Source organism: Klebsiella sp. 2-CIP_Kleb. (assembly GCF_050378715.1).
GTDB classification, from domain to species: domain Bacteria; phylum Pseudomonadota; class Gammaproteobacteria; order Enterobacterales; family Enterobacteriaceae; genus Klebsiella; species Klebsiella quasipneumoniae.
The window spans coordinates 55,776-111,344 of the sequence record NZ_JBNRLG010000004.1; the positions used below are offsets into that span (position 1 = coordinate 55,776).

A 55,569-nucleotide genomic window follows, 5' to 3' on the forward strand; every position below is an offset into this window, starting at 1 on the left:
GCGATGATGGCGAAAATCGCCCCGCCGGAGGTGATCTTTGGCGGCTTTGCCTCCTCGGCCTTCTGGCTGGTGTTCAGCGGCTTTGTGCTCGGCATCGCGATCCGTAAAACCGGGCTGGCGGACCGGGCGGCGCAGGCGCTGTCGGCGCGGCTAACCGACTCCTGGCCGCGGATGGTCGCCAGCGTGGTACTCCTGAGCTATGCCCTGGCGTTCGTGATGCCTTCCAACATGGGGCGCATCGCGCTGCTGATGCCGATCGTGGCGGCGATGGCCCGCCGGGCGGGCATTGCCGACGGCAGCCGCGGCTGGTTCGGCCTGGCGCTGGCGGTGGGGTTCGGCACCTTTCAGCTTTCGGCGACGATTTTGCCCGCCAACGTGCCGAATCTGGTGATGAGCGGCGCGGCGGAGGGCTCGTACGGTATCCATCTGAATTATGTTCCCTATTTACTGCTGCATACGCCGGTGCTTGGCTGGCTGAAAGGGGCGGCGCTGGTGGCGCTGATCTGCTGGCTGTTTCCCGGTAAGCCGCATCCGCCGCGCGACCTGGCGCCGCTGCCGGCGATGAGCCGCGACGAGAAGCGTCTGGCGTGGCTGCTGGCGGTGGTCCTCACGCTGTGGGTGACCGAGAGCTGGCATGGCATCGGCCCGGCGTGGACCGGCCTGGCGGCGGCGGTGGTCACGCTGTTGCCGCGGGTGGGCTTTATCAGTGGCGAAGAGTTTGCCAGCGGGGTGAATATGCGCACCTGCATTTATGTTGCCGGGATTTTGGGGCTGGCGATCACCGTCACCCAAACCGGGATTGGCGGCGTGGTGGGCAATGCGCTGCTGCAGGTGATGCCCCTGGATAAAGACAATCCTTTCACCAGCTTCCTGGCGCTGACCGGAATTACCAGCGCGCTGAACTTTATTATGACCGCCAACGGCGTGCCGGCGCTGTATACCACCTTTGCCCAGAGCTTTGCCGACGCCACCGGCTTCCCGCTGCTGAGCGTGATTATGATTCAGGTGCTGGGCTATTCCACGCCGCTGCTGCCGTATCAGGCGTCGCCAATCGTGGTCGCGATGGGGTTAGGCAAAGTCCCGGCGAGGGCGGGGATGTTGCTTTGTCTGGCGCTGGCGGCGGTGAGCTATTTGATTTTACTGCCGCTGGACTACGCGTGGTATCAGCTGTTGGGGAAACTGTAACGGCAAAAGAAAGCCCGGCTTGCGCTGTGCTAAGCCAGGCTCCCACGTTTTGTCAGTCAACCCGGTCGCGTGTCGCCACCGGGAAAAGCGAATTAAGCTTTTTTCGCTGCTTCTGCTGCTTTAACGATCACCGCGAAAGCGTCAGCTTTCAGGGAGGCGCCGCCAACCAGCGCGCCGTCGATGTCCGGCTGGGTGAACAGCTCTGCGGCGTTGCCAGCGTTAACGGAACCGCCGTACTGGATGATCACTTGCTCAGCGATTTTCGCGTCAGCTTTAGCAATGTGGTCACGGATGAATTTGTGCACCGCCTGAGCCTGAGCCGGGGTCGCGGATTTGCCGGTACCGATAGCCCATACAGGTTCGTAAGCGATAACCACGCCTTCGAAAGCGGCAGCGCCCTGCGTTTTCAGTACCGCGTCGATCTGACGTGCGCAAACTTCTTCCGTTTTGCCCGCTTCGTTTTCGGCTTCGGTTTCACCGATGCACAGTACCGGAGTCAGACCCTGCTCTTTCAGCACGGCGAATTTCTTCGCAATCAGCTCGTCGGATTCTTTGTGGTAGGTACGACGCTCGGAGTGGCCGATGATGATGTACTGTGCGCCGATATCTTTCAGCATTTCGGCGGAGGTTTCACCGGTGAAAGCGCCGGACAGGTTTACGTCAACGTTCTGCGCGCCCAGGTGGATGTGGCTGCCTTCTGCCGCACGCTTAGCCAGGTCCAGATACATTTCCGGCGGGGCGATGGCAACTGCGCAGCCGCTTACGCCAGCCAGCTCGGTACGCAGGTTCGCAACCAGTTCGTTTACCATGTGGCGGCTGCCGTTCAGTTTCCAGTTACCCATCACTAAAGGATGTCGCATTTTAATTCTCCACGCTACTTAAGCGAATTAAGGAATATAGCCGCCCCAGAGGGCAGCATGGTCTGTGAAACAGTATAGAGACTCGTCACTGGAAAGGCTTTGCTTTTTGTCATTTATTGTTACCTTCCAGCGTTTCAGATAGCGCCAGCTTAATCGGTTCAACAGCGAAGGTCAGACCCTTTTCACCATGATCTGCCACCACATAGCGCACAGCGCCCTCGGTGTCGGAGAAGTAGCGTTTGCCTTTGCCGGCAGTCAGCAGTTTCTGCAGTTTTTGCTGGCTCTGCGCCGGGCTAAGGGTGGGCACGAAGGCGCGGATCATGGCGCTCATATACTCCAGCGCTTTGGCCTTCGCCGCCTTTTGCTCCGGCCCCTGGATCGGCAGCCAGGTGATCTGCATGGATTTGATCTTCAGCGTGCCGCGCTCCAGCGCGGTGGAGGCATAGAGATTTTCGTTAATCTTGCTGGCGGCGCGGGTCAGGTTAGCCCGATCGCGGCTGGTTGATATGGAACGGAATTCATTCAGAGGCAGCTTCGGGTTATCGGTGTTAAATTTTTCCCGGAACTGGCTGATCGACAGGTCAAAGCTCGGCGCGCCGGCGAGCAGGTAGGGGGCAGCGGTCGTCGATTCGCTTTCTGCGGACAACGCATGCGGGCCGACGGCAAGGCCCATCAGCCCACTGAAACACAAGATTGTCCACTTCTTCATGCCCGTCGTTCCTTTTTTTGCCTGCTGACGATTAAATCGGGAAGCGCGGCGCTTGTCAAAAAGTCACGACGCCAGGGTAAACTACGCAGACGATGATGATAAGGAAAAACGCATGACCCTACAGCAGTGGTTATTCTCAATTAAAGGGCGCATTGGCCGCCGCGATTTCTGGATCTGGATTGCCATTTGGCTGGTGACCATGAGCGCGCTGTTCACCCTGGCAGGCAGCAATCTGCTTAATCTGCAGACGGCGGCGTTTATTATTGTCTGCCTGCTGTGGCCGACGGCGGCGGTGGTGGTGAAGCGGCTGCACGATCGCGGCAAATCCGGACTGTGGGCGCTGCTGATGATTCTGGCGTGGATGCTGCTGGCGGGGAACTGGGCGATGCTGCCGCAGGTCTGGCAGTGGGGCGTCGGGCGCTTTGTGCCGACGCTGATTATCGTCATGATGCTGATCGACCTTGGGGCGTTTGTCGGCACCCAGGGCGAGAATAAGTTCGGCAAGGAGACCCTGGACGTGCGCTGGAAAGCGGACGCCTGATTACCAGTAGTGCTCCGCCGTCATGTGGCCCGGCCGGCGACGCAGATGTTTGGTCATCTGCCGGGTCTCTTTTAACAGCTGTTGGGTATCGCGCACCATCTGCGGGTTGCCGCACAGCATCACATGGCTGGTGTCGCGGGTCATCGGCAGGCCGACCGCCTCCTCCAGCGCCCCGGTTTCAATCAGGAACGGCACCCGGCCGGTCAGCGAGCCTGCCACGGTTTCGCGGCTGACCACCGTCTGGATGCGTAATTTGCCGGCGTAGCGCTGCTCGAGTTCGCGCATCAGCGGCAGATAGCTCAGGTCCGCGGCGTAGCGCACGGCGTGGACCAGCACCAGATGAGTAAATCGCTCAAGATCTTTGCCTTCCTGGAGAATCGACAGATAAGGCCCGAGGGCGGTGCCGGTCGCCAGCATCCACAGAGTATCGCAATCCGGTACTTCCTCGAGGACGAAGAAGCCAGCCGCTTCGCTCACCACCTGGACCTCATCGCCCGGTTTCAGCGCCGCCAGACGCGGGCTCAGCTTGCCTTCCGGGACGGTGACCAGATAGAACTCGAGATCGGGATTGCCGGGGGCGTTGACGTAGGAGTAGGCGCGCTGCACGCGTTCGCCGTCGATTTCCAGCCCGAGCTTGGTAAATTGCCCGGCGGTAAACGGATGGACAGGCGCCCGCACGTATAAACTGAACAAGGCGTCCGTCCAGTACTCCACTTTTGTCACTTTGCCGCTAACCCAGTCCGCCATCGTCTTCTCCTGTTGCCAAGCGATGCCTTATCTTCGGCCCAGACGGGCAAGATTTCCACCCCGCAGGCGCAAGAAAGCTCTATTGATCAAATATAAACGAAGAACAGGACAACCGCCCGCGGACGGTTGCCTGGAGGAGAGAAAGCGGTATTACAGGATGTGCTGCTGGACGTCCGGATCTTTACGGTCGAGGTAATGAATCGACTGGATCCGACGGATGGTGCGCGACTTGCCGCGGATCAGCAGCGTCTCGGTGGTGGCCATATTGCCCTTACGGGTGATGCCGTCCAGCAGATCGCCTTTGGTGATGCCGGTAGCGGAGAAGACGACGTTATCGCTGCGCGCCATTTCATCAAGGCGCAGCACTTTACCCGCTTCGATGCCCATGGTTTTGCAGCGCGCCAGCTCGTTTTCACCGATGCGGCGATTCTCTTCGCTGTCGCCCTTCACGTGGTGACGAGCCAGCAGGCGGCCCTGCATATCGCCGTCGAGCGCGCGGATCACCGCGGCGGAAACCACCCCTTCCGGCGCGCCGCCGATGCCGTACAGCACGTCCACTTCGCTATCCGGCATGCAGGTGAGAATGGAGGCCGCGACGTCGCCATCGGGAATGGCGAACACGCGCACGCCCAGCTGCTGCAGCTGAGCAATCGCCGCATCGTGGCGCGGTTTCGCCAGCACGGTGACGGTCAGCTCGCCCAGCGGCTTGTTCAGCGCGCGGGCGATATTGCGCAGGTTCTCTTCCAGCGGCAGATTGAGATCGATAGCACCTTTAGCGCCTGGGCCGACAATCAGCTTTTCCATATACATATCCGGCGCGTTGAGGAAGCAGCCTTTATCGCCGACCGCCATCACTGCCAGGGCATTAGCCTGGCCCATCGCCGTCATCCGGGTACCTTCGATGGGATCGACGGCGATATCCACCGCATCGCCCTGGCCGGTGCCCACTTTTTCGCCGATATAGAGCATCGGCGCTTCATCGATTTCGCCCTCGCCGATGACGATGGTGCCGTCGATATTGACGAGGTTAAGCATAATGCGCATGGCGTTAACCGCTGCGCCGTCGGCGGAGTTTTTATCGCCGCGGCCCAGCCATTTATAGCCCGCCAGCGCGGCGGCTTCGGTGACACGCGAAAATTCGATGGCCAGTTCTCGTTTCATAATCCACTCATTGTGTAGAAAGATTGCCCGCAGCGCGGCAAAAGCGCGCTACGCGTTGGAATAGCGTTCGGTTTCCGGCATCCAGCGCTCGATCAGCGCCTGGGCCTGCAGCGGATAGCGTTCATGAATGTGACGCGCAATGCGCTGAACGTCGGGGATCATCGCCTGATCGCGCAGCAAATCCGCCACTTTAAACTCAGCGTTGCCGGTCTGGCGGGTGCCGAGCAGCTCACCGGGACCGCGAATTTCAAGGTCTTTCTGGGCGATGACGAAACCGTCGTTACTGTCACGCAGCACCTGCAGGCGTTTCTGCGCCGTTTTAGAGAGCGGCGATTTATAGAGTAGCACGCAGTGGGAAGCGACCGCGCCGCGCCCGACGCGCCCTCTGAGCTGGTGCAGCTGCGCCAGACCCAGACGTTCCGGGTTTTCGATAATCATCAGGCTCGAGTTCGGTACGTCGACACCGACTTCAATGACCGTCGTGGCCACCAGCAGATGCATTTCGCCCTGCTTGAAAGCCTGCATCACCGCCTGCTTCTCCGCCGGTTTCATCCGCCCGTGCACCAGACCGATATTCAGCTCCGGCAGCGCCAGCTTGAGCTCCTCCCAGGTCGCTTCCGCCGCCTGGGCCTCCAGCAGATCGGACTCCTCAATCAGCGTACAGACCCAATACGCCTGGCGGCCTTCGTGGGTGCAAGCGTTGCGCACGCGGTCAATAATATCGCTGCGCCGGGTGTCCGGGATAGCGACGGTAGTCACCGGGGTTCGGCCCGGCGGCAGCTCGTCGATAACCGAGGTATCGAGGTCGGCGTAGGCGGTCATCGCCAGGGTGCGCGGGATCGGCGTGGCGGTCATGATCAGCTGATGCGGGTGGAAACCTTGCTGCTGACCTTTCTCCCACAGCGCCAGCCGCTGGTGTACGCCGAAGCGGTGCTGTTCGTCGATGATCACCAGCGCCAGGCCGTTAAACTGCACCTGTTCCTGGAAGATGGCGTGGGTGCCGACAATCATCTGCACCTCGCCGCTGGCAATAGCGTCCTGCTGCGCCTGGCGTGCTTTGCCTTTCTGTTTGCCCGCCAGCCAGCCGACCTCAATGCCCAGCGGTGCAAACCAGCTGCGGAAGTTGTTGGCGTGCTGCTCGGCGAGCAGTTCGGTGGGCGCCATCAGCGCCACCTGTTTGCCATGGGCGATAGCGCGCAGAGCGGCCAGGGCGGCGACCAGCGTTTTACCGGAGCCGACGTCGCCCTGCACCAGGCGCATCATCGGCACGTCCAGCGCCATATCGCGCTCGATCTCGGCGGTGACCCGCGCCTGCGCGCCGGTGGGCTTAAAGGGCAGGGAGGCCAGCAGCTGATTTTTCAGGGTATCGTTGGCGCCGAGCGGCAGGGCGTGATAGCGCTGGGCGCCTGCCCGTAGCGCCAGCATGCTGAGGTTGTGCGCCAGCAGCTCTTCCAGAATCAGGCGCTGCTGCGCCGGGTGCTTGCCGCTTTCCAGCTCGCTAAGTTGCAATGAGGGAGGCGGACGGTGCAGCGTACGCAGCGCCTCCGGCAGGCTCATCATCCCCTGCGCCAGCTCCGGCGGCAGGAGTTCGCTAATTGCGCAGGTCTCGAGCAGCTCGAGCGCCTGATCGGTGAGCTTGCGCAGGGTCGCCTGCTTAATGCCTTCGGTAGTCGGGTAGACCGGCGTCAGGGTCTCCTGCAGCTCCGGGGTGCTCATATCGCCCTGGACGCGGTATTCCGGGTGGATCATCTCGGCGCCGTACTTCCCGCGTTTGGCTTCACCGTAGGCCAGCACTCGTCGACCGGTCGCGAGGCTGTTTTTCATCGCCGCGTTGAAGTTGAAAAAGCGCATGGTGAGGATGCCGGTGCCATCGCTGATCTGGCAGGTCATCATTCGGCGGCCGCCGAAGGTGATATTGCTGTTGAGCACTTCGCCTTCCACGGTGGCATAAACCCCGGGCAGCAGATCGGCTATCGGGTAAAGATGGGTGCGATCTTCGTAGCGCAAAGGCAGGTGCAGCAGCAGATCCTGTACCGTATGCAGGCCGATCTTCGCCAGCTTGCTGCTCTGCGCAGCCCCAACGCCGGTGAGTGAACTGAGCGGAACGGCATCTAACAGGCGGCCTGACATGGGGTTTACCTCGCAGCCTGCATGGTGGCCCACCACGCGGCATCGGCTTCCACTTCGCCCTGCTCGTTAACGTGGGGGTAAGGCAGCCCTTTCTGTCTCGCGACGCGGGCCAGCACCGGATAGCCGCCTTCAAACAGCAGGCGCTGCTGCTCTTCCGGCGGCAGCATGCTGTTGGCGCGTTGGTACATCCCGGCGTTTTGTCGCTGCCGCTGGGCTTCATACAGGATCAGCGCCGAGGCGACGGAGACGTTCAGCGACTGCACCATGCCGATCATCGGGATAATAATGTCCTGATCGGCCAGGGCCAGCGCTTCCTGAGTGATGCCGGTTTTCTCCTGACCCATCAGGATGCAGGTTGGGCGCGTATAGTCGATTTCACGGAAATCGATGGCTTTGCCGGAAAGATGGGTGGCGAGGATTTGCATACCCTGGCCTTTGAGGTGGCCGACGGCATCTGCGATGGTACGGTGGGTTTTCACCTGCACCCAGCTGTTGCTGCCCGCGGCGGCGGAGGCCATGGTGCGCATCCGGCTGCTCGGCCAGACCGCGTGCACCTCGTGTACGCCAACGGCGTCTGCGGTCCGGATGACCGCAGAGACGTTATGGGGCTTATGGACCTGCTCCATGCAGACCGTCAGGTCAGGCTGACGCCTAGCGAGCATCTCGCAGATACGCGCATAACGCTGTGAATTCATTACACTTCATCCTTCGAATTACCTCTTTAGTCGCTGCGGATCACGCGGCCCATCCCTGGACCTCGCCCCTGACGGGGCCTGCAAGCAGCGTTCAAATCTGCTCCCGGCAGATTTGTCATTCGCTTGCTGCCTTGATGCAATTCGAATGTTTTGTCTAAAAGCTAATTTCGGTTACGGGTGACTTTAATCACGTCCGGCATGACGCGGATTTTGCGCATGATATTCGCCAGATGCACGCGGTCGCGGGCGGTCAGGCGGATAAAGGCGCTGTATACGCGGCCATCTTTCTCTTCCGTATTCAGACTCTGGATATTGGAAGAGGCGGTGTTGATCGCCGCCGTCAGGTTAGCCAGTGCGCCCTGGTGGTTAAACATATCCACCTTGATCTCCGTAATGAACTCCTGAGCGGTCTCTTTATCCCACTCAACCGCCATAAATTTCTCCGGCTCTTTCTGGTAGCCGCGGATGTTACGACAGGATTCATGATGGATAACCAGCCCTTTGCCGGGACTGACGTGGGCGATAATCGGGTCACCGGGGATCGGACGACAGCATTTGGCAAAAGTGATCAGCACGCCATCGGCGCCTTTGATCGGTAGATGGCCGTGGTTTGAGGCATTGGCCGGCACCGGAGCCGCAGCGGCTTCGCCCTGCTGCAGGTTTTTCGCCACCACCACGCTCATGGCGTTGCCCAGACCGATCTCCGCCAGCAGATCGTCAAGCGAGGCCAGCTTCATCCGGTCGAGCTCGCGCTGGATATTCTCCGGCGGGATCTCGGCGAGTTTGCGGCTACCGCCCAGCGCGTGGTTGAGCAGACGACGGCCAAGGCTGACCGAGTCATCGCGCTTGAGGTTTTTCAGCAGCTGACGGATCTTGGCGCGCGCCTTCGAGCTGACGACAAAGTTCAACCAGGCGGCATTCGGACGTGCGCCCGGCGCGGTAATAATTTCGACAGTCTGACCGCTGGAGAGCGGCTGCGACAGTGGATAGGGCTGGCGGTCGACGCGCGCGCCGACGCAGGCATGGCCGATATCGGTATGCACCGCATAGGCGAAGTCCACCGGCGTGGCGCCAGCGGGCAGTTCGACAATGCGCCCTTCCGGGGTGAAAACGTAAATCTCATCGGGGAACAGATCGGATTTAACGCTCTCAATAAATTCAAACGAGCTGCCGGCGCTCTGCTGCAGCTCCAGCAGGCTTTGCATCCAGCGCTGGGCGCGGATTTGCGCGGTGGTGCTGCTTTCGCCGCCGTGCTCTTTATAAGCCCAGTGCGCTGCGACCCCCATCTCCGCCATCTGATCCATGTCTTCGGTACGAATTTGTACCTCGACCGGGACGCCGTGGGGGCCGATCATCGAGGTGTGCAAAGACTGATAGCCGTTCGCTTTCGGAATGGCGATGTAATCTTTGAAACGACCTGGACGCGGTTTATAGAGGCTGTGCATCTGGCCAAGCACGCGGTAGCAGACATCGGCATCGTGGACGATAACGCGGAAGGCGTAGATATCCATGATCGAGTGAAAACGCTGCTCTTTGAGCACCATTTTGCAGTAGATCGAGTACAGATGCTTTTCGCGACCGCTGACGCGGCAGGGGATCCCCGCTTCCTGCAAACGCCCTTCGATTTCCGAGAGGATCTTTTGGATCATCTCTTTACGGTTGCCGCGCGCCGCTTTGACCACCTCTTTAATGACGCGGTAGCGGTTCGGGTACAGCGCCTCAAAGCCCAGCTCTTCGAGCTCAGTTTTGATGTGATGGATACCTAAACGGTGCGCCAGCGGGCTGTAGATTTCCAGCGTTTCGCGGGCGATGCGGCGGCGTTTATCCGGGCGTAGCGAGCCCAGGGTACGCATGTTGTGGGTGCGGTCGGCAAGCTTGATGAGGATGACGCGGATGTCCTGCACCATCGCCATGATCATTTTACGAAAGTTTTCGGCCTGCGCCTCTTTCTTATCGCGGAACTTGAGCTTATCAAGTTTCGATACCCCCTCTACCAGTTCGGCGACGCTTTTACCAAAAAGCTGTTCCATGTCCTGGTAGGTGGCGGGAGTATCTTCAATCACATCATGCAGCAGCGCGGCCATCAGCGTTTCGTAGTCGAGCTTCATCTCGGCCAGAATACAGGCTACCGCGACCGGGTGCGTGATATAAGGTTCACCGCTTGAACGTGTCTGACCCTCGTGAGCGTCACGTGCAACGAGATACGCCTGCCGCAGACGTTTGATCTGGTCTTCCGGCAGGTAGTTTTGAATCAGCTGATTCAGGCTTTCAAACAGATACAAGGGCGACCCGCTGTGTGATTAACGACGACCTTCAGCAATCGCGGTAACGGCTTGTAATTCAGCGGCTTCCTGCTCTTGCTGTTCCTGGCGCTCACGTACGTCGAGGATCTGGTTGTTGATCAGACCTTCTTCGATTTCGCGCAGTGCGATTACGGTGGTTTTATCGTTTTCTTCCGGTACCAGCGGATCCTTTCCGCCTACCTGCATCTGACGAGCGCGACGCGCGGCGACCAGTACCAGGTCAAAACGGTTACCAATTTTCTCTACAGCGTCCTGAACAGTTACGCGTGCCATACTTAAAATGCTCCACAGGTGAAGAAATGACTGGGCATGATACTGAATGTGGGTTCAGTCTGCCAATAGTTTGGTGATTAAAGCGCCATGTCGCTGCTTTTGGCGGCTCATGCGCAGACGTTCAGCGCGGATGATATTTTTCAGGTCGCTCAGGGCGGTGTCAAAATCATCGTTCACAATCAGGTAATCATATTCGGCGTAATGGCTCATTTCCGCAACGGCCTGGGCCATTCGTTTCGCGATCACCTCTTCGCTGTCCTGGCCGCGGCCGCGCAGGCGACGGTCCAGTTCATCTTTTGACGGCGGCAGAATAAAAATGCTGCGTGCGCCCGGCATGCTTTTACGGATCTGCTGCGCGCCCTGCCAGTCGATATCGAGAAAGACATCAACACCGGTCGCCAGCACCTGCTCGATCGCTTTACGCGACGTGCCGTAATAGTTGCCAAAGACCTCTGCATGTTCCAGAAACGCGTTTTCGCCAATCATCGAGCGGAATTCGTCGTGATTCACGAAGAAATAGTGTTCGCCGTGCACTTCACCCGGACGCGGCGCCCGCGTGGTATGGGAAACCGATACCTGGGTGTCATACAACGGTTGGGTTTTTAATAAAGCCTGAATCAGACTGGATTTACCCGCGCCGCTAGGGGCGGAAACAATATAAAGCGTGCCTTGAGCCATGAGTGTCTTTTGTATGTGGTTATCGAAAGAGGTCCTACATACGAGCCTATTATACACGTCGCCGCGGCGTGACGCAGTCCTTGTCACACTTTTTGCCGCTGTTTCTTTCATTTTGCCTGCCGTTTTCCTGAATTCGCCAGCCGTTGCTGCAACGAGGTGCAAATCCTGGAAGGCGCTTCGCAGGGTGAAAAAGCCCCCGTCGCGGTTTCCGGTATTCTGCCGCAGACTCTCCGTCAGGTGCTGAAGGAGGGAACTGCAATGCGTAAAGGAGGGGGGTGGCTGGCGATAGGGATGTTCTCTGCCAGCGCGCTGGCGACGTGCCCGGACTGGCCGCCGGCTAAAGGCAGACAGGAGATGGCACGTCTTCATCAACAGATTGAGGCCTGGAACGAGGCTTACTGGCGACAGGGCGCCAGCGAGGTGAGTGATGACGTTTACGACCAGCTCACCCAGCGCCTGACGCAGTGGCGGCAATGCTTTCCGGGCGCGACGCCTGAGGAGGACGGTCTGCCTCCACTGACCGGCGATACGCGTCATCCGGTCGCCCATACCGGCGTACGCAAGCTGGCGGATGAAGCCAGCGTGGCCCGCTGGATGAAAAATAAAACCGACCTGTGGATACAGCCTAAGGTGGACGGCGTGGCGGTAACCCTGGTCTATCGCCAGGGGCATCTGGTTCAGGCTATCAGCCGCGGGGATGGCCTGCGCGGTGAGTTGTGGACCGCCCGAGCGCGGCAGATCCCGGCGCTGGCGAAGCTGACGACCGGCGAACTGGCCAACAGCGTGCTGCAGGGGGAGCTGTTTCTGCGTCGGGAGGGGCATGTTCAGCAGCAGGCTGGCGGAATGAACGCGCGGGCAAAAGTCGCCGGGTTGATGATGCGGGCTGACGCGGCGGCGCCCCTCAGCCAGCTGGACGTTTTTATCTGGGCCTGGCCAGACGGTCCGTTGGATATGCGCCGTCGTCAGAAGCTGCTGGCGCAGGCGGGGTTTATCTACAGCGGACAATACACCCATCCGGTGACGCGTGTTGAGCAGGTGGCGGAGTGGCGCCAGCGGTGGTATCGCTCGCCGCTGCCCTTCGTCAGCGATGGCGTGATTGTGCGTGAAGAGCGCGAACCGGCGGGGCGCGTCTGGTCACCGGGAAAGGGCGAATGGCTGGCAGCCTGGAAATATCCTCCGGCATCGCGGGTGATGGAGGTGCGGGCGATCCATTTCAGTACCGGCCGCAGCGGTAGAGTCAACGTAGTGGCTGAGCTTGAGCCCCAGCGACTGGATGACAAACGCGTGCAGCGGGTTAACGTTGGCTCTGTGGCCCGCTGGCAGGCGCTGGATATTGGGGTGGGCGATCAGCTGCAGATCAGTCTGGCAGGTCAGGGTATTCCACGGATCGACGCGGTCGTCTGGCGGATGGCCGAGCGCCTTAAACCGACGCCGCCGGCGGCCAAATTCAATGCGCTAACCTGTTATTTCGCCACCCCTGAGTGCAGCGAACAGTTTCTTTCCCGGCTGGTCTGGTTGTCATCAAAGTCGGCGCTGGATATCGATGGCGTAGGGGAAAACGTATGGCGCGTCATTCAGCGGCAGCATCCGATGGAGCATCTTTTTTCCTGGCTGGCGCTCACGGCGGAGCAGCTGCAGGCGATGCCTGGGATCTCGGCCACCCGTGGGCAGCACCTCTGGCATCAGTTTGATCTTATTCGTAAACGGCCTTTTATACGCTGGGTGCTGGCGATGGGGATCCCGGCGCCCCAGGAGGCGCTGGCGCAGCCTGGAAATGAAAACTGGCGCCTCCTCACGGCAAAGAGTGAAGCGCAATGGCGCACGCTGCCGGGCGTGGGGGCGATCAGAGCCCGACAGCTGGTGGCTTTCCTGCATCACCCTGACGTGGCGGCGCTGGCGCAATGGCTTAGCGGGCAGCGCATCCCCGGGTTTTGAGGCGGTTAGTGGGCGTCGTGGGTGTAGTGGAAGACCGGTAGCCCGAGCTTCCAGCGCAGCGCCAGCATGCGGGCGGTAAAGCCGAACAGCAGCGTGGCCAGGACCACCACATCGTGGCTGCTGACGTAATGTTGCAGCGCTATATAAAGTACCGCTGCGGCAAACGAGATCCCGGCATACAGCTCTTTCTGGAAGACCAGCGGAATGCGTTTGCAGAACATATCGCGCAGTACACCGCCAAAAACGCCGGTGATGACCGCAGCAATAGAGGCGATAACCGGCCCTTCTCCCATATCCAGGGCGATTTGCGCGCCGATGATGGAAAATACGATCAGCCCCAGCGCATCCAGCACCAGGAAAAGCCGGCGCAGGTGCGGCATTACCGGGGCGGCAATTGTGGTAAGGACGGCGGCGACGGCGACAATAATGACGTATTCGGGATGCTTCACCCAGCCGAGAGGATAGTGTCCCAGCAGGATATCGCGAACGGAACCCCCGCCCAGCGCGGTCGCGGTGGCGATAATAATGACGCCGAACGTATCCATCCGCCGACGCCCGGCAGCCAGCGCTCCGGTCATAGCTTCCGCGGTGATACCGATTAAATACAGAACATGAAGCAGCATAGATCCCCCCAGACAGTGGCCGGCAGGTTAACGATTTGTGCGCAGGATCACGATTGAGATTTTCTAAAGTGAAATCGTTAGGCCAGGAAAAACTAATGCCAATATAGATTAAATTGGCTTTAATTGGCGGTTTATTTCTATTTTTTGAATTTTTAAAGATTAGAAAAAGTAATGATTTGTTCCCGATCGATTTTCTATATTGAAAACGCTACGAATACCTAATGTTTAAGTCCCGACCTTTATCCTTTTATTTTCTTTCTCGAGGAGATGAGAAAATGCGTGTCGCCGCCGGGAGCAAACATTCTCTGACTCGCCTGTTGGCCGTGGTATTAACCGGGATTCTGGCCGGTCTGTCCGGCATGGTTTTGGCACTGATTTTACACGCCATTCAGCACCTGGCTTTTGGCTACAGTTCCGGGCAGATCGTCGGTTCGGTGTCATTTTTACAGGGCGTCACGGCGTCGCCCTGGCCACGTCGCATCGCGGCAATCGTGGCCGGCGGCATCGTCGCCGGATTTGGCTGGTGGCTGCTTGGTCGCTATGGGCAGAAGCGGGTTTCCATTGCCGCGGCGGCGGCTAACCCTTCCGTCCCCATGCCCGCGGGCACCACGACGATCCACGCCCTGTTGCAGATCGTCACCGTAGCGCTGGGTTCCCCGCTTGGCCGCGAAGTGGCGCCGCGGGAAATGGGCGCGCTGGGAGGGGGGATGGTGGCGCGTAAGCTGAGCCTGCTGGAGGATGACACCCGCACGCTGATTGCCTGTGGGGCGGGCGCGGGCCTGGCGGCGGTGTATAACGTCCCGCTGGCAGGGGCGTTGTTCACCCTCGAGGTCATGCTGCTGTCGTTTAGCTGGGAAAAAACGCTGGCGGCGATAACGACCTCGGCGATTGCCGCCTGGACGGCCACCCTCGGGTTAGGGGATGAATCGCAATACCATTTTGTTTCCAGCGCGCTTCCGCACACCTTTCTCTGGTGGGCGATTCTGGTGGGCCCGATTCTGGGCGCCGGCGCCTGGCTCTTTCGCAAAGCGACCAACGCAGCGCGTTCACGCGTGCGAAGTAACTGGCAGATGCCAGTGTTCTGTCTGCTGGCGTTTTCACTTCTTGCCGTCCTGAGCCTCTGGTTCCCTGCGCTACCGGGCAATGGCAAGGGGCCGATGCAGCTGGCGCTCAGCGACGGGCTGCCTCTCTCCATGGTCGCGATCCTGTTAGGGCTGAAGATGGTGGTGATCCTGGCGGTGCTGCGCGGCGGCGCGGAGGGCGGGTTGCTAACCCCGGGGCTGGCGGTGGGCGGGCTGGCCAGCCTGCTGCTCTGCGCGCTCTGGCAATCAGGGTTCCCCGGCGGAGATGAAAGTAGTTTCGCCCTGGTGGGAGCAGCCGCTTTTCTCGCCGCCTCCATGCAGATGCCGCTGACGGCGGTGGTGCTGGTGATGGAATTCACCCACATGGATCACAGCTATCTGGCCCCGACGCTGCTGTGCGCGGCAGGGGCGTTTTTGACCTGCCGGGTACTGGATAAGAAATATTGCTTTTGAAATGGATGAAAAAAGGCCGGTAAACCGGCCTTCAGAAAGGTATCTGAGATTACTCGATATTCTGGATCTGCTCGCGCATTTGCTCGATCAGCACTTTCAGCTCAATCGCGGAGTTGGTGACCTCGGCATTGATCGATTTTGACGCCAGGGTGTTCGACTCACGGTTGAACTCCTGCATCATAAAGTCGAGACGGCGACCCACGGCCTCTTTCTTTTTCAGAATGTTGTAGGTCTCTTTCACGTGGGCTTCGAGGCGGTCCAGCTCTTCGGCAACGTCGATACGCTGCGCCATCAGCACCAGCTCTTGCTCGAGACGGTTATTCTCCAGCTGCACTTCCGCATCCTCCAGCTTGGCGACCAGACGCTCGCGCTGCCACTGGAGAATTTCCGGCATATGAGCGCGAACTTTCGCCACTTCGCCGCTCACGCCTTCAAGACGCTGCTCGATAAGCGTTTTCAGCGCCTGGCCTTCCGTTTCGCGAGCGACGATGAAGTCATCCAGCGCGCCGTCAAGGGCTGCCAGAATGTCGGCGGCGATGGCGTCAAGATCCTGCTCTTTGGCGGCCATCACGCCCGGCCAGCGCAGGATATCAACCGGATTGATTTCCCCTTCATCGCTCTGCATTTTCACCCAGTTGGCAGCGTTAACCAGCTGTTTAGCCAGCTTTTCGTTGAGAATGAGTTCGCCCTGAGCGCTGGGGTCTTGTTCAAAACGCAGGGTGCACTCGACTTTACCGCGAGTCAGGCGGGCGCGAATGCGCTCGCGTACCACGGGCTCCAGGCTACGGAACTGCTCCGGCAGGCGGAAGTACGTTTCCAGATAGCGCTGGTTTACCGAGCGCAGCTCCCATGCGGCGCTACCCCAGTCACCCTTGATTTCACGGCGGGCATAGGCGGTCATACTGCGGATCATAGTCGTTCCTGTTTTTAAAGGAGAGTGGGGAGGATTATAGCTTTCGAGGCCTTATCAGGATAGGAATAAGCGCCTTTAATCCGTATAATGCGCAGCCACATTCGTTTCAAGCCGGAGATTTCTATCATGCGTCCAGCAGGTCGTAGCGCCAACCAGGTGCGCCCCGTCACCCTGACCCGTAATTACACAAAACACGCTGAAGGCTCTGTGCTGGTTGAATTCGGTGATACCAAAGTGCTGTGCACCGCCTCCATTGACGAAGGCGTTCCGCGTTTCCTGAAAGGACAGGGACAGGGGTGGATCACCGCTGAATATGGCATGCTGCCGCGTTCAACGCACACGCGTAACGCGCGTGAAGCGGCAAAAGGCAAGCAGGGCGGCCGGACGATGGAAATTCAGCGCCTGATCGCCCGTGCGCTGCGCGCGGCGGTTGATCTGAAAGCGCTGGGCGAATTTACTATCACCCTCGACTGCGATGTGCTGCAGGCCGACGGCGGCACCCGCACCGCGTCTATTACCGGTGCCTGCGTGGCGCTGGCCGACGCGCTGAATAAGCTGGTGGCGGCCGGCAAGCTGAAAACTAACCCGATGAAAGGGATGGTGGCGGCGGTCTCTGTTGGGATCGTTAATGGCGAAGCCATCTGCGATCTGGAGTACATCGAAGACTCTGCCGCGGAAACCGACATGAACGTGGTGATGACCGAAGATGGTCGCATCATTGAGGTGCAGGGTACGGCAGAAGGCGAGCCGTTCACCCATGAAGAGCTCCTCACTCTCCTGGCGTTAGCCCGAGGGGGGATCGAATCCATTATTACGACGCAGAAGGCGGCGTTAGCAGATTAGTTTTTAAGGCGACTGAGAAGTCGCCTTTTTTTGGACCGTAAAAAAGTAAGATGAGGAGCGAATCCATGAAGCCGTATCAGCGCCAGTTTATTGAGTTTGCGCTTAGCAAGCAGGTTCTTAAGTTTGGCGAGTTTACGCTGAAATCCGGGCGTAAGAGCCCCTATTTCTTTAACGCCGGCCTGTTTAACACCGGGCGCGATCTGGCTCTGCTGGGCCGTTTTTATGCCGAGGCGCTGGTGGATTCCGGGATTGAGTTCGACCTGCTGTTTGGCCCGGCCTACAAAGGGATCCCGATCGCCACCACCACCGCGGTGGCGTTAGCCGAACACCATGACCGCGACCTGCCTTACTGCTTTAACCGTAAAGAGGCAAAGACTCACGGCGAAGGCGGCAATCTGGTCGGTAGTCCACTGCAAGGGCGGGTCATGCTGGTGGATGACGTGATCACCGCCGGTACGGCGATTCGCGAATCCATGGAGATCATCCAGGCCAACGGCGCGCAGCTGGCGGGCGTGCTGATCTCCCTGGATCGTCAGGAGCGCGGCCGCGGTGAAATCTCCGCCATTCAGGAAGTGGAGCGGGATTACGGCTGCCAGGTTATCTCGATCGTAACCCTGAAAGAGCTGATCGCTTATCTGGAAGAGAAACCGGAGATGGCGGAACACTTGGCCGCCGTTCGCGCTTATCGCGAAGCCTACGGCGTGTAACGAAAAAGCCCGGTAAGCAGAGCGCTACCGGGCAATGCAAAGAAAACTACTGCAGCTGTGCGGCGACCAGCGGCCAGCGGGCGTCGAAATCATCCGTCGGACGGTATTTGAACTCGCTGCGCACAAAGCGCGACAGCATGCCCTCGCAGAAGGCGAGCAGCTGGCTGGCCAGCAGCGTTTCGTCGAGCGTGTAGCCTTCGCCTTCGCGCATTTTTTTCTCGCGCATCACCTGACGCAGCTGCACTTCGATGCGTTCAAAAAGCTGGTTGATACGGCCCTGCAGCCGGTCCTGTTCGAACATCAGCGCGTGTCCGGTGAGGATGCGCGTCAGCCCAGGATTACGCTCGCCAAACCCAAGAATCAACAGAACAATCAGGCGCAGGCGCGCGGACGTGTCCTTCTCATCTTTCAGAATCAAATTGATGCGCGTAATCAGACTGTCTTCAATGAACTCGATCAGGCTGTCAAACATGCGGGTTTTGCTGGGAAAATGGCGATACAGCGCGGCTTCAGAAACGCCGACGGAAGCCGCCAGTTTCGCGGTGGTAATACGTTGGCTACCATCGCTGGATTCCAGCATTAGCGCCAGAGATTGAAGTATTTCTTCGCGACGATTCCGTTTCGCAGTTTGCTTTTCTGCCATGTTTTAAAATACCCCTGAAAATAAGCACTTGTCAGGCAGACATCCACAACGCGACCGCAAACCAGAGTTTGCGGTGATGTTATTGCATTATGCGCGTTGGGATGCAGATTCCGTGTTGCTGGGCTTATTTACGCCCTGAGTGACCGAAGCCGCCTTCGCCGCGGTCGGTGGCATCGAAAGATTCCACCAGGTTAAATTCCGCCTGCACGACCGGCACAAAGACCATCTGCGCGATACGTTCGCCCGGCTCGATAATAAAGCTCTGCTGACCGCGGTTCCAGACGGACACCATCAGCTGCCCCTGGTAATCGGAGTCGATAAGGCCCACCAGGTTGCCCAGCACCACGCCGTGCTTATGACCCAGGCCCGAGCGCGGCAGGATCACCGCCGCCAGAGAGGGATCGGCGATATGAATCGCAAGGCCGGTCGGCAACAGCGTGGTTGCGCCCGGCGCCAGCTCTACGGCGTCGTCGAGACAGGCTCGCAGGTCAAGTCCGGCGGAGCCGGAGGTGGCATAGGTCGGCAGCGGAAATTGCTGGCCGACACGCGGGTCCAGAATCTTAACGTCGATTTTTTTCATCATAACGGGTCACGATCTCGTCGAGTAATAATTGGCCCAGGAGTTCCTTGCGCTCAAGTGGTAAGCGCTTTTCCCCATCCTGCCAGAAAAGGTGTAATGCGTTGCTATCGCTGTTAAATCCCTGATTAGGCTGGGAAACATCGTTGGCGCAAATCAGGTCGAGGTTTTTGCGGGCACGTTTTTGCCGCGCATATTCTTCCACATTATTCGTTTCGGCGGCAAACCCAACGACGTAGGGGCGATGCGATTTTAGCGCTGCAACCCCGGCGACGATATCCGGGTTTTTAACCATTTTTATTGTTAATTCATCACCTTGTTTTTTTATTTTATCTTCGGCGATGGCGGCGGCGCGGTAATCCGCCACCGCGGCGCAGCCAATAAAAATGTGCTGCTGCTGAGCGCTGGCCTGGACGGCCGCTTCCATTTCCAGCGCGGTAGTGACATCAATGCGCTGCACAAAGGGCGGTGTCGGTAGCGATACCGGTCCGCTGACCAGGGTCACGTTCGCGCCGCGCTGTGCGGCGGCGGCGGCAATCGCGAAGCCCATCTTACCGGAGCTGTGGTTTGAGATGTAACGCACCGGATCCAACGGCTCACGGGTCGGGCCCGCGGTAATCATGAGGTTGAGATGTTGCAAATCTTTGACAGGGGAGGCGAAATGCTGTGCAACCATCTCCACGATGGTTAACGGATCGAGCATTCGCCCCGGGCCGACGTCGCCGCAGGCCTGGCTACCGCTGTCCGGTCCCCACAGCAGCAGGCCGCGGGAAGCGAGCGTCTGCAGATTATGCTGGGTGGCCTGCGCGCGATACATCTGCTGGTTCATGGCGGGCAAGACGGCAACCGGGGAAGGGGTGGCGAGACAGATCGTCGACACCAAATCATTGGCCATGCCTGCCGCCACGCGGGCGATCAAATCGGCGGTCGCCGGGGCGAGGATCACCAGGTCGGCCCATTTTCCGAGCTCAATATGGCCCATGGCCGCTTCCGCCGCCGGATCGAGCAGGCTGTCGGAAACCGGATAGCCGGATACCGCCTGCAGGCTGAGTGGGGTGATGAACGCTTTTGCCGCCTCCGTCATTGCGACACGCACTTCCGCGCCGCGTTCACGTAGTCGCCGTACCAGTTCCGGGGTTTTATACGCCGCGATACCGCCGCTGACGCCCAGGACGATTTTTTTACCCGCCAGAGTCATCATGATGTATTCCTGTTGCCGTAGACCAGAATCCGCGCATCTTATCACAATCCTGCCGCCGTCGTGCCTCTGACGGGCATTCACTTTGCGAGCGGCTACGCAGGGTGAAAAGCGGCGGGTCGGCAGCGTCGTCAGGTTGTGCCAGGATAGGCTGATTCACGCAGGAGGGCGCATGGACGGAACGGAAAATCTGATGCCACGGGAGAAGATGCTGCAATTCGGCATCGAGGCGCTGACGGATGTTGAGCTACTGGCGCTGTTTCTGCGCATTGGCACACGCCGTCAGGATGTGCTGAGCTACGCCCAGGCGTTATTGCAGCGTTTTGGTTCGCTCTACGCTCTGCTTTCCGCTGATAAAGCGCAACTGGTTGCCGTTGACGGGCTGGGGCTGGCGAAATATGCGCAACTGAAGGGGATTGCCGAGCTGGCGCGGCGCTATTTTAGCTCGCAACTGGTTGAGGAGGCCGCGCTGGTCACCCCCTCGATGACGCGGGAATTTTTGCAAAGCCAGCTGACGGAAGAGGAGCGCGAGATCTTTATGGTGATCTTTTTAGATAATCAGAACCGCGTGTTGAAACATAGCCGCCTTTTTTCTGGTACTCTTAGCCACGTTGAGGTGCATCCGCGAGAAATTGTACGCGAAGCCATCAAAGTGAACGCCGCCGCCGTGATCCTTGCGCATAATCATCCCTCCGGTAGTCCGGAGCCGAGTCAGGCTGACAGGCTGATTACCGAAAGGGTGGTAAAGTGTTGTCGATTCATGGAGATACGTGTGCTTGACCATCTGGTTATCGGCCGCGGTGCGTATGTATCTTTTGCCGAACGTGGCTGGATTTAGCCCCGAACTGGCGATCCTTCGGGATCTTTGTCTGTTCGGGACTTGAGCACATCGCCGAGTCAGCGTATACTACGCCACCTTTGAGAATCTCGGGTTTGGCATTTGGGCCTGGCAGTCGAGAGTTCACATTGAACTGCGATGACCAGGCTGTAAAGCCTGACGAGGCGCCAATACCCCATACGAAGCTCGAGCTAATTTGATTTTTGGAGAATAGACATGTCCCGAGTCTGCCAAGTTACTGGCAAGCGTCCGGTGACCGGTAACAACCGTTCCCACGCACTGAACGCGACTAAACGCCGTTTCCTGCCGAACCTGCACTCTCACCGTTTCTGGGTTGAGAGCGAGAAGCGTTTTGTCACCCTGCGCGTATCTGCTAAAGGTATGCGTGTAATCGATAAGAAAGGCATCGATACAGTTCTGGCTGAACTGCGTGCCCGTGGCGAAAAGTACTAAGTACTTAGAGGAAATAAATCATGGCTAAAGGTATTCGTGAGAAAATCAAGCTGGTTTCTTCCGCTGGTACTGGTCACTTCTACACCACCACGAAGAACAAACGTACCAAACCGGAAAAAATGGAACTGAAAAAGTACGATCCGGTTGTACGTCAGCACGTTATCTACAAAGAAGCTAAAATCAAATAATTTTAGCCTCCTTGTATAAAAACCCCGCTCCGGCGGGGTTTTTTGTTTTTAAAACTCCCCCATATTGCTTTCACACACTCCCTTTTCAGCCACCTGTCCGTGAAGCACAATACGCCGGGTAAATGGAGGAAAATCATGCCTGAATTACCAGAGGTGGAAACCAGCCGTCGCGGCATTGAGCCGCACCTGGTTGGCGCCACCATTCTGCACGCCGTCGTGCGCAACGGACGGTTGCGCTGGCCGGTTTCCGAAGAGATTTATCGCCTGAGCGACGTTCCGGTGCTCAGCGTGCGACGTCGCGCCAAATATTTGCTTCTGGAACTCCCGGACGGCTGGATCATCGTCCATCTTGGGATGTCCGGGAGCCTGCGCATCCTGAGCGAAGAGCTGCCTGCGGGAAAACACGATCACGTTGATCTGGTTATGAGTAACGGTAAAGTTCTGCGCTATACCGATCCGCGCCGCTTTGGCGCCTGGCTATGGACCAAAGAGCTGGAAGGCCACCCGGTGCTGGCGCATCTGGGGCCGGAACCGCTAAGCGATGCCTTCAACGCCGACTATCTCCAGCAGAAATGCGCGAAGAAGAAAATCGCGATCAAACCCTGGCTGATGGATAACAAGCTGGTGGTGGGCGTCGGCAATATCTACGCCAGTGAATCGCTGTTCTCCGCCGGGATCCACCCTGACAGGCTGGCGTCCTCGCTGTCGCGGGACGAGTGCGAGCAGTTGGTGAAGGTGATTAAGCTGGTCCTGCTGCGCTCGATAGAGCAGGGCGGCACCACGCTGAAGGACTTCCTGCAAAGCGATGGCAAGCCCGGTTATTTTGCCCAGGAGCTACAGGTCTATGGCCGCAAGGGCGAACCCTGCCGGATCTGCGGCACGCCGGTCGTCGGGACCAAACATGCCCAGCGGGCGACCTTTTATTGCCGCCAGTGTCAGAAATAGTCACCGGAACAGGAATGATTGTCGGCCAGGTCAGCGAAACTGCGGGTGCGCATCTGGCGGACCCGGGGCGTTTGTAGGCCAGGTAAGCGCAGCGCCACCTGGCATCAAGACAGAGACAGAGCCGGTGTGGATGGCCCAGCAGCGCAGCGCCAGCCCGCGTGGCTCACGCCCCAGCAGATGCGTTACTTCAGCTTATTCAACAGCGCCTGGTGGACGTTGGCTGGCAGGAAATGAGAGACATCGCCCTGGTGGCGCGCGACTTCCTTCACCAGCGAAGAGGAGATAAACGACCACTCTTTGCACGGCATCAGGAACACGCTCTCAAGGGTGGGCATCAGATGGCGGTTCATATGGGCCAGCTGCATCTCATACTCGAAATCCGCCACCGCCCGCAGGCCGCGGATCAGGATATTGGCCTGCTGCGCGCGCGCGAAGCTGGCCATCAGGTCGCTGAAGCCGACCACCTGCACGTTCACCAGGTGGGCCGTCGCCTGCTCCGCCAGCGCAATGCGTTCATCAAGGCTGAACATCGGCTTTTTGCTTGGGCTGGCGGCGATAGCCAGCACCACTTTATCGAACATACTCGCCGCGCGGGTGACAATATCGATATGGCCATTGGTGATGGGATCGAAGGTACCCGGATAGATCGCTTTTGTGCTCATGATGACTCTTTCTCCGAGTAGCCGTGGCTCAGCGCCCACAGCTCGGTATATTTTGTAAACGTATACTGCGCGTTGACCATCGCCAGTAACCAGCCCTGCTTACCGTCCAGCACCCCACCGCGCAGCAGCAGCGTTTTCAGGAACGCCCCCAGCGTATGGCTGAATATCCCCGCCATCGAGGTCTTCTTGCCCTTCTGATGGCGTTCCAGCGCCCACGCGGCGGCATACGCCAGCTGTTTTTGCTGGAAGCCAGCGAAGTCGCGGCACGTCAGATGCAGGAGATCGCCGGTCAACGGAATGACCTCGGCGCCTAGGCTATCCAGCGATTCATGGACCAGATTATCGTTATAGCGGTAACGGGCGCGTTCGTACAGGCGCAGGACGCGATCGGGGTACCAACCGCTGTGGCGCATAAAGCGTCCGAGAAAATAGTTACGCCGGGCGATGCTGTAGATGGCGCCGCGCTGCGGGGCTTCCAGTACCTTAAGAATAGCCTGCCTGAGTTCTGGCGTGACGCGCTCATCGGTATCGATCATCAACACCCAGTCGCCGGTGGCGTAGTCCTGCGCGCGCTGGCGCTGAATGCCATAGCCTCGCCAGTCGGTATGGGTATAGACCTGCGCCCCGAGGCGGCGAGCCAGCTCGACGGTGCTGTCAGTACTGCCGGAGTCGAGGACGATAATTTCATCCGCCCAGCTAACGGAGTCCAGACAATCCGGCAGCAGGTCCGCTGCGTTTTTGGCGATCATCACCACGGAAAGCCGGTTAGACATTAATGACTCCGCTGCGGCAGGTAAGGTTGCAGTAACTGTAGCAGACGCGACAGCGCGCCCTGGTTCTGGTGCAGCACTTCCACCGCGTGACGGCCATACCACAGGCGGTAGTCTTCATCGGTCAGGAGCGTGGAAACCTCTTTGACCAGCGAGTTCGCGTCGGTGACGGTGATCAGGCCATCGTCCTGCTGCAGCTTGGCGCAGATATCTTTGAAATTGAAGGTATGCGGCCCCATCAGCACCGGAATGGCGTGCGCCGCCGGCTCGAGCGGATTATGGCCGCCGCGCTCCACCAGGCTGCCGCCGACGAAAGCGAGGTCGGCAATGCCGTAGAGCAGCATCAGTTCGCCCATGGTATCGCCAATAACCACCTGGGTACTGGAGGAGGGGATCTCGCCGGTGCTGCGTAGAGTGAAGCTCATTCCGGCTTTTTGCACCATGTCGCGGGCGTCAGGGAAGCGCTCCGGATGGCGGGGAACAAGGATCAGCAGCAGGTTCGGAAAGGTCTCCAGCAGCTTTTTATGCGCCTGGAGGATAATTTGCTCTTCGCCATCGTGGGTGCTGGTGGCAATCCAGACTTTGCGGTGCGGCGCCCATTGCCGACGCAGCGTCACCGCGCGCGCCGCCAGCTCTGGCGTAACGGAGATATCGAATTTCAGGCTGCCGGTGACCGCCAGCTGATTGCGCTTCAGTCCCAGCGCGAGGAAGCGGTTGCCATCTTCTTCATTCTGCGCGGCGATAAGCGTAATACGGCTCAACAGGCGGCGCATAAAGCCGCCCAGTTTGGCATAGCCTTTGGCGGAACGTTCGGACAGGCGGGCGTTGGCAATCACCAGCGGGATCTTACGCTTATGCAGCGCGGCCACCATGTTCGGCCACAGCTCGGTCTCCATGACGATCACCAGCTTCGGCTGAACGGTGTCCAGGAAGCGGTTCATAGCGCCGGGCAGATCGTAGGGCAGATAGACGTGATGGACATCTTTGCCGAAGGCCGACATGGCGCGCTCGGAGCCGGTCGGCGTCATGGTGGTGACGGTGATCGGCAGAGAAGGGTAGCGGTGGCGCAGGGCGCGAACCAGCGGAATGGCGGCTAAGGTCTCGCCGACGGAAACGGAGTGCAGCAGAATGCCATCCGGCTCTACCTTGTTCTGACAGAAGCCATAGCGTTCCGCCCAGCGTTTACGGTAGGCAGGAGCCTTACGACTGCGCAGCAGCAGCCGCAGCCACACCAGCGGCTGAATAAGGTAAAGTAGGGTGGTATAAAGCAATTCCAAACTATTTATCCGTTCTCTGTTTTGGCGGGCAAATTCTAAGCATTTAGCCCGCGTAAAGCTATCTCTTTGGCGGAAACAGCGGGTTTTTGGTCTATCCCGCGTGGCGATAACGCTTAATACGCAGATAACGGCGTCCCAGGCGCCAGCGTAAACGGAAAGTACAGGCGTTTTTCCAGATTAACCGCCAGATACCGCGGTCGAAGAATTCTTTAATAATAACATGCTTTTTCGACTCATCTTTCATGCTGTCGAAGGTGTGGATGATCCCCAGGCCTTCTTTGGCGATCTGCCAGCGACAGGCGGCGATATGGCGCACTTTATCCGGGTAACGCTGGTTGATCGCCTCCAGCATCTCCAGAATTTTCATGTAATGGCGCGCCGAACGCATCAGCGTGTCGTCGTTGTCCGGCTTATGCGATACCGACTCAGAATGGATGTAGTAATCATAGAATTGCTGACTGGTGTACTGCACGCGCTCTGCGGCCAGCAGCGCCTCGGTGGTCCACGGGATATCCTGATGGCGCAGGCCGGGCTCGAAATGGAAGTGATGCTGGCGGATAAAATCGTGGCGATAGATATTGAGCCAGGTGACGTGCAGAAATTTCCGCGAGTCCAGGGCCTGCTTGAGCCAGACATGGCCCGGCAACACGCCGGTCGAGGGCAAGCGATCCAGCGGGAAGATCGGGTGGCTCTCGCGGCGCTTTTCGTACACATAGGTGCCGTTGCAGGTGGCGACATCGAGATGTGCTTTCTCGGCCATTTCCAGCAGCGTGCGATACATGCCCGGATAGAGTTTATCGTCGATGTCCGGAAACGCGAGGTACTTGCCGCTGGCGGCGGCGAGGCCGGTATTACGCGCGACCGAGACGCCCTGGTTTTCCTGCTCCAGCACCTGGACGTTCTGCAGCCGATCCCGCCATTCGGCGATCACCGCCAGGCTGTTGTCCGTCGACCCATCGTTCACCAGGATCAGTTCATAGCTGTCCAGCTGCTGCTGTTCAATGCACTCAAAGAATTGCGCAAGAAATTTCTCACCGTTGTAGACGGCAGCCACGATGCTCAGTAAAGGCGTTTGACTCATAAATCTTCGATCCTGGTTAACTAACGGCGTCAGGTGCGCTGCAGCTGACGGTACTGCTGACAAATGGACACGACGCTGAATTTTTCCAGCGTGGCATCGTCGATGGCCGGCGGGTTATGGTAAATGCTTTGCATCGTCTGAGCCAGCGCCGGACTGGTGAGATCCGCCAAACCGCGGGCAAGTTCGCCGGTGAGGATCTCGGTGACGCCGCCGGGGCAGCGGGTGCTGGCGACCGGGGTATGTAACAGCAGCGCCTCCACTACCACATTGCCGAATCCTTCGCTATCCGAGCTCAAAACCAGCATCCGCGCGCCTTTGATCCACGGTAAGGGATTTTTCTGAAAACCCTTGAACCACACCCGGTCTTCAATCTCAAGCGTTTTGGCCAGCTGGCGCAGGCGTTGCTCTTGCTCCGGTTTCCCCTGTCCTAACAGCACCAGCGGCGCGTCGATGCCGCTTTGCGCGTAGGCTTCGAGCAGGCGGTCGTGACGTTTGCCGGGATGGAAGCGGCCGACGTGAATCAGGTAGTCGCCGTCCGGGCGCTCGCTGTCGGCTTCCGCTTCTGCGCGCAGGGCGGCAATATCGAAGGGGTTATAGATGGTTTTCAGCTGCGCCGGGCGCAGGGCGAAGGCTTCCACCAGATCGCGCCCCACGGCGTCGGAAACCGCCACCACGTTGCGCCCCTGGTAAATCTGCTTAATTTTCTGCTGCTTCATCCAGCGGTCAAAGCCGGTACGGTGACCGAGATAAGAGGCCGAGAAGACGCCGTGCAGGCAGAACCAGACGTTGCGCTCGCGCAGCGCCCGGCTGCGGGCGACGATGCGGTCGGTTTTATGCAGGTTGGAGAGTACAAGGTCAAATTGTCCCTGCTGCTCGGCCCGGATGACCGCGGCGTCCAGCTGGCGGGCGCGGCGGGACAGCTCGGTCAGCTTGCGCCAGGGTTTGCGGCAGCGATCGGCCACCACCTGGTAGTCGAGCCCCTCGGGCAAGGGGTACTCGCAGACGTCGCGTAGCGAAATGAGTGATACCCGATCGCCGTCGCGCAGGAACTGTGCTGCCAGGGTCAGGACCACTTTTTCCGCGCCGCCGCCGGGCAATCCGTCAATCACAAATAAGATGCGCATCGTTATTTCACCAGATCCTGATAAAGGGAAAGCAGCTGGGTGGAGAGGCGCTCGCTGGTGCAGGCCATGATGCGCTCGCGGGCGCGGTCGCCTTCCGCGGAGCCCAGCGCGCGGGCGGGGAGGGCCATCACCGCCTGCTGCAGCGCCGGGATATCCAGGGCGTCGCAGACGTAACCGTTGTGGCCGTTGACGATAAACTCCGCCCCGCCGCAGCCGGTGGTGGTGATCACCGGCAGACCGCAGGCCATTGCCTCGAGGATGACGTTGGGGAACGGATCGTAGAGGGTGGGCAGCAGCAGGCCATCGGCCATCTGATAGAACGGCAGCGTCTCCGACTGCATGCCGAAGAAGCGCACCCGCGCTTCGCAGTTCAGGCTCTTCGCCAGCGCCTGGTAGCGCGGCTGATCCTTATCTTTGCCAACCACCAGCAGATAGCGATCGGTCGGGGCGATGGCGCGGATCGCCGCCGCCAGCCCTTTACGCTCAAAGCCGGAGCCGACGTAAATCAGGCAGGTTGCCTGCAGCGGCAACTGCCATTTGGCGCGTAAGGCGGCAAAGGTGTCTTCGCCCGGCGGCAGGAAACGCTGGTTATCAATGGCGTTATAGATAACGTGGATCTTGTCCGCCGGCAGGCCAAAGTCTTCAATGATCTCGCGCTTGATCATCTCGGCGTTGCAGATCACCCCGCGCAGATGCGGGTCTTCGTACATCTCCCGTTCCGCTTGCATCACATAGCGGTGGTAGCGGTCGGCGAACAGCAGGCGGCTTTTCCAGGCCGGTAAGATGCGCGAGCGCTGTTGCAGCCAGCGGCGATGAACGCCGTCGCCGGCGCGGTAGAGATCGCAGCCGGGAATACGTTCATGGCTCTGCACCAGGTCGAAGGACTCGCGCTGCCAGAGCGCCCGCGCAGCGTTGGCAAACCCACGCTCGCGGCTAATGCGCCCCCATTTGCGCGGATTACAGATATGGATCTGCCAGTCGGGCTTCACCGGCCCCTGCCATTCGCGGGTGATGACGTTCAGCTGTAGATGACTGCTGTCGAGGGCTTCCAGCGCGCGGGAGACAAACCGTTCTGCGCCGCCGTCCGGGCGGTACTTCTGCCGCACCAGAGCCAGCCTGAATTTACTCATGCCAGTACCTTTTTCGCCGCCGCGATCACGGCGTCGGTAGGAATTAAATCGAGATAACGTTCGTCGGTGTTGGTGTTGATGGCGTCCGGGTCGGGCAGCGGTCCGAAGTCGCCGGCCCAGATCACCTCGCCTTTCGCCTGCCACGGACGCCAGAAGGTCAGCTTCGAGGGGCCGAACAGGGCGACCAGCGGGGTGCCGAGAGCCGCTGCCATATGCATCGGCACCGAGTCGACGCCGATAAACAGCCGGGCGTGATCGATCACCGCCGCCAGCTGGCGCAGCGTTAACTGACCGGCTAAAGAGTGCAGCCGCGCCTGCGGGCAGCCGGCGATGATGGTCTCCACCATCTGCTTCTCTCTGTCGTCGGGGCCGGAGGTGAGCACCACCGCGTACCCTTCGGCGGACAGCGCGTTGATCAGGGCGCTCATCCGATCTTCGCGCCAGCATTTAAAGAACCAACGCGACGTTGGCTGGATGACGATGTAGTTATCCCGGAAGTCCTCCGGCAGCAGGGCGCGGCTGGTGGCCCAGTCTGCTTCGCTGTAGCCCATCCGCGCCGGCGCGTCGTTCAACTGGATACCGAGCGGAGCGAGGATAGAGAGATTCTGCTGTACCGTATGCAGCTGATTATGCTGTTGGGTGGCGGCCAGCGCGGTGTGGCAATAGCGCCAGAACGGGTGGCGACGCTTCGGAAAATCAAAGCCGATCCGCGTCGCGGCGCCGGTCAGTTTGCTGATAATCGCGCTCGGCCACTGGTCGGCAAGGTTAAGCACCATATCGTATCGCTGCTGGCGCAGCGTCTGAATGAGCTGCCATTGCATCTTCAACTGATGCTTTTTCCCCTGCTTTTTCCAGCGGCGGTCGAGACCATAAATTTGGTGAATATCGGGGTTGGCGGCGAGCATATCCCGGGTCTCTTCATACAGCAGGACATCCACGCAGGCGTCGGGGTACTGCTGTTTCAGCGCGTGAATAAGCGGGGTGATCAGCAGCATGTCGCCATGATGGCGCAGCTTAATGACCAGGATCCGCGCCGGGTTCAAGGGGCTGCGGGAGAGGGTTTCAGGCGTCATACTCTGTTCTTCATCCAGGATAAGGGTTCCGATTCTAGGGGATCAGACAGATTGAGAGAAGCGTTGTATTGCTCTACCATGACCCGATACGTATGGCCTGAGGACGTTTTCGTGCACAATCCCGCATTTCTCATCACGATTGATACAGAGGGTGATAACCTCTGGCAAAAACATGACAGCATCACCACCGAGAATGCGCGTTATCTCCCGCGTTTTCAGCAGCTTTGCGAAAAGTATGGCTTTAAACCGGTCTATTTGACCAACTATGAAATGGCCATCGACCCCTTTTATATCGAATTCGCCAGAGACGTGATTGCCCGCGGCACCGCGGAAGTCGGTATGCATTTGCATGCCTGGAACAGCCCGCCGACCGAGCCGCTAACCGCCGACGACTGGCGGCATAAGCCTTATCTCATTGAATACAGCGATGCCATGATGCGTGAAAAGGTCGACTATATGACGCATCTGCTGGAGGACACCTTCCAGACCAAAATGGTTAGCCATCGCGCCGGGCGCTGGGCCTTTGACGAGCGCTATGCGCGTCTGCTGGTGGAGCACGGTTATCAGGTGGATTGCTCGGTGACCCCGCGGGTGAACTGGAAGACCGCCAAGGGGGCGCCGCAGGGCGATGGCGGGACCGATTATCGCCGCTTCCCGCAGCATGCCTATTTTCTCGATGAAAATGACATCAGCCGCGAAGGCCACTCGCCGCTGCTGGAAGTGCCGATGAGCATTCAGTACAAGCACTCCGCGTGGATGAACAGCGTGAAGCAGGGCTACGACCGCCTGCGCGGCAAAGTGCGTTCTCCCTCCGTACACTGGCTGCGTCCGATGGGCGGCAACGTGGAGACGATGAAAAAAGTCGTCGAACAAACGTTGACGCAGGGCAATGACTACGTGGAATATATGCTCCACTCTTCAGAGTATATGCCCGGCGGCAGCCCCACGTTCCAGAATGAACGGGATATTGAGCGTTTATACGCTGACCTTGAAGCCTTTTTTAGCTGGCTGGCGCCGCAGGTGAAGGGCATGACGTTGGCAGAATATTACCAGCGGAAAATCACACAGCGCTAACACAGCTCAAGGTACCGTATGCGTATCCTTAAACAACTGACGCGGAAAAAGAACGCTTTTTTCCGCGGCATTAAATTTAATTTAATTAACTATCGATACAGAAATAAGCCGGCGCGCAAACCCTTCGACCCGGCCCCTGTGCGCCGCGTGCTGCTATTGCGCCTGGACGATAAAGTCGGTGATATGGTGGTGACCACCGGCTGCGCCAGAATACTGGCCGAACGGGGATATCAGGTTTCGGTGTTAACCGGACCAATATGCTGCGAAATATTAGCCGGCTCAGAATTCATCGAGCAAGTATATTTATATCGACCACGCATGTCCTTAAATACGTTACGGGCGGCGGGTTTTGATGCGGTTATCGATTTTGATGACGTGACCAGCTATGAACGTTTTAAATTACTCGCCGATTTACGGGCGACCAGCGTGATTGGGTTTAATAAAGAGCCCTATAAACTTTACGATCATTCGATCGCTTTTTTTGACAGCAACAGCCATATTTCCCAGCGCTATAAACAGGTGGTGAAGCTTTTTGGCGTCGTTGACGACCACCCGTATCACTACCATCTCCCCGGCTGCCGCCATGAGCGGGAGAAGGTGGCGCGCTTGCTTTCCCAGGCCGGAGAGGTCGCACTGCGCATCGCCATTAACCCTTTTACCGCCTCCGAAGATAAAGACTTCTGTCGTCATCAGGTGGCGACCCTGGTCGAGCGGCTACATGCTCTGCCTTACCGGGTCTGTATCGTGATGGTGGGGCGCAGTGAGAAGATTCAGCAGCTGGGGCTGGATATGGCGCTGTACATCGCCGACAGCACCATCAACTCCGCCGTGGAGGTGATCCGCAGCTGTGATTTAGTCATTACGCCGGACACCTCGATCGTGCATATCGCCCGCGCCTTCGATAAACCGATGGTGGCGGTCTATAACAAACGTAAACTCAAGGATACCGGCCTGCCCGGCTATCATATCTGGGCGCCGGGCTATGACAAAGCGAGGCAGATCGTCTGTGAAGAAGCGAATGTCGCCGATGTGGCGATTGAGTCGGTGTGGCCGGTGATTAAAGAGCAGGCCGACCGGCTGGTCGCCGCCCGCAGTTAATATAAAAGTGACTATAAAAAAGGGCCGTCAGCGGCCCTTTTTTGTTAACGCTTTTCCGCCAGCCCTTTGCTGAGCGCAATGCCCAGCGGCAGCCAGAACAGCACCCAGGTCTCCCGGGGGTTGCTGATGATAAACATCCCCTGCGAGGCCATAAACACCAGAGCGTAAAACAGGATCGCCAGACTGTAGCGGCTGTCGGAGCGGCGCTTGCGCCACGCCTGCCAGAGTCCGCAGGCAATGACCGCCAGCAGCAGCAGTAAACCCACGATGCCGCCTTTCAGCAGGGCGCCCATATACACGCTGTGGGTGGTGGTGATGTGTTCGCCGCTGTAGTTGATGAAATCCAGTTCATAGCTGAAACCGCGTCCCAGCCAGGGCTGGCTGGCCATCTCCGACAGCGTATGGTGCCAGATACTCAGACGCAGCCCGCTTTGGGTGCCCAGCTCTTCGAAACGGGCGAGCAGCATGTCGCCCACCGGCGTCATGACTAAAAGCAGAGCCACCAGCACGGCCAGCGCCGCGGCGATCAGCAGGTTGCGGCGGGTGAAGACGTGCAGGTGCAGCGTACAGCCGACCGCCAGCACCAGGGCGATGATCGGCCCGCGGCTTTGGGTCAGCAGCATCATCACCAGCATGATGGCCACCGGCAGATAGAGCCAGTGGCTGGCTTTTTCTTTCAGTAGCATGCCGCAGATTAAGATGCCGATGCCGCAGTATCCGGCAAGGTCGATAACGTTTGTTGGCCCGGGGTTCTCGGGGGAGACCGCTCGTTCGGTGAGGACCAGCGTGTGGTCGAACATCAGCGTCCACAGCGAGAGCACGGTGATCCCGCCAACCACCGCCAGCATGGCCAGGCGGCGGGTTCGTTCGTCGCTAAGCAGCATCGCCATCAGCAACAGATAGCCCGTCAGATACACACCGTGGGTGATCGGCGAATCAATATGCTGCGGCGTATGGCCCCACAGGTTACTGAGGGCGTAATAGGTAAAGAAGGCCGCCAGCAGCGTCCAGGTCTGCCACTGCTCGCGTAACACGTCGGCCAGCGCCTGGCGATTTTCCTGGCGTACCAGCGACAGCAACAGCAGCAGGATCGATAAATGCAGCAGATTATTGGTCCGGGTGGACATACAAAAAATCGCGCTGAAAAATAAAAACAAAGGAAAGACAATCGAGTAACCCTGTCGGGCGAAGTTACTCACTTTTAAAGTACTCATTAAACGCAACCTTTTCGAAAATAGTATCCGGTACAGCGCTTTCTGGGGAAAAATTAATCACCCGGATCTGGCGTTGCTGCAGTACCTGCGCGGCATGCGCAAAGGAGGGCATGACGAGGGTATCCACTTTTGTTGCCAGGTAAGAAGGCAATTTTTCTTGTTGTGTTTCGTAGAATCGCGGCTGGTTAAAATTGGTCATATCCAGGCCGCTCACCAGGATAGTATTGAAGCCCAGCCAGGCGAGAACTTGCAGCGCCCAGTAGACCACCGTACCGGCATCAAAGACGCCCTGGCGAATATCGGTGCTAAAACAGATATCCGGGCGCTGGGGATGAAAGCACATCGCCGGATTCTGCTGGTAAGTGCGCTTTATCGCTTCGCTGGCGACTTTCGGCTGGTAAATCTTATAGCAACCGTCCTCAATCAACGCCAAACGGCAGCGCAGCGCGTCCGGATAGCGATCGACGATTTTGGCGATCCCATGCATGGTGGTGAACAGCAGAATGTCCGGTTGGCTGACGATAGCGCGGATAATGTCCGGCTTCTTATCGAAAAACTCCATGTCGACGATGGTATAGAGCGAAAAGTGCAGGCGGTCGGCAAGATGCCAGGCGCCATTGACGCCCATCACTGGGATCGTTTTCGACAACAGGGAAAAATCGATATTGCGGGTCGAAGGGCCGGTGGCGGTCAGCAGGACTTCACCCTGCATGCTGTTTTTCAGCGCGCTCAGGCTGACCAGCGGCACCGTTTTCCCTTTATAGCGCAACGCGCTGATTTCGCCGCTCGGCGCGCGGGTGATGCGGGTAAAAGGCCACAGATTTTCATTGTGACGATAAGCGCGAGGGCGGGTGTAGCGATAGATCTGCTTAAACAGAGATCCCATCAGAGCAGCCCCTGATTGTGCAGAAGAAGATGAACCCGGCTGGCGGTAATATCGCCGGTGCTGGCGCTGTTTTCCGGCCGCACGATGTGCTGGTTTTTACCGTATCCGCCAATCAGCCCCGGATCGGTCGGGCCGTAAAGCGTGAAGTTCGGTTTATCCAGCGCGGCGGTCAGATGACTGAGGCCGGTATCGACCGAGACGACGGCCCGGGCGCTGGCCAGAACCTGCGCTACCTGCTCAAGGCTCATGCGCGGCAGCACTTCAACATACTCCCGGCCTTCCGCCAGCCGCTTCGCCCGCGCCTCTTCGTGCGGGGCGCCCCACGGCAGCTTAATGCGGACGCCACTGTCGGCCAGCAGATCGAGCAGCTCCTGCCAGCGGTTTTCCGGCCAGTGCTTATCGTCGCGGGTGGTGGCATGCAGGAACACCAGATAGGGGGCGGCAGCGCTAGCCTCGTGCTGCAGGAAATGGCGCGCAATGGCGTAATCCCCCTGGGTTTGGGGTTTCGCGTAGCCGAGACTTTTGGCGAACAGCTCGCGGGTACGCTCCACGGCGTGCTGCTGTTTCGCAATGTGGTGGCGGCGGTTGTAAAACAGGCTGGCCAGCGGCTCGCGGGCCGTTTGCCAGTCCATACCATGCTTGACGCCGTGCGCCAGGCGGGTGACCAGCGCAGCGCTTTTCACCAGCCCCTGGGCGTCGATGATGGCGTCATACTTTACCGCCTGGACGGCCTCGCGAAAGGCTTTACGCTCCGCTTTGATCGGCGCGGAGAACCAGGCTTTACGCCAGCGGCGGATCGCCACCGGGATCACCCGCTCGACGCTTTCATGCCAGGAGGGGATCTGCGCGAAGCCTTCTTCCACTACCCAGTCGAAGCGGATGCCGGGGATAGCCTGCGCGGCGTCGGTCAGCGCGGGCAGCGTGTGCAGCACGTCGCCCATCGATGAGGTTTTTACAATCAATACCCGCATCCGCTACGCTTCCTCGTGCCCGGTTTTATCCGTCAACAATTCATTCAGCTCTTGCAGGACGCGCTCTGGCGTAATGTCGATCAGGCTCTGATGATAGCCTTCGGCGGCATCGCCTTTGCGCACTTTGTGGTAGCCGCTAATCAGGCGGATCACGCGCGCTTTATGCGACAGCGGCGGGGTAAAGTCCGGACTGCTCGGGCCATACAGCGCCACCAGCGGGCGGTCCAGCGCCGCGGCGACGTGCATCAGCCCCGAATCGTTAGTCACCACCGCTTTACAGGCGGCAATCAGGATCACCGCCTGCTCCAGCTGGGTTTCACCCGCCAGATTCCGGCACCAGGCCTGCTGCTCGCTGCTGAGGGCGGCGATGATCTCTTTGCCGGCCTCGTTATCTTTTGCCGAGCCAAATAGCGCGATCTGATAGCCATCGTCGATGAGCTTTTTCGCCAGCGCAGCATAGTGATAGTGCGGCCAGCGTTTTGCCGGGCCGAACTCCGCGCCGGGGCAGAAGCCGATGATCGGCCGATCGTTGGACAGGTTAAAGGCGCTGCAGGCCTGCGACTTTTCCCCTTCGTTGACCTGCAGCTGCGGCCACAGCAGCGGCTGCGGCAGATCTTTGGCGCAGCGCATCACGCCGTTGTCGTAGGCCAGCGCCACGTAGCGTTCCACCATCAGCGGCCAGGCGTCTTTGTCCAGCACCCGGGCGTCGTTGAGCAGGCCGTAGCGCATCTCGCCGCGCCAGCCGGTGCGCAGCGGGATGTTGGCAAAGAAGGGGACTAATGCCGATTTAAACGAGTTCGGCAGCACGTAAGCGCGATCGTAGCGACGCTCGCGCAGGCTGTGCCCGAGCTTGCGGCGTTCGCCGATAGCCAGCGCGCCGTGGCCCAGCGGCATCGGGATCGCTTCGTTCACTTCCGGCATGCGCGATAACAACGGACGGCACCAGGCAGGCGCCATCACGTCGATAATCGCCTGGGGATAGCGCGCCCTGAGCGTACGATAAAGACTTTGCGACATCATCATGTCGCCCACCCAAGACGGGCCTACCACCAGAATTTTCATGTTATCTCTTACGCGCCCCGATTCAGCCAGGCCATATACTCCGTTACGCCTTCGGCAACGGTTTTGAACGGTTTGTCATAGCCCGCTTTACGCAGGTTAGTCAGATCCGCCTGGGTGAACGCCTGGTAGCGGCCTTTCAGTTTGTCCGGGAACGGGATGTACTCGATGCTGCCTTTTTTGTGGTACGCCAGGGTCGCATCGGCGACGGCCTGGAAGGATTCCGCGCGGCCGGTGCCGAGGTTGAAGATGCCGGAAACGCCGTTTTCCCAGAACCACAGGTTGACGTCAGCCACGTCGCCGACGTAGACGAAGTCGCGCTTGAAGCCGTCGCTGCCTTCGAACAGTTTCGGACTTTCGCCATTATTCAGCTGGGTGTTGAGGTGGAAAGCGACACTCGCCATGCTGCCTTTGTGGCCTTCGCGCGGCCCGTAAACGTTGAAGTAGCGGAAGCCGACGATCTGCGAATTGGCTTCAGGCAGGATCTGACGGACGTATTCATCGAACAGGAATTTGGAGTAGCCGTAGACGTTCAGCGGCTGCTCGTACTCGCGGGACTCGATGAAATCGCTGGTGCGTCCACCGTAGGTGGCTGCCGAAGAGGCGTACAGGAACGGAATTTCGCGCTCCAGGCAGTAGTGCAGCAGCTCTTTGGAGTACTGATAGTTGTTGTCCATCATGTACTTGCCGTCCCACTCCGTGGTGGAAGAGCACGCGCCTTCGTGGAAGATAGCGTCAATGTCGCCGAACTCTTCGCCTGCCATAATCTGGATCAGAAAGTCTTCTTTATCCATGTAGTCAGCGATGTTCAGGTCAACCAGGTTCACAAACTTGGTGCCGTCTTTCAGATTGTCGACAACCAGAATGTCGGTAATGCCCTTGTCGTTCAGCGCTTTAACGATGTTGCTGCCGATAAAGCCTGCGCCGCCGGTTACGATGATCATAACTGTACCTTTGAAGTTGAGAGCCCGGAGACAATCCGGACATGAATGCTCATATCATATCACCACATGAGCAAGCCTACAGCCATTCGCAGAATAAGGTGCTGGGCTGACGTGATTTATGCTGCAAATAATTCATTCAGGCATGCATCATCTCGTATCAGCGTATAGCTTTGGGTAATATGTGCCAAATTTTGCCGAATCTGGAGAGTTGCAATGCGTGGTGATTTCTACAAACAGTTAACTAGCAATCTGGAGACCGCTCGGGCCGAAGGCTTGTTTAAAGAAGAGCGCATCATCACCTCGGCGCAGCAGGCGGATATTACCGTCGGCGACAGCCACGTGATTAACTTCTGCGCCAATAACTATCTGGGTCTGGCCAACCACCCGGCGCTGATCGACGCGGCGAAATCCGGTATGGACAGCCACGGCTTCGGGATGGCCTCGGTACGCTTCATCTGCGGCACCCAGGATACGCACAAGCAGCTGGAGAAGAAGCTGGCGGATTTCCTCGGTATGGAAGACGCGATCCTCTACTCCTCCTGCTTCGACGCCAACGGCGGCCTGTTTGAAACGCTGCTCGGCCCGGAAGACGCCATTATCTCCGACGCCCTGAACCATGCCTCTATCATCGACGGCGTACGCCTGTGTAAAGCGAAACGCTTCCGCTATGCCAACAACGACATGCAGGAGCTGGAAGCGCGCCTGAAAGAAGCCCGCGACGCCGGGGCGCGTCACGTGTTAATCGCCACCGACGGCGTCTTCTCGATGGACGGCGTGATCGCCAACCTGAAAGGCGTATGCGATCTGGCGGATAAATACGATGCGCTGGTGATGGTCGATGACTCCCACGCCGTCGGCTTCGTCGGCGAAAACGGCCGCGGCTCCCACGAATACTGCGATGTGATGGGGCGCGTCGATATCATCACCGGTACGTTGGGTAAAGCGCTGGGCGGCGCCTCCGGCGGCTACACCGCCGCACGCAAAGAGGTGGTCGAGTGGCTGCGCCAGCGTTCCCGTCCGTATCTGTTCTCTAACTCTCTGGCGCCGGCCATCGTGGCCGCCTCCATCAAAGTGCTGGAGATGGTCGAAGAGGGTGCAGACCTGCGCGATCGCCTGTGGGCCAACGCGCGTCTGTTCCGTGAAAAAATGACCGCGGCAGGATTCACCCTGGCGGGCGCCGACCACGCCATCATTCCGGTGATGCTGGGCGAAGCGGTGGTGGCGCAGAACTTTGCCCGCGAGCTGCAGAAAGAAGGGATCTATGTCACCGGCTTCTTCTATCCGGTGGTACCGAAAGGCCAGGCGCGTATTCGCACCCAGATGTCGGCGGCGCATACCCCTGAACAAATTGAGCGTGCGGTGGAAGCCTTTACCCGCATCGGTAAACAACTGGGCGTCATCGCCTAATAAGGGTGTGAGATGAAAGCGTTATCCAAACTGAAAGCGGAAGAAGGCATCTGGATGACCGACGTACCGGAACCGGAAGTCGGCCATAACGATCTGCTGATTAAAATCCGCAAGACCGCCATTTGCGGGACCGACGTGCACATCTACAACTGGGATGAGTGGTCGCAGAAGACTATTCCGGTACCGATGGTGGTCGGGCACGAATATGTCGGCGAAGTGGTGGGGATTGGCCAGGAAGTGCGCGGCTTTAAGATTGGCGACCGCGTCTCCGGCGAAGGGCATATCACCTGCGGCCACTGCCGTAACTGCCGCGCGGGCCGTACCCACCTGTGCCGCAACACCATCGGCGTGGGCGTCAACCGCCCGGGCTGCTTTGCCGAGTATCTGGTGATCCCGGCCTTTAACGCCTTTAAAATCCCCGACAATATCTCTGATGACCTGGCGTCTATCTTCGACCCGTTCGGCAACGCGGTGCACACTGCGCTCTCCTTCGATCTGGTGGGGGAAGACGTGCTGGTCTCCGGCGCCGGCCCGATCGGCGTGATGGCGGCGGCGGTGGCGAAACACGTCGGCGCGCGTAATGTGGTGATCACTGACGTTAACGAGTACCGTCTTGAGCTGGCGCGCAAAATGGGCGTCACTCGCGCGGTGAACGTGGCGAAAGAGAACCTCAATGACGTGATGGCCGAGCTGGGGATGACCGAAGGTTTCGACGTGGGCCTGGAGATGTCCGGCGCGCCGCCGGCGTTCCGCAGCATGCTGGATACCATGAACCACGGCGGTCGTATCGCGATGCTGGGTATTCCACCGTCAGATATGTCCATTGACTGGACCAAGGTCATCTTTAAGGGGCTGTTTATCAAAGGGATCTACGGCCGCGAGATGTTCGAAACCTGGTATAAGATGGCGGCGCTGATCCAGTCTGGTCTGGATCTTTCACCGATCATCACCCACCGCTTCGGCATTGACGACTTCCAGAAGGGTTTTGACGCCATGCGCTCCGGCCAGTCCGGTAAAGTGGTTCTGAGCTGGGAATAACGCCTCCGGTCTGTTGTAAAAACCAGCAAAAAAGGCGCCTGCGGGCGCCTTAATTTAGATTTGGATAACATTTTTAGCCTGCTTAATATCAAGCGCACAATTTCTACATCGATTTTACGGTTATTCGCTTATACAGTGTGTTTAGTCGCGGTTTAACTTTGTAACTATCATGCTTAAACTCTCCGTATGCTTACTGACCTGTAACTCTGCACGTCTGCTCATGGAGGTGCTGCCCCCGCTGCTGAGGGTGGCCGATGAGTGTATTGTCGTCGACTCCGGTAGCACCGACGAAACGGTCTCTATTTGTCAGCAGTTTGGTCTCACCGTCCATCACCATGCCTATAAAGCCCACGGCGCGCAGATGAACTATGCCATTGGGCTGGCCAGCCATGACTGGGTGCTGTGCATGGACAGCGATGAAATTCTTGATAACGACGTCGTGTCGGCCATTCAGGCGTTAAAAGCGGGGGAGGAGCCTGACCCGAGCTGCGCCTGGCGTTTGCCGCGCTACTGGTTTGTCCTCGGCAAGCAGGTGCGGACGATCTACCCCATTTCCTCGCCGGATTACCCGGTGCGCCTCTTTAACCGCCAGCAGGCGCGATTTAACGACCGGCCGGTGGATGACCAGGTGGTTGGACACGCGCGATCCGTCAGGCTGCCGGGCTTTGTACGCCATGACACCTTTTATTCGCTGCATGAAGTGTTTAATAAGCTGAACAGCTATACCACCCGGCTGGTGAAGCACCAGCAGATCAAACCTTCGCTGGCGCGGGGGATCGTCAGCGCGATTGGCGCTTTCTTTAAATGGTATCTGTTCAGCGGGGCGTGGCGCTATGGCAAAGTCGGCGTGGTCACCGGCCTGTACGCCACGTTTTATAGCTTTCTCAAATATTTTAAGGCGTGGTACGCCCACGAAGATAACCAGGCGCCCGTCGCGCAAAAGCGAACGGACCCCTGAGTGGTCTAGTTGCCGGGATTGTCCCAGCCCTGCCATTTGAGGCGATAGTACTGGACCAGCGCGCTCTGGCTGATGCTGTCGCTGAGGATAGTGAAGAAGCGGCTGGCGTTCACGGGCTCCAGCGGGCGCTTCGGCTTGCAATACTTCACGCCGTGGAACGGATTACGCGGCTTCTGCTGCTGCGGCGCCGTTTGTTGCGCGGGCGGCTGAGCGTAGTTTGGCGTCGAATTGTCGACCTGCGGCTCGTTGAGCAGGCTGCTCGGGCGCACCAGCGTGATATCCGGCGGCAGATTATAGACCATCTGCTGCAGCACCCGCACCGTCGTCGGATGCGGATGGCCAATGGCTATCGCCGAACCGTTACGCCGCGCCAGGGCGATGGCGCGGTTGAACTGGGTGCGGATATCGGCTTCATTCTGCGTATCGTCAAGAAACACCTTGCGCTTAATCACCTTCACCCCGGTGCCCTGCGCGGCGCGCATGGCCTGGGTATTGCCGATGGTCACGCTGTCGAGAAAATAGAGATTGTAGCGCTCCAGGGCCTGCATCACCTTCTGCATGCCAAACAGGTTGGAGGTCATCGCGCTGCCCATATGGTTATTCAGCCCGACGGCGTAGGGGACTTTGCCGTAAGCCTCGCGAATGATGCGCTCGATCTCCTCGCTGCTCATTTCGGGACGCAGGGTGTCTTTTTCCAGCGGCTGTTTGCTGAGCGGCGCCATCGGCAGGTGGATGAGCACTTCATGGCCCAGATTATGCGCTTTCGTGGCCATTTCCCGGGCGTGCGGCGCGTTCGGCAGCACGGCGACGGAGATAGTGGAAGGCAGCGCCAGCACCTGATTTTCGGTCTGCGGGCGGTAGCCAAAATCGTCAATAACGATGGAGAGTTTGCCAGCGAACGCTGGCGCCGCCAGAGCCAGCGAACCGGCTACGGCAAGAGCAATTGCGCGAAATTGAAGCAAAACTTATCTTCCCAACCACGGCTGTGGATTGACCGCCTGACCCTGGCGGCGAATTTCGAAATAGAGCGACGGACGGCCCTGACCGCCGCTGCTGCCTACGAGCGCGATAGGCTGACCGGCACGCACCTGCGTACCGACGCTGACCAGCGCGCTTTGGTTATAGCCATACAGGCTCATGTCGCCTTTGCCATGCTCGACCACCACCACCAGACCATAGCCCTGCAGCCAGTCGGCCAGAATGACCCGACCATCGGCAATGGCTCTGACTTCGGTGCCTTCAGACGCGGCGATAACCATCCCTTTCCAACGTAGTTCACCTTGCAGCTGTTCGCCATATCGATGAAGGAGCGGACCGCGAACCGGCCAGAACGCCTGACCGCGCGGCGAGCCCAGCCCGCCGGTGCGTGACATCAGCGAACGCTCGCTTTCCGTTGGTTTATAGGTGGTGCCTTTGCGCGATGCTTCCTGCTGGCGGTCGCGCACCGCCTGCGCATCGCGTGCTTCCCGATCGGCTCGGGCTTTGGCGGCAGCCTCCGCCTGGGCGATACGACCGCGTAGGCGCGATTCGTTAGCCCGCAATTCACTTAACTGTTGCTGACCTTGCTGAATGGAGGATTCCAGTCCGGAAAGGGTCTTTTTCCGTTCGTTACGCGCCTGCTCCAGCTTCGCCTGCTGAGCTTTTTGCTCGTAGACCAGCGTCTGCTGCTGGCTCTGCTTCTCTTCGAGCATCGACTTTTGCACCGCCATCTCTTCGCGCGTTTTCTTCAGTTCCGCGATGGTTTCCTGACGGGCCTGGTTGAAATAGCTGAAGTAGACCTGCATCCGCTGATTGCGCTGGCCCTCTTCACCGCTCAGCACCATCTGGATGCCGGTATGCGGCCCCTGGCGGAACGCGGCGTCAAGCTGCGCGGCGAGGTTACGCTCCTGAGACGCGCGCTGGCGCTCCAGCTTGGCGAGAGAGGCGTTCATTTCGTCAATCTGCTTATTGAGCTGGTTCAGGTTGTCCTGGGTTTCGCGCAGTTTGCGGGCCGCGGCGGCGATCGCTTCTTCCTGCGCTTTGAGCTGGGCGAGCAGGCTTGCGCGCTGCTGCTGCTGCTGCTTAATCGCCCGCTGCCTGGCGGCGATGTCGGCCTGGATGGACTTAAGCTGATCGCGATCGTCGGCGTGCGCAGATGACGCGCACAGTAATACGCCAGCGCTGAGCGCGCTGGCGTAAAGGACGGATCGAACTGCCGTTGCGATCCATGTAGTTGAATACGTCGCCTTTCCCCTCATGGGGAAGGATTATTCCACGATGAACAGCGGCTTGCCAGTCATCTCTTGCGGGATTTCCATTCCCATCAGCGACAGCATGGTTGGGGCGATGTCGGAAAGTTTGCCGCCATTGACCGCTTTAACCGCTTTGTTACCGACGTAGATCAGCGGAACCGGCAGGTTGGTGTGGGCGGTATGCGCCTGACCGGTGGCCGGGTCGCGCATCTGCTCGGCGTTACCGTGGTCGGCGGTGATCAGCAGCTGACCGCCAACGGATTCCACCGCCTGCGCCACCTGATCGATGCAGTGATCCAGCGCTTCAACGGCTTTTACGGCGGCTTCCATCACCCCGGTATGGCCAACCATATCGCCGTTCGGGTAGTTACAGATGATAGTGTCGTACTGGCCGCCTTTGATGGCCGCGACCAGTTTCTCGGTCAGCTCGGCGGAGCTCATTTCCGGCTGCAGATCGTAGGTCGCTACTTTCGGCGAATTAATCAGAATCCGCTCTTCGCCTTTGAACGGCTCTTCTACGCCGCCGTTGAAGAAGAAGGTGACGTGGGCGTATTTTTCAGTTTCGGAGATGCGCAGCTGGGTTTTATCGTGCTTGGCCATCCACTCGCCGAAGGTATTGGCCAGCGAGGCGGGCGGGTAGGCGCAGGCGACTTTGATGTCGGCGGCATATTCGGTGAGCATCACGAAGTCGAGGTTAACCACTTTCTTACGCGCAAAGCCGTCGAAGTCGGCGTTGACGAAGGCGCGGGTGATTTCGCGCGCGCGGTCAGCACGGAAGTTCATGAAGATCAGCGCATCGCCATCTTCCATCGCCGCATCGGCCTGGCCGGCGGCGCGGATCACGGTCGCTTTCACGAACTCGTCGTTTTCGTCACGGGCGTAGGCAGCCTGCAGACCGGCGACGGCGGTATCGGCCTGGAATTCGCCTTTCGCCAGGGTCATCAGGTCATAGGCCTGCTCAACGCGATCCCAGCGGTTGTCGCGGTCCATGGCGTAGTAGCGGCCGATGAGCGACGCGATGCGGCCTTTGCCCAGCGCGGCAAATTTGGCTTCGAATGTCGCCAGCGTTTTTTCCGCGCTGCGCGGCGGCGTATCACGGCCGTCGAGGAAGGCGTGCAGGTAGATCTTCTCAGCGCCGCGCTCTGCCGCCAGCTCCACCATCGCCATGATGTGATCTTCGTGGCTGTGGACGCCGCCTGGCGACATCAGACCCATGATATGTACCGCTTTGCCGGCGGCAACCGCTTTATCGACCGCGGCGGTCAGTACCGGGTTGGCGAAGAAGGTGCGTTCTTTAATTTCCACATCGAGACGGGTCAGGTCCTGATAGACGATACGACCGGCGCCCAGGTTGACGTGACCCACTTCGGAGTTCCCCATCTGACGGTCCGGCAGGCCAACTTCCAGGCCGGATGCATCGATCAGGGTATGCGGACATTTGGCCCACAGGGCGTCCATTACCGGCGTTTTAGCGCTGTAAATGGCGTTATCCTGTTGGTCTTCGCGATAGCCGTAGCCATCCAGAATCACCAGTACCATAGGTTTTTTAGTAACCGACATTGCGACAACCTCATGCTCAAAGACAGAAATTTTGCGTAATTTTACTACAGCTGAATCGTTTAAATCCCCGTGAAAGATCAAAGAAAGGGAGCGGCCAGTCCGCGGCGCGTCAGCGAGAACGGCTTTTTTTCGCCGCCGCCCGCAGAAAATACATTACATCGCGCTCACTGGCTGTAATTGCCGCAAGGCACAGGTATACTCCTTTCCTGGTTTTTTTCTCACTTAGTCGGGAGTTGTAACCCCCCATGCAAGAAATTATGCAATTCATCGGCCGTCACCCTGTTCTGAGCATCGCGTGGATCGCGCTGCTGGGGGCGGTGCTGTTCACCACCTTCAAGGGCCTGATGTCGAAAGTTAAAGTCATCACCCGTGGTGAAGCGACGCGTCTTATCAATAAAGAAGACGCGGTAGTGGTCGACCTGCGTCAGCGTGACGATTTCCGTAAAGGCCATATTGCCGGCGCCATCAACCTGCTGCCCAGCGATATCAAAGCGAATAACGTCGGCGAGTTGGAAAAACACAAATCGCAACCCATTATTGTGGTAGACGGTTCCGGCATGCAGGCGCAAGAGCCAGCCAACGCGCTGAACAAAGCCGGGTTTGAAAAAGTCTTTGTACTGAAAGAGGGCATTGCTGGCTGGAGCGGCGAAAACCTCCCTTTGGTACGCGGCAAATAACTTACCTCGCGTGGTGATGCCGCCGCGTTTTCCCCGTCGCGCCTGACGTGAGGGGAACACAGGCTGCGGCGTAAAACCCTCAGGGTAATAACAGGAGTGAAGTCATGGCCAATATTGAGATCTACACCAAAGCGACCTGCCCGTTCTGCATCCGCGCGAAAGCGCTGCTGAACAGCAAAGGCGTAACGTTCCATGAGTTGCCGATCGATGGCGATGCCGCGAAGCGTGAGGAGATGATCCAGCGCAGCGGACGGACGACGGTTCCGCAGATTTTTATTGATGCGCAGCACATTGGCGGCTGTGACGACTTGTATGCGCTTGATTCACGTGGTGGACTTGATCCCCTCTTGCGCTAATTTTTGCGCGCTTTCCCTGCCGGAAGCGCGTATTTAAGGACAACACGAAAGGGTTTTACTATGTCAGAACAAAACAGCACCGAAATGACCTTCCAGATCCAGCGTATCTATACCAAAGATATCTCTTTTGAAGCGCCGAACGCGCCGCAAGTTTTCCAGAAAGACTGGCAGCCGGAAGTTAAACTTGATCTGGATACCGCCTCCACCCAGCTGGCTGAAGGCGTTTATGAAGTGGTGCTGCGTGTAACCGTGACCGCCGCTCTGGGCGAAGAGACCGCGTTCCTCTGCGAAGTACAGCAGGGCGGTATTTTCTCCATCGACGGCATCGAAGGCACCCAGATGGCGCACTGCCTTGGCGCATACTGCCCGAACATTCTGTTCCCGTACGCGCGCGAGTGCATCACCAGCCTGGTTTCCCGCGGTACCTTCCCGCAACTTAACCTTGCGCCAGTGAACTTCGACGCGCTGTTTATGAACTATCTGCAGCAGCAGGCTGGCGAAGGTGCTGAACAACATCAGGATGCCTGATGAACGCACTTAATGCTGCAATGACTGTGATCGGTGCCGGCTCTTACGGCACCGCTCTTGCCATCACCCTGGCAAGAAATGGCCACCACGTTGTGCTCTGGGGCCATGACCCGAAACATATCGCGACGCTGCAACACGATCGCTGCAACGCCGCGTTCCTTCCCGATGTGCCTTTCCCGGATACGCTGCATCTTGAAAGCGACCTGGCCACCGCGCTGGCCGCCAGCCGCGATATTCTGGTGGTGGTGCCAAGCCATGTGTTTGGTCAGGTGTTACGCCAGATTCAACCGCTGATGCGTCCTGACGCGCGTCTGGTGTGGGCGACCAAAGGCCTTGAGGCCGAAACCGGTCGTCTGCTGCAGGACGTGGCGCGTGAAGCGCTGGGCGATGATATCCCGCTGGCGGTGATCTCCGGGCCAACCTTCGCCAAAGAGCTGGCCGCCGGCCTGCCGACGGCGATTTCGCTGGCGGCGACGGATCCGCAGTTTGCCGAGGATCTGCAGCACCTGCTGCACTGCGGCAAGAGCTTCCGCGTCTACATCAACCCGGACTTTATCGGCGTACAACTCGGCGGCGCGGTGAAAAACGTCATCGCCATCGGGGCGGGGATGTCGGACGGCATCGGCTTCGGCGCCAATGCGCGGACGGCGCTGATTACCCGTGGCCTGGTGGAAATGTCTCGCCTTGGCGCGGCGCTGGGCGCCGACCCGGAAACCTTTATGGGGATGGCCGGCCTCGGTGACCTGGTGCTCACCTGCACCGACAACCAGTCCCGTAACCGTCGCTTCGGCATGATGCTCGGCCAGGGGATGGACGTGCAAAGCGCCCAGGAAAAGATTGGCCAGGTGGTTGAAGGCTACCGCAATACCAAGGAAGTTCGCGTTCTGGCACAGCGTTTAGGTGTCGAAATGCCAATAACCGAGGAAATTTATCAGGTATTGTATTGCGGAAAAATTGCGCGCGAGGCAGCATTGACCTTATTGGGTCGCGCCCGCAAGGACGAGCGCAGCAGCAATTAGCTTTCCTTTGTCACCTGAATGACCCTGCCAGCGCAGAACTGGCAGGTCATTACCATATCGCCTGGAGTATGCAATGCCGTGTGAAGAACTGGATATCGTCTGGAATAATATTAAAGCCGAAGCCCGGGCTCTGGCTGACTGTGAGCCAATGCTCGCCAGTTTTTACCACGCAACGTTACTCAAGCATGAAAATCTGGGCAGCGCACTGAGCTATATGTTGGCCAACAAGCTGGCTTCCCCGATTATGCCGGCGATCGCCATTCGCGAAGTGGTGGAAGAAGCCTACGCCGCCGACCCGGAAATGATCGCCTCCGCCGCCTGCGATATTCAGGCGGTGCGCACGCGTGACCCGGCGGTGGATAAATACTCCACGCCGCTGCTCTATCTGAAGGGTTTCCATGCCCTGCAGGCCTATCGTATCGGCCACTGGCTGTGGACGCAGGGCCGGCGTGCGCTGGCGATTTTCCTGCAAAACCAGGTCTCCGTCTCTTTCCAGGTGGATATCCACCCGGCGGCGAAAATCGGCCGCGGGATCATGCTCGACCACGCCACCGGTATTGTGGTTGGCGAAACGGCGGTGATTGAGGATGACGTCTCTATTCTGCAGTCGGTCACCCTCGGCGGTACCGGTAAAACCAGCGGCGACCGTCACCCGAAAATTCGCGAAGGCGTGATGATTGGCGCCGGAGCGAAGATCCTCGGCAATATCGAAGTCGGGCGTGGGGCGAAGATTGGCGCCGGTTCGGTGGTATTGCAGCCGGTTCCGCCGCATACCACCGCCGCAGGTGTTCCTGCGCGCATCGTCGGCAAGCCGGAGAGCGATAAGCCGGCGATGGATATGGATCAGCATTTCAACGGTATTCACCACACTTTCGAGTACGGCGACGGGATTTAACGTCTTGCCCGGTGGCGCTGCGCTTACCGGGCCTACGATCTCATCCCGCCAGCCTGTCGCCCGGATAAGGCGCCGTGCGCTGCAATCCGGAATCGCTCAGGTTAGCTGCGCAGCACAGCGCCGGGATAGCCCAGCTGGCGCCAGGCTTCATACACCACCACCGACACCGCGTTTGACAGGTTCATGCTGCGGCTGTCCGGCATCATCGGAATCCGAATTTTCTGCTCCGGCGGCAGGGCATCAAGGATGCTCGCCGGCAGACCGCGGGTTTCCGGACCAAACATCAAGAAATCGCCATCCTGATAGCTCACCGCGCTGTGCGCCGGCGTACCTTTGGTGGTCAGGGCGAACAGACGCTGCGGCTGCGCGCTGGCGAGAAACGCCGCGTAATCGGCGTGGCGCTGCACGGCGGTGAACTCGTGATAGTCCAGTCCGGCGCGTCTCAGGCGCTTATCGTCCCAGGTGAAGCCCATGGGCTCAATGATATGCAGACTGAAGCCCGTGTTGGCGCACAGGCGGATAATATTCCCGGTGTTCGGCGGGATCTCTGGTTCGAATAACACGATGTTCAGCATACTGCCCCCTTAATTGCGGGGGGCAGAATAGCAGATATTTGGTCAACCCTCACCCCGGCCCTCTCCCTGAGGGAGAGGGGGAAAACCGGCGCCGGCCGGTGGGCCGGAGGACGCGGGTAAAAGGACTCACCCAACCTTCGGTACTTTACCTGGACGGAGGTTAAGGCGAACGCTACCGCTAGCCTGGCTGCCGGACGGTTCCCTCTCCCTGACGGAGAGGGTGAGGAGAGAGAGCACAACGGCGCAGCTTATGCCGCGTTATGCTGCTTCAGCGCATCGAAGGTCTGCAGCGCCTCCGCGTTCTGCACCAGCGAATCACGGCTAATGTCCGCGATGGTTTTCGCGCCGGTCAGGGTCATCGCCACCTTCATCTCTTTCTCGATTAGATTCAGCAGATTCGCCACCCCCTGCTTGCCATGGGTCGCCAGGGCGTACAGGTAAGCGCGGCCCAGCAGTACGCTGTCGGCGCCCAGGGCGATCATCCGCACGACGTCGAGACCGTTGCGGATGCCGCTGTCGGCGAGAATGGTAATGTCGCCTTTCACGGCGTCGGCAATTGCCGGCAGGGCGCGAGCGGAGGAGAGCACGCCGTCAAGCTGGCGGCCGCCGTGGTTGGAGACCACAATACCGTCGGCGCCAAAGCGCACCGCGTCGCGGGCGTCCTCCGGGTCGAGGATCCCTTTGATCACCATCGGACCGTCCCAGAAATCACGGATCCACTCGAGGTCTTTCCATGAAATCGATGGATCGAAGTTATTCGCCAGCCAGCCGATGTAATCCTCCAGGCCGGTCGGCTGGCCGAGATAGGCGGAGATATTCCCCAGATCGTGCGGACGGCCGTTGAGGCCAACGTCCCATGCCCACTGCGGATGGGTGACCGCCTGCCAGTAGCGGCGCAGGGCGGCGTTCGGGCCGCTCATGCCGGAATGGGCGTCGCGGTAACGGGCGCCGGGGGTCGGCATATCGACGGTAAAGACCAGCGTTGAACAACCCGCCGCCTTAGCGCGCTCCAGCGCATTGCGCATAAAGCCGCGGTCGCGCAGAACGTACAGCTGGAACCACATCGGCCGCTTGATGGTCGGGGCGACCTCTTCGATTGGGCAGACGGAAACGGTGGAGAGGGTAAACGGAATACCTTTGTCATCCGCTGCGCCGGCGGCCTGCACTTCGCCGCGGCGGGCGTACATCCCGCACAGCCCCACCGGCGCCAGCGCCGTCGGCATCGCCAGCTTCTCGTTGAAGAGGGTGGTCTCGAGGCTCAGGTCCGACATATTGCGCAGAATACGCTGGCGTAACGCCACGTCGGAGAGATCTTCCACGTTGCGGCGCAGGGTATGTTCGGCGTAAGCCCCGCCGTCGATATAGTGGAACAGGAAAGGCGGCAGGATACGCTGGGCGGCGGCGCGATAGTCGCTGGCGGCGGAAATAATCATCACGAATTCTCCCTGGAATTATCAATAGCATCGCCGGGCAGGCGGGTAATTCGCGCCTGGCGGGCCTGGTCTTCATCAAAACGTTTAATGGTGGCGTGGACAAAGCCTAAGTGGGCCATCATCGCCTGGCGCGCCGCCTCGGCGTCGCCGGCGACAATCGCCTCCATGACGGCCTGGTGCTGTTCGGTCAGGCGGGCAAATACCGGCGGCACCAGATACATACGCTGACGGCTCTGCTTGACGGAGGAGTGCAGCAGGTCGAAAAAGCCGCGCATGGTTTGCAGGAGCACCACGTTATGCGAGGCTTCGGCGATGGCCAGATGGAAGCGGACGTCCGCCTGCGAGGCGATATCCGGGTCTTCGCTCTGGGTCGCTTCAAAGCACAGGCGAATTTTTTCTTTATCAGCGTCGGTGGCCCGCATCGCCGCGTGCCACGCGGTGCTGGCTTCGATGGCGTGGCGGGCCTCGAGGATGTCGAAGCTGTAGTCAGGGTCATCGGCTAGTAGCGTCTTCAGCGGCTGGACGATGTTTTGCTCCGACCACGGTTCATGCTGAAAGCGGACGAAAGTGCCGCCGCCTCGACGGCTCAGCAGTACCCCTTCATTGACCAGCATCGCCAGCGCTTCGCGCAGGGAATTGCGCGAGACGCCGAGCTGAGCGGCGAGCTGACGCTCGGCGGGCAGTCGCATGCCCGCCTCCAGCTGTTGTTCTTCAATCAGCGCCCGGACGCGACGGGCTACATCGTCGGCCAGGCGTTTAGGCATCACTATCACGGGATCATCCAGGTTAAAACGTAGGCCTGCAGCGTGGTGATCAGGCCCACCATACAGGTGAAGATCAGGCTGTGTTTGACGGTAAAGCGGAACAGATCCGACTCTTTACCCACCAGGCCAACCGCGGCGCAGGCGATGGCGATCGACTGTGGGGAAATCATCTTGCCGGTGACGCCGCCGGTGGTATTGGCCGCGACCAGCAGGATATCGGAGACGCCAATCTGCTGCGCCGCCGTTGCCTGCAGCGCGGCGAACAGGGCGTTAGACGAGGTGTCCGAACCGGTCAGGAATACCCCCAGCCAGCCCAGGAACGGCGAGAAGAAGGTAAACGCGTGGCCGGTATGGGCCAGCGCCAGGGCCAGGGTTGACGACAGCCCGGAGTAGTTGGAGATAAAGGCGAACGCCAGCACCATGCCGATAGAGTAGATCGGCAGCGCCAGGTCCTTCAGCGTCCCGGCGAAGGTGGTCAGCGCGTCTTTCGGCTTCATACGCAGCCAGACGATGGACAGCAGGGCGGCGAACAGAATGGCGGTGCCGGTTGCCGACAGCCAGTCAAACTTATAGATGGCGGCGTAAGGCGTCGCGGCGCTGACCACCGGCGGCATGCGGGCGACCATTTTGTCGAGGAACGGCACCGAAAAATTGATGACGAAGTCATACATCGCGCCGCCCGGTGCGAACAGCGCTTTGAACGGCGGCACGCTCCACAGGGTTACGGTGGCGGTCAGGAACAGGAACGGCGACCAGGCGCGGATCACTTGTCCTGCGGTGTAGCGCGTGCGGGCCAGCGTCATATCCACCTGCGAGGCGCCGATGTCGCCAAAGCGGAAGATGCGCACCGGCTGCCAGCGTTTGAGGAACAGGGTCAGGCAGACCAGGGAGACCAGCGATGAGATGATGTCCGGCAGCTCCGGGCCAAGGAAGTTAGAGCTGAGGTACTGGGCGATAGCGAACGAGCCGCCTGCGACCATCACCGCCGGCCAGGTCTCTTTGATGCCCCGCCAGCCATCCATGATGGCCATGATCCAGAACAGCACGATAATGGTCAGGAACGGCAGCTGACGGCCCACCATCTGGCCGATGGCGAAGCTGTCGATACCGGTTACCTGGCCGGCCACCAGGATTGGGATGCCCATCGCGCCGAAGGCCACCGGCGCGGTGTTGACGATCAGGCACAGACCAGCCGCATACAGCGGGTTAAACCCGAGTCCGACCAGCAGCGCCGCGGTAATCGCCACCGGCGCGCCAAACCCCGCTGCCCCTTCGAGAAAGGCGCCGAACGAGAATCCGACGATCAGCATCTGCAGGCGTTGGTCAGGCGTAATTGACAGGATCGACGAGCGGATAATGTCGAACTGTCCGGTCTTCACCGAGATTTTATAGACAAAGACCGCGGCGATAATAATCCACGCGATGGGCCACAGTCCGTAGAAGAAGCCATACACTACCGAGGCCAGGGCGCGGTCCACCGGCATTTTATAGAACAGCAATGCGACGGCCAGGGCGATCGCAACGGTCCAGGTAGCGGCGAGATAGCCTTTCAGTTTGAGCTTAATCAGCGCAAAAAAGAAAAACAGAATCGGTAGCGATGCGATAAGACTGGATAACCAGATATTACCGGCGGGATCGTAGTTTTGTTGCCAGAGATTCATGCAGGGTCTCCATCGGGCCGCCAGGACGAGTGGGCTGAGTCTGCGCTCATTGCCGAATCCGTCTTAGGTAAAATTGGCCCGGCCAATTAGGGATAGCAGGGTTGATGACAACGAATGGTTAACCAGATGTTACTCTTAGGCAACGGGTTTGTGATGCATTTTGATGGATTTGTGAACTGCTGGGGGGTAGATGAATTTATTGGTTGGACCAATCTGCCAGCAGGGGACGAAAAAGGGTGGCGGTAGGACAGAATAACCCTCTCCGGACGGAGAGGGCTGGGGATTAGAATTCGCTGCGGGCGAAACCGGTCATCTCTTTCAGACCCATTTCCCGGCCCAGGGCGGTCATCGGATGGACGACTACCAGGCCGCGGACGCTTTTCTTCAGCTTGCCCATATCGGCCTGCTCTTTTTTGGTAATCGCGCGACGGAACGGCAGGCTCATCAGCTTTTGCGCCTCTTTGCTCAGCTTCTGGCTCTGGACGGAACGCAGACGTTCAATCTCCGTTTCCAGAGTGGCTTTTTCTTTTTCCAGCTCAGCGTATTTATCGGCGGCTTCCACCAGCGACAGCTCGGCCTGCTGGTGGCGGATGGCGTCGAGACGATCGCTCAGACGTTTGATTTCATTCTTTTCGACTTCTTTCATGGTGATTTGATCTGTTAATAAAGGGGCTTCATTCGCCTATAGTATGTGCCGTGACCGCTATTGTTGATAGCTATTTATCAAAAATTCGCCGTTAATCGCCGTCAGAATACGATACCTGAACCTGCTAATAATTTGAATTTTATTAATATTCTTTCTGATACCCGCTCTAATTTCATTTCTGTGAAGCCGGTCGGCAGATAAGCACGTTTTCCTTAACCCACGCCGGTGAATTGGCTAATGCTTAATCAGATTATTCCCAAAAGGAGGACGTGATGGCAAAGATCGGCGACGGCGTACCACGTTTAATCGACAAAGCGGTTGATTTTATGGCTTCCAGTCAGGCGTTTATGGAGTATTTGAAAAAGTCTCCGCGGCTGCAGCATGTACCGCGAGATATCCCGCAGGATAAGGAAGCGTTGTTTCTGCAGCGTCTGGAATATTATCGTCAGCTTTACCGGCCGACCTGCGACCAGACGGAGCCGGAATCAGAGCGTTGATTTCTGGAAGGCTTTTTTTAAGCTGATTCGTGAAATCAGCTCAGTCAGGGACAACACCATCGTTGAACGCACCATCTGCTGGTAACGCAGTTTCTGCATTGCCAGCAGTTCGGCGTCGCTGTCATCAAACTGCGGCGTTGGCGGCAGGGCGGCGACGCAGTGCAGTTCGCCGAACGGACCGATAATTTCGTCGTCGGTAAAGCTGTACTCATTGCCGTCGTGATTAAGCTCCTCGCGCAGGGCCATCAGCAGCTCGGCGTCTTCATATTCGGCACGACTTATCACCCCAAGGCCATAAATCAGCTTCAGGCGTACAGAGAGATCGCCGAGCGGCCCGCTGCCCTCCAGCAAGGGCTCGACGGCGTATTTCACCGCGTAGTCGTCTTTACGGAACACCTGAAGCACCAGAATATTGACCGCTTCCGTTAACAGCTCGACGGTGGCGATCAGGAAGCTTCGTACGGTTTTGCCAGCATTCAGACGCTCAAGCACACGGTTTTCAAATGCTTGTGTTTCTTCCATCATTGCCTGCATATCTGACAGGAGTCGTAATGGGCGCGACGTCGGTCGCGCCAGGTTGTGCATCATTTTACCGCGTTGTAGTCGTTAACGGCCTCCGCGACGACATCGCTTGCCGCGTCAAGGCCGGAAATCTGGGCCAGCGCGGCCTGCGGCCCCTTGTCGGCGATCAGCGCCGCCAGCTCCTGAGCCTGCGGATCGTCTTCGCTACGGAAATGCATCGCCGCCGCGATCCCTTTCACCAGGTTGCGGTGCGGCAGGCCGTATTCCAGTGTACCCAGCAGCGGCTTAATTAAACGGTCGCCGGCGCTCAGTTTGCGCAGCGGCTGACGGCCAACGCGCTCAACATCGTCTTTCAGGTACGGGTTCTCGAAACGGCCAAGAATTTTCTGGATATAAGCCGCGTGCTTCTGCGGGTCAAAGGCGTAGCGTTTGATCAGCACCGCGCCGCTCTCCTCCATCGCGCCCTGCACGACGGCCCGAATTTTCTCGTCGAGGATCGCATCGCGAATCGTCTGGTGGCCCGCCAGTTTTCCGAGGTAGGCGGTTATAGCATGCCCGGTGTTCAAGGTGAAGAGCTTGCGCTCGACAAATGCCATCAGGTTATCAGTTAATTCCATTCCCGGGATGGTCGGCAGTTCGCCCTTGAACTGGGTTTTATCGACGATCCATTCGCTGAAGGTTTCCACGGTGACTTCCAGCGGGTCATGGGTAGCGGACGCCGATGGCGGCACGATACGGTCAACGGCGGAGTCGACGAAGCCGATATGGGTTTCCACCCAGGCCTTATCTTCCTCCGCCAGGGCGTTAAATACGTGGCCTTTTAACTGCGTGGTGCCGCGCACCATATTTTCGCAGGCGATAATGTTCAGCGAGCGTTCGGTGCCCTGCGCTTTGCGCTTCGCCAGCCCTTTGGCGATGGCCGGGGCGATGCGCTCAAGGACCACGGGACCGACGGCAGTGGTCACCAGGTCGACGCTGGCGATCAGATCCACGACCTCGTCGCCAATGCTGCTGACGGCATTCACGCCGGAGACGGTATCCACCTGCTCATTTTCGCCAACGACGTGAACCTGGTAGCTATGACGGGCATTCAGGGCATCAAGTACGGTCTGATTAACATCGGCAAACGTCAGTTCGATGCCCGCGTCGGCCAGCAGTTTACCGATAAAGCCACGTCCGATATTACCTGCGCCAAAATGTAATGCTTTCATAGTATTAACCTTCAATTAATGTTTTTACCTGAGAGGGCTGGGGTGAGGCTTTTCCCCTCACCCAAACCCTCTCCAAAAAGGAGAGGGAATGGACCGGCTGTTTATTTATTCAGCAGCGCCAGTACGTCGTCGACGCTGGTGGTGTTCGCCAGTCGCTCAATCACCATTTCGTCATCCAGCGCGTTGGTCAGGCTGGTAATCACCTGAATGTGCTCGTTGTTGCGGGCGGCGATGCCGATCACCAGGCGGGCAACATCGTCTTCATCTTCCCCAAAGCGCACCCCTTCCGGGTACTGGCAGAAGACGACGCCGGTTTTCAGCACGCGGTCTTTCGCTTCGATGGTGCCGTGCGGCACCGCGATGGACTCGCCAAGATAGGTCGAGGTCAGTTTTTCGCGGTCCAGCATCGCCTGCACATATTCCGGCTCGACGTAGCCGCCTTTCACCAGTTGCTCGCCGGCGAAGCGGATGGCTTCTTCTTTTGTGGCCGCTTTGCGACCAAGGAAGATGTTATCCGCACCCAGCTTGAACAGGTTTTTGTCAGTATC

The 55,569-nt window shown here is 58.8% G+C and carries 58 protein-coding genes (2 of these 58 running past the window's edge); 21 read left to right on the forward strand and 37 right to left on the reverse strand.

What is annotated here, in order from left to right; translation table 11 throughout:
* Positions 1-1,185, forward strand: the 3' portion of a protein-coding gene (locus ACQUTP_RS15445; protein WP_043522754.1) for an SLC13 family permease. It extends 120 nt beyond the left edge of the window; the window shows 1,185 of its 1,305 coding nt (coding positions 121-1,305); its start codon lies off the left edge, out of view; its stop codon occupies positions 1,183-1,185.
* 92 nt (positions 1,186-1,277) lie between these two features.
* Here the strand turns inward: ACQUTP_RS15445 and tpiA are convergent, their stop codons facing one another.
* Together tpiA and ACQUTP_RS15455 are read right to left on the reverse strand one after the other, a co-directional pair.
* Complete coding sequence (gene tpiA / locus ACQUTP_RS15450; RefSeq protein ID WP_002922909.1) at positions 1,278-2,045, reverse strand: triose-phosphate isomerase; 768 nt, start codon at positions 2,043-2,045, stop codon at positions 1,278-1,280.
* 109 nt (positions 2,046-2,154) lie between these two features.
* Complete coding sequence (locus ACQUTP_RS15455) at positions 2,155-2,754, reverse strand: YiiQ family protein (RefSeq protein WP_004205087.1); 600 nt, start codon at positions 2,752-2,754, stop codon at positions 2,155-2,157.
* A gap of 112 nt (positions 2,755-2,866) precedes the next feature.
* Here ACQUTP_RS15455 and ACQUTP_RS15460 point away from each other — a divergent pair, with 112 nt between their 5' ends.
* On the forward strand, positions 2,867-3,295 hold the full coding sequence (locus tag ACQUTP_RS15460) for a DUF805 domain-containing protein (RefSeq protein WP_080848056.1): 429 nt from the start codon (positions 2,867-2,869) through the stop codon (positions 3,293-3,295).
* On the opposite strand, the gene fpr is transcribed toward ACQUTP_RS15460, so the two are convergent.
* The 7 genes from fpr to gmk form a co-directional block, all read right to left on the reverse strand.
* Complete coding sequence (gene fpr, locus ACQUTP_RS15465; RefSeq protein ID WP_048293911.1) at positions 3,296-4,042, reverse strand: ferredoxin--NADP(+) reductase; 747 nt, start codon at positions 4,040-4,042, stop codon at positions 3,296-3,298.
* Between the two features lie 150 nt (positions 4,043-4,192).
* Positions 4,193-5,203 (reverse strand): class II fructose-bisphosphatase, encoded by a 1,011-nt coding sequence (gene glpX, locus ACQUTP_RS15470; RefSeq protein ID WP_004205085.1) that lies wholly within the window; start codon positions 5,201-5,203, stop codon positions 4,193-4,195.
* 48 nt (positions 5,204-5,251) lie between these two features.
* A complete protein-coding gene (recG, locus tag ACQUTP_RS15475; RefSeq protein WP_023319342.1) occupies positions 5,252-7,333 on the reverse strand; it encodes an ATP-dependent DNA helicase RecG in 2,082 nt (693 codons plus the stop codon).
* 5 nt (positions 7,334-7,338) lie between these two features.
* On the reverse strand, positions 7,339-8,028 hold the full coding sequence (gene trmH, locus ACQUTP_RS15480) for a tRNA (guanosine(18)-2'-O)-methyltransferase TrmH (RefSeq protein ID WP_023319341.1): 690 nt from the start codon (positions 8,026-8,028) through the stop codon (positions 7,339-7,341).
* Between the two features lie 161 nt (positions 8,029-8,189).
* Positions 8,190-10,310, reverse strand: coding sequence for a bifunctional GTP diphosphokinase/guanosine-3',5'-bis pyrophosphate 3'-pyrophosphohydrolase (gene spoT, locus ACQUTP_RS15485; protein ID WP_004205080.1), 2,121 nt, complete (start codon positions 10,308-10,310; stop codon positions 8,190-8,192).
* A gap of 18 nt (positions 10,311-10,328) precedes the next feature.
* Positions 10,329-10,604, reverse strand: a complete 276-nt coding sequence (gene rpoZ / locus ACQUTP_RS15490; protein WP_000135058.1) for a DNA-directed RNA polymerase subunit omega — start codon at positions 10,602-10,604, stop codon at positions 10,329-10,331.
* Between the two features lie 54 nt (positions 10,605-10,658).
* Positions 10,659-11,282, reverse strand: coding sequence for a guanylate kinase (gene gmk / locus ACQUTP_RS15495; protein ID WP_002922664.1), 624 nt, complete (start codon positions 11,280-11,282; stop codon positions 10,659-10,661).
* 258 nt (positions 11,283-11,540) lie between these two features.
* On the opposite strand from gmk, the gene ligB reads away from it, so the two are divergent.
* Positions 11,541-13,217 (forward strand): NAD-dependent DNA ligase LigB, encoded by a 1,677-nt coding sequence (gene ligB / locus ACQUTP_RS15500; RefSeq protein WP_085846741.1) that lies wholly within the window; start codon positions 11,541-11,543, stop codon positions 13,215-13,217.
* A gap of 5 nt (positions 13,218-13,222) precedes the next feature.
* Here the strand turns inward: ligB and ACQUTP_RS15505 are convergent, their stop codons facing one another.
* Positions 13,223-13,840 (reverse strand): trimeric intracellular cation channel family protein, encoded by a 618-nt coding sequence (locus tag ACQUTP_RS15505; RefSeq protein WP_002922654.1) that lies wholly within the window; start codon positions 13,838-13,840, stop codon positions 13,223-13,225.
* A gap of 275 nt (positions 13,841-14,115) precedes the next feature.
* Between ACQUTP_RS15505 and ACQUTP_RS15510 the strand changes: the two genes are divergently transcribed.
* Positions 14,116-15,375, forward strand: a complete 1,260-nt coding sequence (locus tag ACQUTP_RS15510; protein ID WP_285756169.1) for a chloride channel protein — start codon at positions 14,116-14,118, stop codon at positions 15,373-15,375.
* A gap of 49 nt (positions 15,376-15,424) precedes the next feature.
* On the opposite strand, the gene ACQUTP_RS15515 is transcribed toward ACQUTP_RS15510, so the two are convergent.
* Positions 15,425-16,288 carry a YicC/YloC family endoribonuclease gene (locus tag ACQUTP_RS15515; protein ID WP_004205076.1) on the reverse strand — a complete coding sequence of 288 codons (864 nt, stop codon included), beginning with the start codon at positions 16,286-16,288 and terminating at the stop codon, positions 15,425-15,427.
* A gap of 126 nt (positions 16,289-16,414) precedes the next feature.
* Between ACQUTP_RS15515 and rph the strand changes: the two genes are divergently transcribed.
* Both rph and pyrE read left to right on the forward strand, forming a co-directional pair.
* Positions 16,415-17,131, forward strand: a complete 717-nt coding sequence (gene rph, locus ACQUTP_RS15520) for a ribonuclease PH (RefSeq protein WP_023319338.1) — start codon at positions 16,415-16,417, stop codon at positions 17,129-17,131.
* Positions 17,132-17,196: 65 nt separating this feature from the next.
* On the forward strand, positions 17,197-17,838 hold the full coding sequence (gene pyrE, locus ACQUTP_RS15525; protein WP_004205073.1) for an orotate phosphoribosyltransferase: 642 nt from the start codon (positions 17,197-17,199) through the stop codon (positions 17,836-17,838).
* A gap of 46 nt (positions 17,839-17,884) precedes the next feature.
* Here the strand turns inward: pyrE and slmA are convergent, their stop codons facing one another.
* From slmA to coaBC, 3 genes are all read right to left on the reverse strand, one after another.
* The gene (gene slmA / locus ACQUTP_RS15530) at positions 17,885-18,481 is read right to left on the reverse strand and encodes a nucleoid occlusion factor SlmA (RefSeq protein WP_004205072.1); all 597 of its coding nucleotides are present in this window, start codon (positions 18,479-18,481) and stop codon (positions 17,885-17,887) included.
* Between the two features lie 124 nt (positions 18,482-18,605).
* Entirely contained in the window at positions 18,606-19,064 is a 459-nt protein-coding gene (gene dut / locus ACQUTP_RS15535) for a dUTP diphosphatase (protein ID WP_004145270.1), read from the reverse strand.
* A complete protein-coding gene (gene coaBC / locus ACQUTP_RS15540; protein ID WP_004205070.1) occupies positions 19,042-20,256 on the reverse strand; it encodes a bifunctional phosphopantothenoylcysteine decarboxylase/phosphopantothenate--cysteine ligase CoaBC in 1,215 nt (404 codons plus the stop codon). Before coaBC ends, dut begins: the two co-directional genes overlap by 23 nt.
* 172 nt (positions 20,257-20,428) lie before the next feature.
* On the opposite strand from coaBC, the gene radC reads away from it, so the two are divergent.
* The 4 genes from radC (at position 20,429) to mutM (ending at position 22,680) form a co-directional block, all read left to right on the forward strand.
* Entirely contained in the window at positions 20,429-21,094 is a 666-nt protein-coding gene (gene radC / locus ACQUTP_RS15545; RefSeq protein WP_017900054.1) for a RadC family protein, read from the forward strand.
* Between the two features lie 216 nt (positions 21,095-21,310).
* Positions 21,311-21,547, forward strand: coding sequence for a 50S ribosomal protein L28 (gene rpmB, locus ACQUTP_RS15550; RefSeq protein WP_000091955.1), 237 nt, complete (start codon positions 21,311-21,313; stop codon positions 21,545-21,547).
* A 20-nt stretch (positions 21,548-21,567) separates the two neighbouring features.
* Complete coding sequence (rpmG, locus tag ACQUTP_RS15555; RefSeq protein ID WP_002922510.1) at positions 21,568-21,735, forward strand: 50S ribosomal protein L33; 168 nt, start codon at positions 21,568-21,570, stop codon at positions 21,733-21,735.
* A gap of 135 nt (positions 21,736-21,870) precedes the next feature.
* Complete coding sequence (gene mutM, locus ACQUTP_RS15560; protein WP_222690101.1) at positions 21,871-22,680, forward strand: bifunctional DNA-formamidopyrimidine glycosylase/DNA-(apurinic or apyrimidinic site) lyase; 810 nt, start codon at positions 21,871-21,873, stop codon at positions 22,678-22,680.
* A 182-nt stretch (positions 22,681-22,862) separates the two neighbouring features.
* On the opposite strand, the gene coaD is transcribed toward mutM, so the two are convergent.
* The 7 genes from coaD to rfaQ form a co-directional block, all read right to left on the reverse strand.
* Positions 22,863-23,342: a pantetheine-phosphate adenylyltransferase gene (coaD, locus tag ACQUTP_RS15565; protein ID WP_004205067.1), complete on the reverse strand. Its 480-nt coding sequence runs from the start codon at positions 23,340-23,342 to the stop codon at positions 22,863-22,865.
* A complete protein-coding gene (locus ACQUTP_RS15570) occupies positions 23,339-24,115 on the reverse strand; it encodes a glycosyltransferase family 2 protein (RefSeq protein ID WP_023319330.1) in 777 nt (258 codons plus the stop codon). The genes coaD and ACQUTP_RS15570 overlap by 4 nt, the downstream gene beginning before the upstream one ends.
* Positions 24,115-25,389: a lipid IV(A) 3-deoxy-D-manno-octulosonic acid transferase gene (gene waaA / locus ACQUTP_RS15575; RefSeq protein WP_004205065.1), complete on the reverse strand. Its 1,275-nt coding sequence runs from the start codon at positions 25,387-25,389 to the stop codon at positions 24,115-24,117. The genes ACQUTP_RS15570 and waaA overlap by 1 nt, the downstream gene beginning before the upstream one ends.
* Before the next feature lie 91 nt (positions 25,390-25,480).
* Entirely contained in the window at positions 25,481-26,470 is a 990-nt protein-coding gene (locus ACQUTP_RS15580; protein ID WP_004205064.1) for a glycosyltransferase, read from the reverse strand.
* 29 nt (positions 26,471-26,499) lie between these two features.
* The gene (locus ACQUTP_RS15585; RefSeq protein WP_285756168.1) at positions 26,500-27,594 is read right to left on the reverse strand and encodes a glycosyltransferase; all 1,095 of its coding nucleotides are present in this window, start codon (positions 27,592-27,594) and stop codon (positions 26,500-26,502) included.
* Between the two features lie 2 nt (positions 27,595-27,596).
* Positions 27,597-28,724, reverse strand: a complete 1,128-nt coding sequence (locus ACQUTP_RS15590) for a glycosyltransferase family 4 protein (protein ID WP_049003207.1) — start codon at positions 28,722-28,724, stop codon at positions 27,597-27,599.
* The gene (gene rfaQ / locus ACQUTP_RS15595) at positions 28,721-29,797 is read right to left on the reverse strand and encodes a putative lipopolysaccharide heptosyltransferase III (RefSeq protein ID WP_004205061.1); all 1,077 of its coding nucleotides are present in this window, start codon (positions 29,795-29,797) and stop codon (positions 28,721-28,723) included. The genes ACQUTP_RS15590 and rfaQ overlap by 4 nt, the downstream gene beginning before the upstream one ends.
* 111 nt (positions 29,798-29,908) lie before the next feature.
* Here rfaQ and ACQUTP_RS15600 point away from each other — a divergent pair, with 111 nt between their 5' ends.
* Both ACQUTP_RS15600 and ACQUTP_RS15605 read left to right on the forward strand, forming a co-directional pair.
* A complete protein-coding gene (locus tag ACQUTP_RS15600; protein WP_012540311.1) occupies positions 29,909-30,871 on the forward strand; it encodes a polysaccharide deacetylase family protein in 963 nt (320 codons plus the stop codon).
* 18 nt (positions 30,872-30,889) lie between these two features.
* The gene (locus ACQUTP_RS15605) at positions 30,890-31,969 is read left to right on the forward strand and encodes a glycosyltransferase family 9 protein (RefSeq protein ID WP_004205059.1); all 1,080 of its coding nucleotides are present in this window, start codon (positions 30,890-30,892) and stop codon (positions 31,967-31,969) included.
* A 44-nt stretch (positions 31,970-32,013) separates the two neighbouring features.
* Here the strand turns inward: ACQUTP_RS15605 and ACQUTP_RS15610 are convergent, their stop codons facing one another.
* Genes ACQUTP_RS15610 through rfaD form a run of 5 tightly spaced genes read right to left on the reverse strand, consistent with a single transcriptional unit; the run spans position 32,014 to position 37,043 of the window.
* Complete coding sequence (locus ACQUTP_RS15610) at positions 32,014-33,183, reverse strand: O-antigen ligase family protein (protein WP_017900046.1); 1,170 nt, start codon at positions 33,181-33,183, stop codon at positions 32,014-32,016.
* Entirely contained in the window at positions 33,161-34,069 is a 909-nt protein-coding gene (locus ACQUTP_RS15615; protein WP_017900045.1) for a sugar glycosyltransferase, read from the reverse strand. The genes ACQUTP_RS15610 and ACQUTP_RS15615 overlap by 23 nt, the downstream gene beginning before the upstream one ends.
* Positions 34,069-35,040, reverse strand: a complete 972-nt coding sequence (rfaC, locus tag ACQUTP_RS15620; protein WP_004205056.1) for a lipopolysaccharide heptosyltransferase RfaC — start codon at positions 35,038-35,040, stop codon at positions 34,069-34,071. Before rfaC ends, ACQUTP_RS15615 begins: the two co-directional genes overlap by 1 nt.
* A 3-nt stretch (positions 35,041-35,043) precedes the next feature.
* Complete coding sequence (gene rfaF / locus ACQUTP_RS15625; protein WP_004205055.1) at positions 35,044-36,102, reverse strand: ADP-heptose--LPS heptosyltransferase RfaF; 1,059 nt, start codon at positions 36,100-36,102, stop codon at positions 35,044-35,046.
* A gap of 8 nt (positions 36,103-36,110) precedes the next feature.
* Entirely contained in the window at positions 36,111-37,043 is a 933-nt protein-coding gene (gene rfaD / locus ACQUTP_RS15630) for an ADP-glyceromanno-heptose 6-epimerase (protein WP_004205054.1), read from the reverse strand.
* Between the two features lie 213 nt (positions 37,044-37,256).
* Here rfaD and kbl point away from each other — a divergent pair, with 213 nt between their 5' ends.
* The 3 genes from kbl (at position 37,257) to ACQUTP_RS15645 (ending at position 40,446) form a co-directional block, all read left to right on the forward strand.
* Positions 37,257-38,450, forward strand: coding sequence for a glycine C-acetyltransferase (gene kbl, locus ACQUTP_RS15635; RefSeq protein ID WP_017900044.1), 1,194 nt, complete (start codon positions 37,257-37,259; stop codon positions 38,448-38,450).
* Positions 38,451-38,462: 12 nt separating this feature from the next.
* The gene (tdh, locus tag ACQUTP_RS15640; protein ID WP_004205051.1) at positions 38,463-39,488 is read left to right on the forward strand and encodes an L-threonine 3-dehydrogenase; all 1,026 of its coding nucleotides are present in this window, start codon (positions 38,463-38,465) and stop codon (positions 39,486-39,488) included.
* A 169-nt stretch (positions 39,489-39,657) separates the two neighbouring features.
* Positions 39,658-40,446 (forward strand): glycosyltransferase family 2 protein, encoded by a 789-nt coding sequence (locus ACQUTP_RS15645; RefSeq protein WP_032456729.1) that lies wholly within the window; start codon positions 39,658-39,660, stop codon positions 40,444-40,446.
* Between the two features lie 5 nt (positions 40,447-40,451).
* Here ACQUTP_RS15645 and ACQUTP_RS15650 read toward each other — a convergent pair whose 3' ends face one another.
* The 3 genes from ACQUTP_RS15650 to gpmM are packed head-to-tail and all read right to left on the reverse strand — an operon-like array spanning position 40,452 to position 44,237.
* Positions 40,452-41,408 (reverse strand): divergent polysaccharide deacetylase family protein, encoded by a 957-nt coding sequence (locus ACQUTP_RS15650; protein WP_004205049.1) that lies wholly within the window; start codon positions 41,406-41,408, stop codon positions 40,452-40,454.
* Between the two features lie 3 nt (positions 41,409-41,411).
* Complete coding sequence (envC, locus tag ACQUTP_RS15655; protein WP_004205048.1) at positions 41,412-42,683, reverse strand: murein hydrolase activator EnvC; 1,272 nt, start codon at positions 42,681-42,683, stop codon at positions 41,412-41,414.
* Positions 42,684-42,692: 9 nt separating this feature from the next.
* Entirely contained in the window at positions 42,693-44,237 is a 1,545-nt protein-coding gene (gpmM, locus tag ACQUTP_RS15660; RefSeq protein ID WP_004205047.1) for a 2,3-bisphosphoglycerate-independent phosphoglycerate mutase, read from the reverse strand.
* 245 nt (positions 44,238-44,482) lie between these two features.
* On the opposite strand from gpmM, the gene ACQUTP_RS15665 reads away from it, so the two are divergent.
* The 5 genes from ACQUTP_RS15665 to cysE all read left to right on the forward strand — a co-directional run bounded on the left by ACQUTP_RS15665 (position 44,483) and on the right by cysE (position 47,712).
* Positions 44,483-44,914, forward strand: coding sequence for a rhodanese-like domain-containing protein (locus tag ACQUTP_RS15665; RefSeq protein WP_004205046.1), 432 nt, complete (start codon positions 44,483-44,485; stop codon positions 44,912-44,914).
* Between the two features lie 104 nt (positions 44,915-45,018).
* Positions 45,019-45,270, forward strand: a complete 252-nt coding sequence (gene grxC / locus ACQUTP_RS15670; protein WP_002922429.1) for a glutaredoxin 3 — start codon at positions 45,019-45,021, stop codon at positions 45,268-45,270.
* Positions 45,271-45,330: 60 nt separating this feature from the next.
* Positions 45,331-45,798: a protein-export chaperone SecB gene (gene secB / locus ACQUTP_RS15675; protein WP_002922428.1), complete on the forward strand. Its 468-nt coding sequence runs from the start codon at positions 45,331-45,333 to the stop codon at positions 45,796-45,798.
* A complete protein-coding gene (gpsA, locus tag ACQUTP_RS15680; protein WP_285756167.1) occupies positions 45,798-46,817 on the forward strand; it encodes an NAD(P)H-dependent glycerol-3-phosphate dehydrogenase in 1,020 nt (339 codons plus the stop codon). The genes secB and gpsA overlap by 1 nt, the downstream gene beginning before the upstream one ends.
* 73 nt (positions 46,818-46,890) lie before the next feature.
* Complete coding sequence (gene cysE, locus ACQUTP_RS15685) at positions 46,891-47,712, forward strand: serine O-acetyltransferase (protein ID WP_002922426.1); 822 nt, start codon at positions 46,891-46,893, stop codon at positions 47,710-47,712.
* 101 nt (positions 47,713-47,813) lie between these two features.
* Here the strand turns inward: cysE and trmL are convergent, their stop codons facing one another.
* From trmL to ACQUTP_RS15710, 5 genes are all read right to left on the reverse strand, one after another.
* Positions 47,814-48,287, reverse strand: a complete 474-nt coding sequence (gene trmL / locus ACQUTP_RS15690) for a tRNA (uridine(34)/cytosine(34)/5-carboxymethylaminomethyluridine(34)-2'-O)-methyltransferase TrmL (protein WP_004205043.1) — start codon at positions 48,285-48,287, stop codon at positions 47,814-47,816.
* 248 nt (positions 48,288-48,535) lie between these two features.
* Positions 48,536-49,720 (reverse strand): FMN-dependent L-lactate dehydrogenase LldD, encoded by a 1,185-nt coding sequence (lldD, locus tag ACQUTP_RS15695; RefSeq protein ID WP_004205042.1) that lies wholly within the window; start codon positions 49,718-49,720, stop codon positions 48,536-48,538.
* The gene (gene lldR / locus ACQUTP_RS15700) at positions 49,720-50,493 is read right to left on the reverse strand and encodes a transcriptional regulator LldR (RefSeq protein WP_004205041.1); all 774 of its coding nucleotides are present in this window, start codon (positions 50,491-50,493) and stop codon (positions 49,720-49,722) included. Before lldR ends, lldD begins: the two co-directional genes overlap by 1 nt.
* Entirely contained in the window at positions 50,490-52,145 is a 1,656-nt protein-coding gene (gene lldP, locus ACQUTP_RS15705; RefSeq protein WP_004205040.1) for an L-lactate permease, read from the reverse strand. Before lldP ends, lldR begins: the two co-directional genes overlap by 4 nt.
* Positions 52,146-52,428: 283 nt before the next feature.
* Positions 52,429-52,791, reverse strand: a complete 363-nt coding sequence (locus tag ACQUTP_RS15710) for a YibL family ribosome-associated protein (protein ID WP_002922410.1) — start codon at positions 52,789-52,791, stop codon at positions 52,429-52,431.
* Between the two features lie 272 nt (positions 52,792-53,063).
* On the opposite strand from ACQUTP_RS15710, the gene ACQUTP_RS15715 reads away from it, so the two are divergent.
* Positions 53,064-53,288, forward strand: a complete 225-nt coding sequence (locus ACQUTP_RS15715) for a hypothetical protein (protein ID WP_002922402.1) — start codon at positions 53,064-53,066, stop codon at positions 53,286-53,288.
* Here ACQUTP_RS15715 and mtlR read toward each other — a convergent pair.
* From mtlR to mtlA, 3 genes are all read right to left on the reverse strand, one after another.
* Complete coding sequence (gene mtlR / locus ACQUTP_RS15720; RefSeq protein WP_002922401.1) at positions 53,277-53,873, reverse strand: mannitol operon repressor MtlR; 597 nt, start codon at positions 53,871-53,873, stop codon at positions 53,277-53,279. The genes ACQUTP_RS15715 and mtlR overlap by 12 nt on opposite strands.
* A complete protein-coding gene (gene mtlD / locus ACQUTP_RS15725; RefSeq protein WP_053809869.1) occupies positions 53,873-55,021 on the reverse strand; it encodes a mannitol-1-phosphate 5-dehydrogenase in 1,149 nt (382 codons plus the stop codon). Before mtlD ends, mtlR begins: the two co-directional genes overlap by 1 nt.
* Before the next feature lie 101 nt (positions 55,022-55,122).
* Positions 55,123-55,569 carry the 3' portion of a PTS mannitol transporter subunit IICBA gene (mtlA, locus tag ACQUTP_RS15730; RefSeq protein ID WP_096833886.1) on the reverse strand. The gene runs 1,461 nt beyond the window's last position, so 447 of the gene's 1,908 nt are visible here — the last part of the coding sequence; its start codon lies off the right edge, out of view; its stop codon occupies positions 55,123-55,125.

Coding starts and splice junctions, on each gene's coding strand:
- tpiA (WP_002922909.1), bottom strand. CDS start 2,045: ATGCGACATCCTTTAGTGATGGGTAACTGGAAACTGAACGGCAGCCGC.
- ACQUTP_RS15455 (WP_004205087.1), bottom strand. CDS start 2,754: ATGAAGAAGTGGACAATCTTGTGTTTCAGTGGGCTGATGGGCCTTGCC.
- ACQUTP_RS15460 (WP_080848056.1), top strand. CDS start 2,867: ATGACCCTACAGCAGTGGTTATTCTCAATTAAAGGGCGCATTGGCCGC.
- fpr (WP_048293911.1), bottom strand. CDS start 4,042: ATGGCGGACTGGGTTAGCGGCAAAGTGACAAAAGTGGAGTACTGGACG.
- glpX (WP_004205085.1), bottom strand. CDS start 5,203: ATGAAACGAGAACTGGCCATCGAATTTTCGCGTGTCACCGAAGCCGCC.
- recG (WP_023319342.1), bottom strand. CDS start 7,333: ATGTCAGGCCGCCTGTTAGATGCCGTTCCGCTCAGTTCACTCACCGGC.
- trmH (WP_023319341.1), bottom strand. CDS start 8,028: ATGAATTCACAGCGTTATGCGCGTATCTGCGAGATGCTCGCTAGGCGT.
- rpoZ (WP_000135058.1), bottom strand. CDS start 10,604: ATGGCACGCGTAACTGTTCAGGACGCTGTAGAGAAAATTGGTAACCGT.
- gmk (WP_002922664.1), bottom strand. CDS start 11,282: ATGGCTCAAGGCACGCTTTATATTGTTTCCGCCCCTAGCGGCGCGGGT.
- ligB (WP_085846741.1), top strand. CDS start 11,541: ATGCGTAAAGGAGGGGGGTGGCTGGCGATAGGGATGTTCTCTGCCAGC.
- ACQUTP_RS15505 (WP_002922654.1), bottom strand. CDS start 13,840: ATGCTGCTTCATGTTCTGTATTTAATCGGTATCACCGCGGAAGCTATG.
- ACQUTP_RS15510 (WP_285756169.1), top strand. CDS start 14,116: ATGCGTGTCGCCGCCGGGAGCAAACATTCTCTGACTCGCCTGTTGGCC.
- ACQUTP_RS15515 (WP_004205076.1), bottom strand. CDS start 16,288: ATGATCCGCAGTATGACCGCCTATGCCCGCCGTGAAATCAAGGGTGAC.
- rph (WP_023319338.1), top strand. CDS start 16,415: ATGCGTCCAGCAGGTCGTAGCGCCAACCAGGTGCGCCCCGTCACCCTG.
- pyrE (WP_004205073.1), top strand. CDS start 17,197: ATGAAGCCGTATCAGCGCCAGTTTATTGAGTTTGCGCTTAGCAAGCAG.
- slmA (WP_004205072.1), bottom strand. CDS start 18,481: ATGGCAGAAAAGCAAACTGCGAAACGGAATCGTCGCGAAGAAATACTT.
- dut (WP_004145270.1), bottom strand. CDS start 19,064: ATGATGAAAAAAATCGACGTTAAGATTCTGGACCCGCGTGTCGGCCAG.
- coaBC (WP_004205070.1), bottom strand. CDS start 20,256: ATGACTCTGGCGGGTAAAAAAATCGTCCTGGGCGTCAGCGGCGGTATC.
- radC (WP_017900054.1), top strand. CDS start 20,429: ATGGACGGAACGGAAAATCTGATGCCACGGGAGAAGATGCTGCAATTC.
- rpmB (WP_000091955.1), top strand. CDS start 21,311: ATGTCCCGAGTCTGCCAAGTTACTGGCAAGCGTCCGGTGACCGGTAAC.
- rpmG (WP_002922510.1), top strand. CDS start 21,568: ATGGCTAAAGGTATTCGTGAGAAAATCAAGCTGGTTTCTTCCGCTGGT.
- mutM (WP_222690101.1), top strand. CDS start 21,871: ATGCCTGAATTACCAGAGGTGGAAACCAGCCGTCGCGGCATTGAGCCG.
- coaD (WP_004205067.1), bottom strand. CDS start 23,342: ATGAGCACAAAAGCGATCTATCCGGGTACCTTCGATCCCATCACCAAT.
- ACQUTP_RS15570 (WP_023319330.1), bottom strand. CDS start 24,115: ATGTCTAACCGGCTTTCCGTGGTGATGATCGCCAAAAACGCAGCGGAC.
- ACQUTP_RS15580 (WP_004205064.1), bottom strand. CDS start 26,470: ATGAGTCAAACGCCTTTACTGAGCATCGTGGCTGCCGTCTACAACGGT.
- ACQUTP_RS15585 (WP_285756168.1), bottom strand. CDS start 27,594: ATGCGCATCTTATTTGTGATTGACGGATTGCCCGGCGGCGGCGCGGAA.
- ACQUTP_RS15590 (WP_049003207.1), bottom strand. CDS start 28,724: ATGAGTAAATTCAGGCTGGCTCTGGTGCGGCAGAAGTACCGCCCGGAC.
- rfaQ (WP_004205061.1), bottom strand. CDS start 29,797: ATGACGCCTGAAACCCTCTCCCGCAGCCCCTTGAACCCGGCGCGGATC.
- ACQUTP_RS15605 (WP_004205059.1), top strand. CDS start 30,890: ATGCGTATCCTTAAACAACTGACGCGGAAAAAGAACGCTTTTTTCCGC.
- ACQUTP_RS15610 (WP_017900046.1), bottom strand. CDS start 33,183: ATGAGTACTTTAAAAGTGAGTAACTTCGCCCGACAGGGTTACTCGATT.
- ACQUTP_RS15615 (WP_017900045.1), bottom strand. CDS start 34,069: ATGGGATCTCTGTTTAAGCAGATCTATCGCTACACCCGCCCTCGCGCT.
- rfaC (WP_004205056.1), bottom strand. CDS start 35,040: ATGCGGGTATTGATTGTAAAAACCTCATCGATGGGCGACGTGCTGCAC.
- rfaF (WP_004205055.1), bottom strand. CDS start 36,102: ATGAAAATTCTGGTGGTAGGCCCGTCTTGGGTGGGCGACATGATGATG.
- rfaD (WP_004205054.1), bottom strand. CDS start 37,043: ATGATCATCGTAACCGGCGGCGCAGGCTTTATCGGCAGCAACATCGTT.
- kbl (WP_017900044.1), top strand. CDS start 37,257: ATGCGTGGTGATTTCTACAAACAGTTAACTAGCAATCTGGAGACCGCT.
- tdh (WP_004205051.1), top strand. CDS start 38,463: ATGAAAGCGTTATCCAAACTGAAAGCGGAAGAAGGCATCTGGATGACC.
- ACQUTP_RS15645 (WP_032456729.1), top strand. CDS start 39,658: ATGCTTAAACTCTCCGTATGCTTACTGACCTGTAACTCTGCACGTCTG.
- envC (WP_004205048.1), bottom strand. CDS start 42,683: ATGAGGGGAAAGGCGACGTATTCAACTACATGGATCGCAACGGCAGTT.
- gpmM (WP_004205047.1), bottom strand. CDS start 44,237: ATGTCGGTTACTAAAAAACCTATGGTACTGGTGATTCTGGATGGCTAC.
- ACQUTP_RS15665 (WP_004205046.1), top strand. CDS start 44,483: ATGCAAGAAATTATGCAATTCATCGGCCGTCACCCTGTTCTGAGCATC.
- grxC (WP_002922429.1), top strand. CDS start 45,019: ATGGCCAATATTGAGATCTACACCAAAGCGACCTGCCCGTTCTGCATC.
- secB (WP_002922428.1), top strand. CDS start 45,331: ATGTCAGAACAAAACAGCACCGAAATGACCTTCCAGATCCAGCGTATC.
- gpsA (WP_285756167.1), top strand. CDS start 45,798: ATGAACGCACTTAATGCTGCAATGACTGTGATCGGTGCCGGCTCTTAC.
- cysE (WP_002922426.1), top strand. CDS start 46,891: ATGCCGTGTGAAGAACTGGATATCGTCTGGAATAATATTAAAGCCGAA.
- trmL (WP_004205043.1), bottom strand. CDS start 48,287: ATGCTGAACATCGTGTTATTCGAACCAGAGATCCCGCCGAACACCGGG.
- lldD (WP_004205042.1), bottom strand. CDS start 49,720: ATGATTATTTCCGCCGCCAGCGACTATCGCGCCGCCGCCCAGCGTATC.
- lldP (WP_004205040.1), bottom strand. CDS start 52,145: ATGAATCTCTGGCAACAAAACTACGATCCCGCCGGTAATATCTGGTTA.
- ACQUTP_RS15710 (WP_002922410.1), bottom strand. CDS start 52,791: ATGAAAGAAGTCGAAAAGAATGAAATCAAACGTCTGAGCGATCGTCTC.
- ACQUTP_RS15715 (WP_002922402.1), top strand. CDS start 53,064: ATGGCAAAGATCGGCGACGGCGTACCACGTTTAATCGACAAAGCGGTT.
- mtlR (WP_002922401.1), bottom strand. CDS start 53,873: ATGCACAACCTGGCGCGACCGACGTCGCGCCCATTACGACTCCTGTCA.
- mtlD (WP_053809869.1), bottom strand. CDS start 55,021: ATGAAAGCATTACATTTTGGCGCAGGTAATATCGGACGTGGCTTTATC.